We start from the raw sequence: 56,696 nt of genomic DNA, 5'->3' as shown, positions 1-56,696 counted from the left end.
GTGGGTTTTATGACCGCAGCCTGGCCTACCTGGCTCGGCGCAAAAACTGGCGAAAACCCACGCTGCTGGGCCTGGCCCATGAATGTCAGAAGGTCGAGCGCCTGGCACAGGCAAGCTGGGATGTGCCATTGGCTGGCACGGTCACCGATAAAAAATGGTATGTCGCAGAAACGTCGCTGGAACCAGCGACGCCTTAAAAAGCAGTGTTAGCGCTTGAACGGTTGTGGCTGCTGCTGAGCCAGTTCAACCGGTGCATCGGTCTTGTTCGACCACAAGCTCTGGGCATATCCGGTGGTCACGACGCCCAGGCCAAACAAAATAACCAAAATCCATAGTAAATCCGGTTTACGTTGCATCGATTGCCCCCCTTCAGGCACCTCGTACACGATGACAACAACGTTCCAAAGTAGTCCGTTGCAGCTGCGTCAAGCTTAAAAGCGGGCATTCTGCGGTAACGTGACCCAACACGCAAACCTTGACGCCAACCGACTGTCGGTTTGTCATGGAATTGCCTGACAACTTATCCAATGCCTTTTTCAGGAGCCCAAAAATGGCCTACTGGCTGATGAAATCCGAGCCCGATGAACTCTCCATCAAAGGCCTGGAAAAGCTCGGTGAAACGCGCTGGGACGGGGTGCGCAACTATCAGGCACGCAACTTTTTGCGCGCCATGGCCGTTGGTGATGAGTTTTTCTTCTACCACTCCAGTTGCCCTGAGCCGGGCATTGCCGGTATCGGCAAAATTGTCGAGGCGGCCTATCCGGACCCGACCGCGCTGGAACCCGAAAGCCACTACTTCGATGCCAAAGCCACGCCGGAGAAAAACCCGTGGACTGCACTCAACGTGGCCCACGTCGAGACCTTTGCAAAGGTGCTGGGCCTTGGCTACCTGAAACAACAAACCGCCCTCGCCGAATTGCCGCTGGTGCAAAAAGGCAGCCGATTGTCGGTGATGCCGGTGACGGCCGAACAATGGGCAGCGGTACTCGCCCTGCGCTGAAAAGGCAGAACCCTGCGGTCACACCTGTGATGCATGCATCTGCACGCCAAGCGGGTTAGGCTTGCGCTTCATTTGACCGGTATCAAGACCCTTCGGGCGGTTTCGGTCAAACTAGGATGCTAATGCCGCAGGATGCCGTCATGTCTACGAATCACACTATGTCGCGCCTTTTCGCCGTTGCGCTCATCACCTTGTTGCTGGGTGCCGGCGGCTTCGGTTATTGGCGATCGACTCAGGACCGCCTGCCCGAAGGCCTGAGCATGGGCAATGGCCGCCTGGAATCCACCGAAGTGCAGATCGCCGCCAAGATCCCCGGGCGCCTGGCCGAAGTGCGCGTAGATGAAGGCGACAAGGTGCTCAAAGGTCAATTGCTCGCACGCATGGACACCCGCACCCTTGAAGCCCAGCGCACCCAGGCCGAAGCCGAAGTGCTGCGCGCCAAGGAAAACTTCGCCGCCGCCGAGGCCAACGTACAACTGCGCCAAAGCGAACAATTGCTGGCCCATCAGGAACTCAAGCGCACCCAGGAGCTGTACAAGCGCGGCTTTGCCAGCAGCCAGTTGATCGACCAGCAGCAAGCACGCCAGAACACCGGCAATGCGGCCGTGATCGCAGCGCAGGCTCAGGTCAACGCGGTGAAAGCGGCCATCGGCGCAGCCCAGGCCCAAGTGGCCCAGCTCACCAGCGAAATCGACGACAGCAGCCTGCGCGCGCCCATTGACGGCATCATTCAATTGCGCCTGGCCGAACCGGGTGAAGTGCTCGGCGCGGGCGGCAGAGTGTTACTGCTGATTGACCCGAATGATCAATACATGAACCTGTACCTGCCCGCCTCCGTCACCGGCCGCCTGACCGTTGGCAGCGACGCACGCATCCTGCTCGACGCCCTGCCCCAGCAGCCGCTGCCGGCAAAAATCAGCTTTGTTGCAGCCAAATCGCAATTCACCCCAAAAGAGGTTGAGACCCGCGACGAACGCCAAAAACTGGTGTTCCGCGTCAAGCTGCGCCTGACCCAACCCAGCGCCGTACCACAAGCCAAACCGGGCATGCCTGGCGCGGGTTATGTGCGCACGGCAGATATCGACTGGCCGGCCAACCTGCAATGACCGACCTGGCGCTGCACGCCACCGGCATCCAACACCGTTACGGCAAGCAACAGGCGCTAATCGACATTGCCTTCAGCCTGCCGGCGGGCACCCGTTGCGGGTTGATCGGCCCGGATGGCGCGGGCAAGTCGAGTTTGCTGGGGCTGATCGCCGGGGTCAAAAAACTTCAGGCAGGTCAGCTTGAGGTGCTCGGCGGCTCCATCGAAGATCGCCGCCATCGCAATAGCCTGTACCCGCGCATCGCCTTTATGCCCCAAGGCCTGGGCGGCAACCTTTACCCTGAGTTGTCCATCAGCGAGAACATCCGGTTCTTCGCCACGCTGTTCGGTTTGTCCAAAGCCGATTGCGAGCAACGCATGCACAACCTGCTGCTGGCCACCGACCTCGCACGCTTCGCCGAGCGCCCGGCCGGGAAATTGTCCGGCGGCATGAAGCAGAAGCTCGGCCTGTGCTGCGCGCTGATCCACGACCCTGATTTGTTGATCCTCGACGAACCCACCACGGGCGTCGACCCACTGTCGCGCCGGCGTTTCTGGGAGCTGGTCGACACCGTGCGCAGCGAGCGCCCACAGCTGACGCTGCTGGTAGCCACCGCCTACATGGAAGAGGCCGAGCAGTTCGAACATTGCCTGATGCTCGATCGCGGCAAGCTGATCGCCGACGGCCTGAGCCGCGAACTGGCAGCCGTTACACCCAGCGGCAAACTCGATGAAGCCTTTACTCATTTCCAGGGTGACAGCGCCCACAACAACCAGCCGCTGGTGATCCCGCCGCGCGAAAGTGGCAACACTGATATCGCCATCGAAGCCCACGACCTGACGCTGCGCTTTGGGGATTTTACGGCGGTGAACAAGGTCAGCTTTGCGATTGGTCGCGGCGAGATATTTGGCTTCCTCGGCTCCAACGGCTGCGGCAAGACGACCACCATGAAAGTCCTCACCGGGCTGATGCCGGCCACCGAAGGCAGCGCCACGCTGCTGGGTAACCCGGTGAATGCCAAGGATTTGGCCACTCGCAAGCGCGTGGGCTTTATGTCGCAAAGCTTTTCGCTGTACGGCGAACTCAGCGTGCGCCAGAACCTGGTGCTGCATGCGCAACTGTTCGACTTGCCCAAGGCCGACAGCGGCCCGCGTATCGACGAGCTGATCCAGCGCTTCGACCTCGATGAAGTGGCCGAGCAACCCTCCGGCGAGTTGCCCCTGGGCCTGCGCCAGCGCTTGTCACTGGCGGTGGCGGTGCTGCATCGCCCCGAAGTGCTGATTCTCGATGAGCCCACTTCGGGCGTCGACCCCGCGGCGCGGGATGATTTCTGGCGGCTATTGGTTGAGTTGTCCCGCGAGCAAGGCGTGACGATCTTTCTGTCTACCCACTTTATGAACGAGGCCCAGCGCTGCGACCGCATCTCGCTGATGCACGCGGGCAAAGTGCTGGCCTGCGACACCCCCGACGCGTTGCAGCAGCAATTCCACGGCGACACATTGGAGGCTGCGTTCGTCACCTGCCTGGAACAGGCCCAAGGCGAACCCGAACCTGCCGCACCGAACAAAACTGTCAGCGAAAGCAGCACGCCGCCCGTCAGCAAACGCGGCTTCAGCATCGCCCGACTGCTGGCCGTGGCCAGCCGCGAAGGCAAAGAGCTGTTGCGCGACAAAGTGCGCATGGCCTTCGCCCTGCTCGGTGCGATGTTCATGATGGTGATCTTCGGTTACGGCATTTCCCTGGACGTGGAAAACCTTGCCTTCGCCGTCTACGACCAGGACCAGACTCCGCAAAGTCGCGCCTACCTGGAAGCCTTCCGCAGCTCGCGCTACTTCGCCGAACAAGCCCCCATCCGCGATGCCAACGAACTGCACCGGCGCCTGCAACGTTCAGAAATCAAACTGGCGCTGGAAATTCCACCCGGTTTTGGCCGCGACCTGTACGCCGGCCGCCAACCCACCGTGGCTGCGTGGATCGATGGCGGCATGCCGTTTCGCGCCGAAACCAGCCGTAACTACGTCGAAGCGGTGCACCAAGGCAATCTCCAGCAACTGGCCGAACTGAGCAGCCTGCCCGGCAGCACACAAGCCGCCGCCAAGCTGGAAACACGCTTTCGCTACAACCAGGATGTAGTCAGTGTGAACGCCATCGGCCCTGGCGTGATGGCGCTGATCCTGGCGTTTATCCCGGCAATGCTCACCGCGTTGGGCATCGTGCGTGAAAAGGAGCTGGGGTCGATCACCAACTTCTACGCCACGCCGCTGACGCGCCTGGAGTTCCTGTTGGGCAAACAGGCGCCGTATCTGGCCGTTAGCCTGGTGAACCTGGCACTGCTGGTGGCGATGAACCGCTGGCTGTTCGGCGTGCCATTCAAGGGCAGCGGCGTGGCGCTGGCGGTAGGCGGCCTGTTGTATGTACTCGCAACGACGAGCATGGGTCTGCTGATTTCCGCGTTCACCCGCACCCAGATCGCGGCGATCCTCGGCACCATGATCATCACCAGTCTGCCGACCATCCAGTTCTCCGGGCTGATCGTACCGCGCTCGTCCCTGGAAGGCGCGGCCGCGCTGATGGGCACGTTATTCCCCGCCGGGCACTTTCTGGATATCGCAGTGGGCACCTTCACCAAGGCCCTGGACCTGCGCCAGTTGTGGCCGCAATGCCTGGCGCTGTTCGGGTTTTTCGTCGGGTTCACTGGGCTGAGCCTGATCATGCTCAAAAAGCAGGAGGCCTGATGCACAAGCTCGCTCATATCCTGCGCCTGGGCTTCAAGGAATTGACCAGCCTGCGTCACGACAGCGTGTTGCTGCTGTTTTTGTTCTACGCCTTCACTGTCGCGATCTACATGCCCGCCGCTGGCTCGGTCATTGGTGTGCACAACGCCAGCGTGGCGTTTGTTGATGAGGACCACAGCGCGCTGTCGCGGCAAATGGCCGAGGCGCTGCAGCCGCCCGAATTTCAACCGCCTGCACCACTGGACTACGACCAATTGGACAAAGTCATGGACAGCGGCGAGTACACCTTCGTGATCAATGTGCCAGCCAACTTCCAGGCCGACCTGTTGGCCGGGCGCCAGCCGGGTGTGCAGGTGAACGTCGATGCCACAGCGATGAGCCAGGCATTTATGGGCGCAGGCTATATTGGCCGGATTTTCCAGCGTGAGTTACAAAGCTACGGCGGGCAAACCGACGCGGCTGGCAAGACGCCTGCGCGGCTGACCACACGGGCGTTGTTCAACACCAACCTGGAAGGCGGCTGGTTTTTGGCGGTGATCCAGATCGTCAATAACATCACCATCCTGGCCATTGTGCTCACCGGCACAGCGCTGCTGCGCGAGCGTGAGCACGGCACGCTCGACCATTTGCTGGTGCTGCCGCTGACCGCGCTGGAAATCATGCTGGCAAAAATCTGGAGCAACATGCTGGTGGTGGTGCTGTGTACGTGGCTGTCGCTGGAGCTGGTAGTCAAAGGCTTGCTCGGTGTGCCGCTGGCCGGGTCTTTGAGCCTGTTTTTGATGGTGACGGCGCTGTACCTGTTTGCGAGTACGGCACTGGGGATCTTCCTCGCCACCCTTGCGCGTTCGACGCCTCAGTTTGGCTTGCTGGCGATTCCGGTGATTATTCCGATGCTGCTTCTGTCTGGCGGCAGTACGCCATTGGACAGCATGCCCGAGTGGTTGCAATGGGTGATGCAGGGCTCACCGTCGACGCACTTTGTGAGTTTGAGTGCGGCCATACTGTTTCGTGATGCGGGCGTGGGTGTGGTGTGGCCGGATTTGCTGGCGTTGGTGGGGATTGGGTTGGTGTTTTTTGCGGTGGCGTTGGCCAGGTTTCGTAAAAGCCTGGCTTCCTGAAGCGTCTGTACTGGCGCCATCGCGGGCAAGCCCACCACCGTTGGAATGCATTCACCTGTGGGAGCGGGCTTGCCCGCGATAGTCGCGCAGCGACTTACTGGATGATCAAGTTGTTGAACAACAGGTCTTCCACCACCGGCTTGCCGGTCTCGTCATTCATGACTTGCTGGGTTTGCTTCAGGGCTTCCTGGCGCAGTTTTTCTTTGCCTTCGACCGTGCTCATGGCTTCGTTGGTCTGCTGGGTAAACAGCGCCACCAGTTGGTTACGAATCAACGGGTCGTTGGCTTTGACGGCCGCAGCCGCTTCAGGCCCGGTCACGCGCAGGGCGATGTCGGCCTTGTAGACCCGCAGTTTTGCCGTGCCATCCAGGCCGTAATTGCCCACAAAGGGTGGGGTCAGGCTGATATAGCTGACCTTCGGCGCCTCGCCTTCTTTCGCTTCTTCGGCCTGGGCTGCCAACGGCAAGGTCAGGGCGAGCATCAACAGGATCCACGCTTTCACAGTTCATTCCTCGAATTCGGTTGCCGGGTAGCATAACGCTAGCAAGGCTGAGTACAAGCTTATGGCGACTTATCAGGGCCAGGCATGCTCGTTGACCCACGGGCGTACCCTCCTACACTTATCGGCCACGACGCCAAAAGGAATAGTCCGATGAAAGCTGTGCTGTGCAAAGCCTTCGGCCCCGCCGAAACCCTGGTGCTGGAAGAGATCGCCAGCCCCGCGATCAAGAAGAACGAAATCCTGCTGGACGTGCACGCGGCCGGGGTGAATTTCCCGGACACCTTGATCATCGAGGGCAAGTACCAGTTCAAGCCGCCCTTCCCGTTCTCGCCGGGTGGCGAAGCGGCCGGCGTGGTCAGCGAAGTGGGTGAAAAGGTCAGTCACCTCAACGTCGGCGACCGGGTCATGGCCCTGACCGGTTGGGGCAGCTTTGCCGAACAGGTCGCGGTGCCGGGCTATAACGTGCTGCCGATCCCGCCGAGCATGGATTTCACCACCGCCGCCGCCTTCAGCATGACCTACGGCACCTCGATGCATGCACTGAAACAACGCGCCAACCTGCAACCTGGCGAAACCCTGCTGGTGCTCGGCGCTTCCGGCGGCGTGGGCCTGGCGGCGGTGGAAATCGGCAAAGCCATGGGCGCCCGGGTGATTGCCGCCGCCAGCAGCGCCGACAAACTCGCCGTGGCCAAGGCGGCCGGTGCGGATGAGCTGATCAACTACAGCGAAGCCAGCCTCAAAGACGAGATCAAGCGCCTGACCGACGGCAATGGTGTCGATGTGATCTACGACCCCGTCGGCGGCGACCTGTTTGACCAGGCCGTGCGTGGCATTGCCTGGAACGGCCGCCTGCTGGTGGTGGGCTTTGCCAGCGGGCGCATTCCCGAACTGCCGGTAAACCTGGCGCTGCTCAAGGGTGCGTCGGTAGCCGGGGTGTTCTGGGGCTCGTTCGCCCAGCGCCAGCCGCAGGACAATGCGGCGAACTTCCAGCAGTTGTTCACCTGGTATGGCGAGGGCAAGTTGAAGCCGTTGGTGTCGCAGACTTACCCGCTTGAGCAGGCTGCGCAGGCGATCAATGACCTGGGGCAACGCAGGGCTGTGGGAAAGGTTGTCGTCCAGACCCGCTGAATGCGGTTCATGTGGGAGCTGGCTTGCCTGCGATGGCGGCGGGTCAGCTCACACAGCTGCAATTGATAGACCGCTATCGCAGGCAAGCCAGCTCCCACAGTTGATCTCTTTAGGTCTTAAGACCTGATACCGACCCACACTTATCTATTAGCGACATGTTCGTAAGAGAACATGCAATCGCTCCAATTTCCTGTGTTTGCAGATAAGAGGCGATGCTATTTTCGGTAACGAAACTGTAACATTCGCATCCGCAGTCAAAACAAGAAATTTGGAGCTCTTGAATGTTTGCTTTCTTTCGTCCTGCCGCACACCAGGCGCCCCTGCCTGAAGAAAAAATAGACAGTACCTATCGACGGCTGCGCTGGCAGATCTTCGCCGGTATTTTCTTCGGTTACGCGGGCTACTACCTGCTGCGCAAAAACTTCTCGCTGGCCATGCCGTACCTGATCGACGAGGGTTACACCCGTGGCGAGCTGGGCCTGGCAATGTCAGCCATCGCGATTGCCTACGGCTTGTCCAAGTTCCTGATGGGCCTGGTGTCCGACCGCTCCAACCCACGCTACTTCCTGCCCTTTGGCCTGTTGATATCGGCCGGTGTGATGTTCATTTTCGGTTTCGCACCTTGGGCGACGTCCAGCGTAACCATGATGTTCATTTTGCTGTTCATCAACGGCTGGGCACAGGGCATGGGCTGGCCGCCGAGTGGGCGCACCATGGTGCACTGGTGGTCGCAGAAAGAACGCGGCGGCGTGGTGTCGGTGTGGAACGTGGCGCATAACGTCGGCGGTGGCCTGATCGGCCCGCTGTTCCTGCTGGGTATGGCGTGGTTCAACGACTGGCACGCAGCGTTCTATGTGCCGGCGACCGTGGCATTGGCCGTGGCGGCATTTGCCTTCATCACCATGCGCGACACCCCGCAATCGGTCGGCCTGCCGCCCATCGAGCAGTACAAGAACGACTACCCGGAAGGCTACAACGCCAGCCACGAAGACGAGTTCAGCGCCAAGGAAATCTTCGTAAAGTACGTGCTGCGCAACAAAATGCTGTGGTACATCGCCTTCGCCAACGTGTTCGTCTACCTGCTGCGCTACGGCGTACTGGACTGGGCACCGACCTACCTCAAAGAAGCCAAGCACTTCGACGTGGATAAAACCTCGTGGGCGTACTTCTTCTACGAGTGGGCGGGCATTCCAGGCACGCTGCTGTGCGGCTGGATGTCGGACAAGATCTTCCGTGGCAACCGTGGCCTGACCGGCATCGTGTTCATGGCGTTGGTCACCGTGGCGACCCTGGTTTACTGGCTCAACCCGCCAGGCAACCCAATGGTCGACATGATTGCGCTGTTCTCCATCGGCTTCCTGATCTACGGCCCGGTGATGCTGATCGGCCTGCAGGCGCTGGAACTGGCGCCGAAGAAAGCCGCGGGCACCGCTGCTGGTTTCACGGGCTTGTTCGGCTACCTGGGTGGTTCGGTGGCAGCGAGTGCAGCCATGGGCTACACCGTGGACCATTTCGGCTGGGACGGTGGGTTTGTGTTGCTGGTGGGCGCATGCCTGTTGGCGATCGCGTTCCTGATCCCGACGCTGTGGCACACCAACAGCGTCAGCGCGGCGCGTTAATTCCCGCCGCAGTCTTTGGCACAACGCTTGAGCCGCGCCTCCAGGTTTTTATCTGGCATGGCGTGGCTACGCAGGGCGTTCACGGTCTGCTCGACATAATCGCGAGTGGTGCCGTAACGCCCGCAAGCGCTTTCCAATACGTGGTTAAGCACGATATCGGGCAGGTTGCCAGCATAGCTGGGCAAGTGCCGCTCCAACACAAACCCCAGCGCCTGCACTTGGCTGCCATCTTCCAGGCGGCAGCTGAGCCAGTGCGGTCGGTACGACGGGTAAGGCATCTCGCGCTGCCACAAGGCATAAAGCGAGGCCTCAAGCTGGTCTTCCGGCAAGCGGTAGGCAAACCCGCTGCAAGAACCGCCGCGATCCAGGCCGAACACCAACCCCGGCGACTCCGGCGTGCCTCGATGCTCATGTGACCACAGGTACAAACCCCGGTGATAACCGTGAACCCGTGCGCGCATGCGCTGGGTCGACGAGCATTCGGGGCGCCAGATCAGCGAACCATAAGCGAATAGCCAGACCGGCCCGCCCTTATGCCTGGCCATGGTGGCCTGCATCGAACTCATTAATTGCTCGTGAGTCAGTTGCGGCCCCAGATCGAGCCGCGGAGGGTAAGCCAATTGCAACAGATCGGTTTCAATAACGGTCATGGCGGATCGCTTAGGTCCCCTGCGTGTTACCAGTTGTAAGCAACTTTACCGTAATAAAACGCGCCGCTGTAACCGTACGGCGAAAAAGTGCTGTAGGCGAGGTTGCCGCCGCTGCTGGCGTAGGCATTGACCTTCTCCGGGTATTTATCGGTGATGTTGTCGCCGCCCAACGTGAAGGTCCAGTTCTTCAACTTATAGTCTGCCGACAGGTCCAGCACCCAGGCGGCCTTGAAGGTCTGGTCGTTGACCTTGTCGGCCTGGTAGCTGGTGAATTCCCCATAGCGCACCAGGTTGCTGTGCAGCGCCCAACGACCGTAGGTGAAGTCGTTGCCCAGGCTGAGCTTGTGCTGCGGCGTGGTATCGCCCAGCAAACCAATGCGCTCACGGCGGTCTACCCGCACCAGGTTGGCGCCCAGGCTGTCCAGAATCGCCGGGTTGGGCTTCACGTCGGTGACTTTGGTGTGGTTGTAGTTGTAGCCCACGGTGCTGTTCCAGCGGATGCCGTTATCGAACGGGTAGCGATAGTTGGCCACCAGGTCGACACCGTCGGTGCTGGTGTCGGTGGCGTTGGTGAAGTAGCGGGCGCTGGTGTAGTTGATGTTGCCGACGCCATTGGCTTGCAGGTAGGCGATAGTCGCCGGGTTGAGATTGAGGTTGGATGACAAGCTGATGCGGTCGCGGATGTCGATGCGGTACACATCGAGCGTCACGGTCAGGTCATCGGCCGGCTCCAGCACCAGGCCAAGACTGTAATTGCGCGACTTCTCGGCCTTCAGGTCTTCGGCGCCCAACAGGCGGGCGACCTGGCTGTTGGCCGGGAAGGTGCCAGCTTCCTGGATGGTGTTGCCGATCAGCTGTGACGAGGTGTAGGCAAAGTTCTGCTGGGCCAGGGATGGCGCACGGAAACCATTGGAAATGCTGCCACGCAAGGCGACGTGCGGGGTGAAGTCATAACGCGCCGACAGCGAGCCGCTGACGTTGGAGCCGAAGTCGCTGTAGTCCTCATGACGTACGGCGGCTGAGGCGCTGAGTTTTTCGGTGAAGTTGGTTTCCAGGTCCAGATACTGAGCCCAGTTGTGCCGCGAGGTGCTACCGGCGTCGGCATCACGGAACCCACCCAGGCCCGAACTGCCGGTCTGGTAGTAGGACGCCGGCTCGCCCGCTTCAATTTGATAACCCTGGCGCAGGTATTCGCCGCCAAAAGCCAACGACACCGGGTACGGCAAAAAGCCCACGTCGAACTCACGGGACAGGTCCAGGCTAACCTGGCGCTGATCGTTGCTCAGGGTACCGTTGTTAAATTTGCGCGGAGTGACCAGGCCGAGTGAGGTGTTGATGGTTTCGGTGCCCAGTTCGTACTGGTTCTTGCCATAGTTGGCCGACAGGTCGTAATGCCAATCGTAGGCCAGCAAGCCGCGCAGGCCGACCACCAAGGACGTGTCTTCAAGATTGCCCTTGATCAGCGGCAGGTAGCCATTGGGGTTGAGCGCCGGGATGTTGTTGGACGCGTTGCTCGCCCGATAGAACGCCGCCGTTTCGCCACGACGCTTACTATACCCACCGAAGGTGTAGAACTCGGCTGCATCGTTGAAGGAATATTCGGAGTTGAACTGGAATTTGCCTTCATTGGTGGCCGGCTCGCCCTGACGAAACACGCGCTGACCATAGGTGGTGGAACCCACGCTGCCAGGGCGGAAATCGTCGCCGGCGCGGTTGGTGTAGTCGTTGTCGGCGCCTTCGCCCGAAACGTTGATAAAGCCGTTTTGGCCCAAGGCAAACCCGGTGTTGCCGCTGACGTTGCGCTGGATGCCGTCACCCTTCTTGTACTCGCCAAATTTGGTCGAGACAGAGCCGCCGTGGTCGTCGTGCTTGAGGATCACGTTGATCACCCCGGCAATCGCGTCCGAGCCATAGCGCGCCGACGCGCCGTCGCGCAGCACTTCGATATGGTCGACCGCCGACAGCGGGATCGCATTCAAATCCGCTGGCGCCGAACCGCGCCCCACGGCCCCGCCCAGGTTGACGAAAGCACTGGTGTGGCGGCGTTTACCGTTGACCAGCACCAACACCTGATCCGGCGACAAACCGCGCAACTGCGCCGGGCGTACCAGTTCGGCACCGTCCACCAGACTGGGGCGCGGGAAGTTGATGGAAGGAATCAGACGCGCCAACACCGCGCCCAGCTCATCGGAGCCGGTGCTGCGCAATGTGTCACCGGAAATGACATCGATGGGCGACAACGAAGCACTGGCGGTGCGCTCTTGGGCACGGGTGCCGGTGACGATCACGGTGTCGAGTTTTGGTGCATCGGCGGCTGTTGCGTCCGCCCAGACCGGATTGAATCCCACAGCAGTCAGCAAATTGGCCGACAAAATAGCTGTGTACGCATGTTTCTTGTAACTCCCCATACCGCTCCCCTGCCATTCAAGCCCGGCAATCAAAAAATCAAAGCTTCAATGCTCTGAGTTCACACGATCGGTCCGGCTGGCGGGCGGTAGCGGTCAGTTACTGTTTATTGACGATAAGGCGGTAGTCCGTTGCCTTATAGCTTAATGAGATTATTCCTACATCTAAAATACCTTAATTGCATAAGCATAGGCGGCCGTGTTTTCAGCGCTGGTTCAGGTCATGCCCAACATAAGCCGCCAAACTGCAGATGTTTAGCGACCCACATTAGCCGCTTCTTCAAACGACTATCGAGGTCGAACCATGAAATACCTTTTTTCCGGTCTGCTGCTTTTGCTGCAAACCACCACTGCTCTGGCTTCCGAGGCCGCCGCCAATGACGACAAAGGTTTCTGGTACGCCCAGACCAGTGTCTACACCAAGCATTTTTCGCCGGACCCAAAGCACAACAACAATCAGGACTTGATCAACCTGGAACGTAACGAGGCGTCGGGGTTGGTGTATGGCGGGGCGACGTTTCGCAACTCGTTCAGCCAGCGCTCGTATTACGTCTACGCCGGCAAGCGTTACGATATTGGCGACTCACCGTTTTATATGAAGGTGACCGCGGGCGCGCTACAGGGCTATCGCGGTAAGTACCGCGACAAAATCCCGCTCAACCGTTATGGCGTTGCACCGGCGATCATTCCGTCTGTGGGGGTTCACTTCGGCCCGGTGGCCAGTGAGTTGGTGTTACTGGGGTTCAATGCGGCGATGCTGACGGCAGGCGTGCGTTTCTAGGAACGCCGCCTACCCATGTGGGAGCTGGCTTGCCTGCGATAGCGGCGGGTCAGCTAACACACCTGCAACTGATACACCGCTATCGCAGGCAAGCCAGCTCCCACACTGGTTCAGCTCAAGGCTTCAAGGGCGTGGCGCGTAGGCAAACACATCGGCGCGCATCTGGTGTGCATCCATACCTGCGTCGACCAATGCGTCCAGCGTGCCGTAGATCATCGCCGGTGAACCACTGGCGTAAACGTGCACGGACTTGAGGTCGCTGATGTCTTCACACACGGCCTCATGCAGCAGCCCGCAGCGCCCTTCCCAACCGCACAGGTCGCTGACCACTTTGTGCAGGAACAGGTTGGGCAGTTGCTGCCATTGCTCCCAGTGTTCGATTTCGTAGAAGTCTTCCGGGCGGCGTACGCCCCAATACAGGTGCACAGGGTGCTTGAAGCCCGAGGCGCGGCAATGTTCGATCAGGCTGTGCATCTGCGCCATGCCGGTGCCGGCAGCGATCAACACCAGCGGCCCGTCCGGCAGTTCGGCCAAGTGAGTATCACCAAACGGCAGTTCAACACGGGCCATCTGGTTACGCTGCAACTGCTCGATCAAATTGCGCGCACTGTCCTCGCGAACCAGCACATGCAGTTCCAGCTCGCGCCCGGCATGGGGCGCCGAGGCCAGGGAAAACGCCGATTTATCGCCGTTGTCACGCTCGATCATCAGGTATTGCCCGGCGTGGTAACGCACCGCCTTCCCGGCCGGCGCACGCAAGCGCACGCGCCATACATCGCCACCGACGTCCACGCACTCACTCAATTGGCACGACAACTTGCGCAACGGCAACTCTCCCGGCGCCAGCACGCCATCCCACAACACAATGCAATCTTCCAACGGCTCGGCGATGCAGGTGTAGAACTCACCATGGTCGCGCACCTCACCGGCTTGCTGCACCCGGCCTTCCACCAGCAGCGCGGCGCACACATGGCACACGCCATTGCGACACGCCTGTGGGCATTCGTAGCCCAGGCGACGCGCGCCTTCAAGGATTCGCTCACCAGGGACCAGCTCCAGTACGGCGCCGGAAGGTTGCAGGGTTACACGCATCAATCTATTCCCAATTCTTTCCAGATCGCATCAACACGTGCGGTCACAGCGTCATCCTTGACGATCACCCGACCCCACTCGCGGGTGGTCTCACCCGGCCATTTGTGGGTGGCATCCAGGCCCATCTTCGAGCCCAGGCCCGATACCGGCGAAGCAAAGTCGAGGTAGTCGATCGGCGTGTTATCGATCATCACCGTGTCGCGCTTGGGGTCCATGCGCGTGGTGATGGCCCAGATCACGTCGTTCCAGTCCCGGGCATTGATGTCGTCGTCAGTGACGATAACGAACTTGGTGTACATGAACTGTCGCAAAAACGACCACACACCGAGCATTACCCGCTTGGCATGGCCTGGGTACGACTTCTTCATGGTCACGATGGCCATGCGGTACGAGCAGCCCTCGGGCGGCAGGTAGAAGTCGGTAATTTCCGGGAACTGCTTTTGCAGGATCGGCACGAACACTTCGTTGAGCGCCACACCAAGGATGGCCGGCTCATCCGGCGGACGGCCGGTGTAGGTGCTGTGGTAGATCGGTTTGATGCGGTGGGTGATGCGCTCGACGGTGAACACCGGGAAGCTGTCGACTTCGTTGTAGTAACCGGTGTGGTCACCGTAAGGGCCTTCATCGGCCATTTCGCCCGGATGAATCACGCCTTCGAGGATGATTTCGGCGGTGGCCGGCACTTGCAGGTCATTGCCACGACACTTCACCAGCTCGGTGCGGTTGCCGCGCAGCAGGCCGGCGAAGGCATATTCGGACAGGCTGTCAGGCACCGGCGTCACGGCGCCGAGGATGGTCGCCGGGTCGGCGCCCAGGGCCACGGACACGGGAAACGGCTTGCCTGGGTGCTTTTCGCACCACTCACGGAAGTCCAGCGCGCCGCCACGGTGGCTCAGCCAACGCATGATCACCTTGTTGCGGCCGATCACTTGCTGACGGTAGATCCCCAGGTTCTGGCGATCCTTGTTCGGGCCTTTGGTGACGGTCAGGCCCCAGGTGATCAGCGGGCCGACATCGCCCGGCCAGCAGGTCTGCACCGGCAACATGGCCAGGTCGACGTCATCGCCTTCGATGACCACTTCCTGGCACACCGCGTCCTTGACCACTTTGGGCGCCATGGCAATGATCTTGCGAAAGATCGGCAGCTTCGACCAGGCGTCCTTGAGGCCCTTGGGTGGCTCGGGCTCCTTGAGGAAGGCCAGCAACTTGCCGATCTCGCGCAGCTCGCTGACCGACTCGGCGCCCATGCCAAACGCAACACGGTCGGGCGTGCCGAACAGGTTGCCGAGCACCGGAATATCAAAGCCGGTCGGGTTTTCGAACAGCAGCGCCGGGCCCTTGTTGCGCAAGGTACGGTCGCAAATCTCAGTCATTTCCAGCACCGGGGAAACCGGCACCTGGATACGTTTCAACTCTCCGCGCTGCTCAAGTTGCTGCACGAAATCCCGAAGATCCTTGAATTTCATTAACCATGCCACCCGTAAAATAGGCGTACATCCTACCTGCTCTTAAGAGCGCTGGCAGCTTATTGCACGTCATTGCGACTCACACCCGACTCAACGGACTCATTACGCATGGTGTGGAAGAAGGGCTCAAGGAACCCTTCCACATAACGCGTGCCTACGGCCGAGAGGTGGTTGTCATCGGTATACAGCGACTGGCCATCGCGCTCGACCCGGCACCAGCCATTCGTCTCGCACAGCTTGGGCGCGGGGTCCATGAGTTGCACACCGGGGTCTGCCGCGGCGATGCGCTCAAAAACGCTGCTGATATAGGCCTGGCGCTCGACGTGCTCGGCCAGGGGCAAGCCTTCGCGGTCGGTCGGGCGTCCCAGCATCGCCAGGCGGCTGAGCCGGTAAGGCACGTTGAAAGCCTGCAGAGGTACCTCCTTGACCAGCCACACCCTGTGCCCGCTGGCACGCAGTTGCTGCACCAGCGCACTCACACCCTCGGCAAACAGCCGTTCAGCGACGGCGCGGTCGTACTTGCCCGTTTGCGGGTCATGAAGGGAAGCGCCGGTGTCGCCGGAGCGCTGGCCATAAACGTAAAGGCTCCAGCGGGCTACCAGCACCACATCACTGAACTGTTCCTTGCTCAACAACTGGGTGACACGCTCGTTGAACGCTCGGCAGCCTGGGGTGTTTTCTTTGCGGTCGAACGGCAGGCACCCGGCGTAACCGGCCTGAGTGATGCCGAAGTCGTACTTGCGCGAGCCGTCGTTCAACGCCGGGATGAGTGCCGAGGCATGGCTGTCGCCCCAGACCAATGCGCGGGCAGCACTCGCCTGCGGGCCAAAATGGCAAAGTTTGCGGTTCGGGTCTTTCTTGTCATCCGACAGGCACTTAATCAGCGTGGGGCTCCAGGTATACGCTTGGGCGAACTGCAACGCCTGGGGCGACAGCCGCGATGCAAACCCATCCGACCACACCAGGCCTTTGCCGATCAGACCCAGCCCGGCGAGCCCGACCACGCCCGCGATCAGAATCGACCGACGACCCGCCAGCAGGCGCCGCTCACGAAACGGCCCCTCGACGAACCGCCAGGACACATAACCCAGCACCAGGCTCAAGACGAACAGACCCGCCAGCGCCCAGGAGGGCAGGCCAAAAATACTCGCGTACTTGCCAAACACCAGCACCGGCCAGTGCCACAGGTACCACGAATAGGAAATCAGCCCGATGCCCACCAACACGCGACTGCCCAGCAAGCGCCCTACCCAGGTTGGGTGTTGGCCGTTAGCCCAAATCAACCCCACCACACCCAATACAGGCAACAAAGCCGCCGCCCCAGGGAACGCGGTGTTGGCGTTGTAGCCCAATACCGCCACAAGAATCAGGCCCAGGCTGAACAGACTCACAGCTTGCGCCAACAGGGGACTTGCCCGCCCTGCCCGCACTGGCATCACAGCCAGCATGGACCCGGCCAACAATTCCCAGGCACGCATGGGCAGCAGGAAGAAGGCTTTGTCCGGCTCATTGGCCACCGCCCACACGCTCGCCGCAAACGACACCAGCAGCAATACAAACAAGGCGCTGCGCCACTGCTTCAGCCAGCTCGACAACAGCGCCAGCAAGAGTGGGAAGGCAATGTAGAACTGCTCTTCAACCGACAGCGACCAGGTGTGCAACATCGGCTTCATGTCGGAGGCCGTGTCGAAATAGCCGTCCTGGCGCATGAAGAACAGATTGGAGATGAACACCACTTGGTTGTGTATCGAGCGTCCCAATTCCGAATAGTCTTTGGGCGCCATTAAGAACCAGCCAGCCACCAATGACGTAAACATCATGACCAGCAAAGCCGGCAGGATACGCCGTGCCCGTCGCGCCCAGAAATCGACGAAGCTGAAACGCCCCGCTTCACGCTCGCGCCAGATGATCGAGGTAATCAGGAAACCTGAAATCACGAAGAACACATCAACGCCGACAAAACCGCCAGTAACGCCGGGAACCCCAAAATGGAACAAAACCACAGCCAGGACAGCAATGGCGCGCAGGCCATCAATGTCTCTTCGGTAAGCAAGAGCGGTCATAAATCGTAATCAGCCTGATACAAATTGAAGAGAGCGTAGGCGTACTCGCCATTTTTGTTTCTTTACTGACACTCTCGGCACACAAACCTCCCTGTTTGGCGCAAAAAAAATGGCACCCTTCAAGGGCACCATTTTCTCAGACCTGAACCGTAGTATTACTTACGCTTCATAGACAGGAAGAACTCGTCGTTGGTCTTGGTGGTTTTCAGCTTGTCGATGAGGAACTCGATGGCGGCTACTTCGTCCATCGGGTGCAGCAGCTTGCGCAGGATCCACATGCGCTGCAGTTCGTCGTCGGCGGTCAGCAACTCTTCACGGCGGGTGCCGGAGCGGTTGATGTTGATCGCAGGGAACACACGCTTTTCAGCGATACGACGGTCCAAAGGCAGTTCCATGTTACCGGTACCTTTAAACTCTTCGTAGATCACTTCATCCATCTTCGAGCCGGTTTCAACCAGCGCGGTGGCGATAATGGTCAGCGAGCCGCCTTCTTCGATGTTGCGCGCAGCACCGAAGAAACGCTTTGGTTTCTCCAGGGCGTGGGCATCGACACCACCGGTGAGTACCTTGCCGGAGCTTGGGATCACGGTGTTGTACGCACGCGCCAGACGGGTGATGGAGTCGAGCAGGATCACCACGTCCTTCTTGTGTTCGACCAGGCGCTTGGCCTTCTCGATCACCATTTCGGCAACCTGCACGTGGCGGGTTGGCGGCTCATCGAACGTCGAGGCAACCACTTCGCCGCGCACGGTGCGCTGCATTTCGGTTACTTCTTCCGGGCGCTCATCGATCAGCAATACGATCAGGTGAACTTCCGGGTTGTTACGCGCGATGTTCGCTGCAATGTTCTGCAGCATGATGGTCTTACCGGCTTTCGGCGGTGCGACGATCAGGCCGCGCTGGCCTTTGCCGATCGGGGCGCACAGGTCGATGACACGACCGGTCAAGTCTTCGGTGGAGCCGTTACCGGCTTCCATCTTCATGCGCACGGTCGGGAACAGCGGCGTCAGGTTCTCGAAGAGAATCTTGTTCTTCGCGTTCTCAGGACGATCGAAGTTGATCGTGTCGACCTTGAGCAGGGCGAAATAACGCTCGCCTTCCTTCGGAGGACGGATCTTGCCGACGATGGTGTCACCGGTGCGCAAGTTGAAGCGACGGATCTGGCTCGGCGAGACGTAGATATCGTCTGGGCCGGCGAGATAGGAAGCGTCTGCAGAGCGGAGGAAGCCGAAGCCGTCCTGGAGAATCTCCAGCACGCCATCACCGGAGATTTCCTCGCCGCTTTTCGCGTGCTTTTTGAGCAGGGAGAAAATCACGTCCTGCTTGCGCGAACGGGCCATATTTTCTATGCCCATTTCTTCGGCCAATTGGAGCAGGTCGGTAATCGGCTTTTGCTTGAGTTCAGTCAGATTCATATAGGAATGACGTAATCATTTATGGAGGGGGGAAATTAAGCTTTTGGCTTAATGAGGCCGCGCCGCAGAGAAGGCGACAGGATCGCGTACTAATCGAAAAGGAATGCGTCGGCGACGGCTTGCAGGGGGCAGTGGAGAAACCAATGCGGGGCCGAATGTACCACCTGAATTTCGGAGCGTCTAGCCCTGTTTCACGAAAAAGCCCCGCTATTTTGCGGGGCTTTTTTGACGACGCTTAGATGTTCGCGTCGAGGAAAGCTTGCAGCTGGGACTTCGACAGCGCGCCCACTTTAGTGGCTTCGACGTTGCCGTTCTTAAACAGCATCAGGGTCGGGATACCACGCACGCCGTGTTTGGCCGGGGTTTCCTGATTGTCGTCGATGTTCAGCTTGGCAATGGTCAGCTTGCCTTCGTAAGTGGTCGCAATGTCGTCCAGAACAGGGGCGATCATTTTGCAAGGGCCACACCATTCAGCCCAGTAGTCAACCAGTACCGGGCCTTGAGCCTTGAGTACTTCGGCCTCAAAGGTCGCGTCGGTGACGTGCTTGATAAGATCGTTGCTCATGGATGTCTCCGGATTGTAAGCAAAAAAAACGTGGCCCATCATAGCCGCCCTTCCCCCGTTCAGGAAGCCGCCTCTGATTGAGTCTTGCTATGGCGTCGCATGAGTTTGGGTATAGCCCACTCACGGCGTCACGGGAGTCACGAAGGCGATGCCCGTGCGCAATGCCGCATTGCGTACGTGTTCCTGCATGGTTTTCTGCGCCGCAGCACTGGCGCGCCTGGCCAGGGCACGCAGGATCTTGCGGTGCTCTTGCCAAGTCTCCATGGCCCGTTCCGGTCGGATGAACGGTAGCTTCTGGCTCTCCAGGAACACCTCGGCACTGGCACTCAGGATGCTCACCATCGCCTGGTTACCGCTGGCCAGCAGGATCCGCTGATGGAACTCGAAGTCCAGCCGGGCAGCGGCTTCGAAGTCGCCAGCCTTGAGCACTTTGCGCATGGCCTCGACATTGTCTTGCAGGCTGTCCAGTTCATCGAGAGTCAACGTCACTGCCGCCAACCCCGCGGCGAACCCTTCCAGGGCGTAGCGCAACTGGAAGATATCCAGGGGCGTGGCCTGGGCAGCGAAGGGCCAGGCGAACCCCGGCGTTTCTTGCACCTCTTGCACAAACACGCCTTTACCCGGCTGCACACTCACCACGCCCAATGCACTTAAAGACGACAACGCCTCACGCAACGATGCCCGACTCACGCCCAACTGTACCGCCAGGTCGCGCTGGGACGGCAACGCGTCACCCGCTGCAAAGCCCTGTTCCTTGATCAGTTTGCGGATGGCCTGCAGGGCCGCTTCCGGTACGGCTTGGGCGATGGAATTCATAGAAAACTCAAGGTTGCAGTCAACGGAGCGGCTAGTTGTAAAGCTATTCGCAGCCGGCGGCAAGCCGCGCCCCAAAGGGGCTCGCGAGGTTTTATCGGCGCTCGAAAAAGGTGCGAAAAACTCGCTCACTGTTCAGACCAGTAAGACCACCAGAACTCAACAAATACCAGCGTTCCAGGCCATTGGCGCCGTGATGGCATGGGCCGTGCAATGGCTCGAAACAGAATATTCCCGCGCCCTTCCCCGGAGAGTTGCCATGACCAAGCGCTACAGCGCCCTGCTCACTGCCCTGTTTGCCAGCCTGATGCTGAGCCAGGCGCCCGCCCATGCCAACGGTCTGGACGATATCGTCGCCCGCGGCACCCTCAAGGTTGCCGTGCCCCAAGACTTCCCGCCGTTCGGCTCGGTTGGCCCGGACATGAAACCCCGTGGCCTGGACGTCGACACCGCCAAGCTGCTGGCCGACCAGCTCAAGGTCAAGCTGGAACTGACCCCGGTGAACAGCACCAACCGTATCCCGTTTCTCACTACCGGCAAGGTCGACCTGGTGATTTCCAGCCTGGGCAAGAACGCCGAGCGCGAAAAGGTCATCGACTTCTCCAAGGCCTACGCGCCGTTCTACCTGGCCGTGTTCGGGCCACCTGATGCGGCCATCCACACCACCGATGACCTCAAGGGCAAGACCATCAGCGTGACCCGCGGCGCCATCGAAGACATCGAGCTGACCGCCGTCGCGCCCAAGGAAGCCACGATCAAGCGCTTCGAAGACAACAACTCAACCATCGCCGCCTACCTGGCCGGCCAGGTCGACCTGATCGCCAGCGGCAACGTGGTGATGGTGGCGATCAGCGAGCGCAGTAATAAACGCGGGCTGGAGCTGAAAGTGAAACTCAAGGATTCGCCGGTGTACGTGGGCGTTAACAAGAACGAGCCGGCGCTGCTGGAGAAGGTCAACCAGATCCTGGTCGCGGCCAAAGCCGATGGCAGCCTGGAAAAGAACGCGATGCAGTGGCTTAAAGAGCCACTGCCTGCCGATCTTTGATGCGGAGCTGATTCATGGCGTATCAATTTGACTTTGTGCCGGTGCTGGCCAATACCGACCTGCTGCTACGCGGCGCGCTGTTTACCCTTGAGCTGACGGCTATCGGCGCGATCCTCGGCGTGGCCCTGGGCACCGTCGGCGCTGTGGTGCGGGCATGGAAGATCCAGCCGTTTTCCTGGGTCTTCGGGGTGTATGTCGAGTTGATCCGCAACACGCCGTTTCTGGTGCAGTTGTTTTTCATCTTCTTCGGCCTGCCATCCCTGGGGCTGAAAATCACCGAGTGGCAAGCCGCCGTACTGGCGATGGTGATCAACCTGGGGGCGTACTCCACCGAGATCATTCGCGCCGGCATCCAGGCGGTCCCAAGCGGGCAGCTGGAAGCCGCAGCGGCATTGGCGATGACGCGTTTCGAGGCGTTTCGCCATGTGGTGCTGTTGCCGGCACTGGGCAAGGTGTGGCCGGCCCTGAGCAGCCAGATCATCATCGTGATGCTCGGCTCGGCGGTGTGCTCGCAGATCGCCACCGAAGAGCTGAGCTTTGCCGCCAACTTTATCCAGTCACGCAACTTCCGCGCGTTTGAAACCTACGCACTGACCACCCTGGTGTACCTGTGCATGGCGCTGATGATTCGCCAGTTGCTCAACTGGATCGGCCGTCGCTACGTGATGAGGAACAGCCGATGAGTGATTTCTCCTTCTGGGACATCGTGCGCAACCTCGCCACCGGCTTGCAATGGACCTTGCTGCTGTCGCTGGTGGCGTTTGTCGGTGGCGGCGTTATCGGTTTACTGGTGATGACGATGCGCATCAGCCGCAAAGCCTTCCCGCGCAATCTCGCGCGCACCTATATCGAACTGTTCCAGGGCACGCCGCTGTTGATGCAGCTGTTCCTGGTGTTTTTTGGCATCGCGCTGCTGGGTGTGGATATCTCGCCCTGGCTGGCGGCGGCGATTGCCTTGACCCTGTTTACCAGTGCTTACCTGGCCGAGATCTGGCGCGGCTGCGTCGAGTCGATTGCCCACGGGCAATGGGAAGCCTCGGCCAGCCTGGCGCTTAACCCGCTTGAACAACTGCGCTACGTGATCCTGCCGCAAGCCCTGCGCATTGCCGTGGCGCCCACCGTGGGCTTTTCGGTGCAGGTGGTCAAAGGCACCGCCGTGACCTCGATCATCGGTTTTACCGAACTGACCAAAACCGGCGGCATGCTCGCCAACGCTACCTTCGAGCCCTTTATGGTCTACGGCCTGGTGGCGCTCGGCTACTTCCTGCTCTGCTACCCCTTGTCCCTCAGTGCGCGCTACCTGGAAAGGAGACTGCATGCCTCTGCTTAGAATTTCCGCCCTGCATAAATATTACGGCGATCACCACGTACTCAAGGGCATCGACCTGACGGTTGAAGAAGGCCAGGTGGTGGCGATCATCGGCCGCAGTGGCTCGGGCAAGTCGACCTTGCTGCGTACCCTCAATGGCCTTGAATCGATCAACGACGGCGTAATTGAGGTCGACGGCGAATACCTCGACGCCGCCCGCGCCGACCTGCGCAGCCTGCGGCAGAAAGTCGGGATGGTGTTCCAGCAGTTCAACCTGTTCCCACACCTGACCGTGGGCGAGAACGTCATGCTCGCGCCACAAGTGGTGCAGAAAGTGCCCAAGGCCAAAGCCGCCCAGCTTGCCCGGCAGATGCTGGAGCGGGTGGGGCTGGGGGAAAAATTTGATGCCTTCCCTGATCGTCTGTCCGGCGGCCAGCAGCAACGGGTCGCCATAGCCCGTGCGCTGGCCATGTCGCCCAAGGTGCTGCTGTGCGATGAAATTACCTCGGCACTGGACCCGGAGCTGGTCAATGAAGTGCTCAGTGTGGTGCGCCAATTGGCCAAGGACGGCATGACCCTGATCATGGTGACCCACGAAATGCGCTTTGCCCGGGAAGTCGGGGACAAGCTGGTGTTCATGCACCAGGGCAAGGTGCATGAAGTGGGCGACCCCAAGACCTTGTTCGCCAACCCAAAGACGCCGGAGTTCGCCAATTTCATCGGCTCGGTGGAGCAGCCGGGCTGATCGATTAACCGCCGGGCAACCATTCAAAGTGCCCCTGACCTTCGAAGACGGTCTCGTGGCGCACTGAAAAGGCATCGGGCGGTAAATACGTGTCGATCTGCACTTGTGCTGAAAAACGTGTGCCGGTCAGCGGCAAACCACCGGCTTTGGCTATCAGCACGTGACCGGGCAGTAAGTGCCCGCTGGTAGCCGTTTCTGTGGGCTGTGACGTACTCAGTTCAACGGCGCGACCATCGACCTGGGCATGCTTGAGGGCCAGGGTGAAGCTGCCCTGTCGGCCGAATCGATAGCCTTGCGTCCCCGCCGGAACACCCGTAAAGCGCAAGGCGACAGCCCCTGGTTCGGCACATACGACACTCAGCTGCAGCGTTCGCCTGCCCAGGATGATGGGCTGGCTTGCGAGCGGCTCGCCCAACAACTCCGCGCGCCGGAGCACGCCGTGGTCGACCCTTGGCTGGCTGAGGGAAAGGCGGCAGTCATTCGCCGAAGCCTCCGGGGCCGCTATCGCGAGCATGAACAACAAGCTAACGCCCAGGCACAGTCGACGCAGGGTGTATTGCGCCGATTCATTGGGCACGACATATCGCCGAAGCCGTTTCATAGAGCTTGTCCTCTGGGGATTGCGACTCAAGGTTCAGATGCAGCAGGCACGCGCGGGCAGAGCCCGGCGGCGAAACGCTGAGGATTTGCCCGTCATCCATGTTGTTCAAAAAGATCAGGCCCTCACCCACCACATTGGTCAGGTAGGTGTTGTCCGGGCCAAACACGGCAGAGCCCTGGGGCAGAGGTGTACCTTGCTCATCGCGCACCTCAAGCAGTACCCGGCGAACATTCACCACTTGGAAATCCACGGTATTGAATGATCCGCGCCCGACGGCGAGGATTTTGGTGCCGTTCTTGAGATCGACCCGCTTGGGCAAGGACTGGGTCTGCACCTCCAGGTGGCTGGTGGTATAGGCCGGCAAGCCGGGAATCACCGCATGCCCACGGTAATCAGTCCACACCGGGCCTTGTGGGGTCGTAACCTTGGCCGCTGACACTTCCCCCACCGAAAGCACACCAAAGGTGTCCTGCACTGCGTAGGGGGAAAAGGTCAGGCCGCGCGCGTGAGCCACCACGGCACCCTGCAGTTGCCCGCTGTAGCTGGTGCTCGTGGGCGTGCGGTTCACGCCCAGGCCCACACGGGTGTAGCGCGGCATCACGTCAACATTCGCGCGAACCGCTTGCTGGCGCTCCTGCAGATCCCGCTCAACCCCCACTTCGTAGTTCACATACTCATTGACCCGCTCGGACAATGCCGTGCCCATATCGGCACGGCCATTGCGGCGACTGGCGTAGGACGTCAGGCGGCGATCTTCTCCAAAGGGCACCGTGACCTGCAGGCGCAAGGACAGCCCCTCTGGCGTGACCTCATCACGTGTTTCTCGCTCACGGCTTGCGGTCTTGCGCCGCCGCGAAGCGCCCACCTGCGAGTCGGCGATCAACGCTACATCCACCTGCCTGAACCCCTTGTTCCACGAGGCAAATACATGTTCGGCAAGCTGCCCATCAAACTGCGTACTGCGTGAGTAGCTGACTGAAAAAGCCCCCAAGGTCGGTTCTGCCCAGTTGAACCCTACCGTGTACTGATTCTGGAAACGGGTCTGCAGATCATTTTTTTTCAAACCCGGGCCTGCCTCGAGGACATCGCGATAACCTGGGCTTTGGGTCGTCGCACTCAGGCTCATCTCAACACCCGCCACCAACGGGCTGCCCAGGGATACGGCGCTGCGGCTGCCGTTCACACCCGCCTCACCATCGCGCGAGATGTTTTGCCGAGCACTGACGGTAACCCGCTGGAAAAACACACTGCTCATAGTGCCGCCGGCCGACTGGTACTCATCTGTACTCAATAAACCGAACCCCAGGGATGACTGCCGGCCAAGCCCCCAGGTGCCGCTGCCCATGACAACAGTCGGCGCCTCGCGGCCTTCGCTCAGCTGTTCACGTACCTTGCCAAGGGCGAAGTCAAAGCCTGGGGTTATGGCAATAGCCGCACCAAAGGAAGCCGCCGGCACCACGAAACTGCGGGTGCCGCCCCGCGTGCCGATAACGCTGACCTCCAGGTCACTGGTGCCATTGAGCAAAGGCAAGCCTGTCAGGCTGAACGGCCCCTCGGGCACTAACGTGGTATGGATCAGCGCACCGGACTGGCGCACCTCGACACGCGCCTGGCTGTGGGCCAAACCCTCCACCACCACACCATGATTGGCGCCGGCGCGGGAGACACCATCAGGAAACAGCTGTAACCCCGATAGCTGAATCCCACCGAACACCGGGCTTCGGGTAGAAATCTGGCCCACCTGGAAAGTTGACTGCAACGCCGCGATATCACGCTGGGCGTAGGCCTGCACATGCTCGCTGCTGCTTTTGCCGTTATCAGAAATATAGAACTGCCGGCTGCGGACCACCCAATTACCCAGGTTGAATCCCGCCTCGGTATAAGCCGAAACGAACCGGCTGGGGCCACTGCGCGACTGGGTCTGAAACCCGAGCACATCGTAGTTGAACAACGCCGCCGCACCGCCCTCGGAAAAACCTCCCACTTCCCATTCAGGCTCACGCAAGGACTGGGTAGGCACAACCAGCACCACTTCTTCGCTGCCCGGCTGCAACCTGACGATGGTCGCGGGGAACTCACCCACGAAATCGTGACAGGCCTGATCCGCCGAGATGCCCGATTGCACGATCGCCAAGGGCACTTTAAGGCCAGCTTTCTCCAGCAAACCCTGGGTAAAACACAGCTGCCCCTGATAATCGAAACGGGCCTCGACCAACCCCAGGGAATTCCCGTTGACCCGCAGCCCCACTATCTGCCTGCCCTCACGAAACCGCGCCGCACTGCGAAAGTAGTCGGAGACCTTCGGGTCGATGCCATAGCTGGCCAGGACAGCCAGGTCAAAGCCCTCTCCCAACTCGACTGCCAAAGCAAAACCGGGAGCACCCCACAAGGCTGCCAACCCCATGAAAAGCCCCGGGCGGCGAACCGTCAGTCCAGTCATCGAACGCTTAGCGCCCATGACCCAGAACATCTGCCTGGTAGTCATCGACAGCAAACCCGAAGGTCGTGGCCGGCTGCAGCACCACCGAGGACACCTCGGCCACAGGCCCTTGGGTATTGAGCGTCAACACCTCACCCGGCAGGATATAAGTGCGGGGCAGCAAGCCGGTTTGTTTCAGCGGATTAAGCTGCACTTCCAATCCCATGCGCACCACATAGGCACTGTCGTTATGCACGCTCAAGCGATCACCCTGGCGCTTCCACTTGAGCAGTTCCCAAGGTGCCTGGTGCCGGGGCAAACCTGCCGGGTGCAGGATCAGCGGCAAGTTTTGACGCAGGGTGATACCAATGGTCGCACCACCGGGCTCACGCGCCTGGGGAATCCCCTCGAAGGACACGCGCTTGAGGCGTTGAGTCTTGAGCGGCGACTTCAGGGTGCTGATAAAACGGACCAGTTGCGTTTCCCCTGGCTCCACGCGAGCAATGGGCGGGGTGACGATCAACAGGGTTTCAAGATCCTCGGGCACATTTTCTATGACGGAGTGCAGTAACGCAGGGGTTGGATCAGTGTTTTTTATATTGATCGTGGCTTCGCCATTCTCCTCATAAAGAATGACAACCGTTGTTTCAGGCAACATACCGTCGGCATGGGCTACGCCATACAGCAACAAAGCCATACAACACGATATGAAACCAATTATTCTTGAAAGACCGTTCACCGAGTTCTCCCTGGAACATTCACAAACAAATGAGTACGTGTAATTGCACAGCCACATGAAAACAGCCGATAACTAATAAGAGTCCCCCTGACTGACTCTGCCTCGCTATCGACTGTTGCTCAAACGTTTAGATGTAATCCAGAACCAGCGTCGCGTGACCATCCAACGCAATATTGCCGGTAAGGTTCAGATCACTTGCGCGATTGATCACCGCTTTGACGGCAATAACACCGGTTAGCTGAGAGATCGAAGCTGGCGCATTGACAGCGCCGTTACGCCAGGAATGCTGGTTAGGTGTCTGGGAAACCTTACCGTCGCTGGCTTGCCAGGCTGCGTCCTTGCTCGACCGTACAATCGGGTTGAGCGCCACACCATTGGACGTCAGGTTTCTGAGGGTGACCGAATAGCCGCCGGTGCGCCTGCCACCATACGTACCGAGACCATAGTTTTGGGCTTCGGTGTAGCCAGCGCCCAATATGCCAGTAACTTTACTGGAGGCCCGCAAGTCAGTGACAGACAAGAAAAACCTGGCAGGTGTAGTACCGCAATTGACGACCAGCGAAGTGGAACGCTCGGCAAGTGGGTTGAAATTCGTCTGGGACAATTGATTGGCTCGAATCGTGCCATAGTCGATAACCCCGCCGGCGCTAACGCTCATACTGCAAGCCGCCGGAATAATGGTGCCCTTGACGATCAGGTTGCCGGTCGGGTTGGTAGTTGCATAGGCGCCTACACTGGCAAACAGGCACGCAATCCCCACGGCCAAACCAAATACTTTTTTCATCTTTTACCCGTCATTAGAAGTTAACAGACGTTACTTATTAAAGGCTGAAAAGCTCCGCTTCTAAAACACGACATTCCCTGACATAAAACGCCATAAACAAATAACACCACGGCATCATTGCCGACGGGCAGTCTCGCTTGTAAGTGACCTAAAAAAGAATAGGAGAGCACGTCAACTGCTGTCCGAATACAACAAAAATATGACCACCCTTTTCAACTGCATCAGTAGTCATAACTAAAAAACCGAGCAGAACAAATACAAAACCCTTGTAAGGAAAGTCCCGAGAGTTTTTATAGGCATAAATTTAATACCTCGTACCTAGCCTTAAGTTTATTCGCTAGAGCAAAGGAGAATCGCCCTACATCTCCAACAGGCATTGCCTCCCGCACCGACAGGAAGATTCCTGAAGCACAACGCGTTGGCGCCAGCGGTCGATCGTGGCACGATGGTCGGGTTATCGACCGAGACCCCCAAACCATGCCGCAATCCCAAGCCAAGAATTTGTCCCTGATCGCCGCCATCGACCTGGGCTCCAACAGCTTTCACATGGTCGTGGCCAAGGCCCAGAACGGCGAAATCCGCATCCTTGAGCGGCTCGGCGAGAAAGTTCAACTGGCTGCCGGCATCGACGACCAGCGCCAGCTCAATGAAGAATCCATGCAGCGCGGCCTCGACTGCCTCAAGCGTTTTGCCCAACTGATCAACGGCATGCCATTGGGCGCCGTGCGAATTGTCGGCACCAACGCCCTGCGTGAGGCGCGCAACCGTGTCGAATTCATCCGCCGCGCCGAAGAAATCCTCGGGCACCCGGTAGAAGTTATCTCCGGCCGGGAAGAAGCGCGCCTTATCTACCTGGGCGTGTCCCACACCCTGGCCGACACGCCCGGCAAGCGCCTGGTGGCGGATATCGGCGGCGGCAGTACCGAGTTCATCATCGGGCAAAGATTCGAGCCATTGCTGCGCGAGAGCCTGCAAATGGGCTGCGTGAGCTTTACCCAGCGCTATTTCAAGGACGGCAAGATCACTCCGGCACGCTATGCCCAGGCCTACACGGCCGCGCGGCTGGAGATCATGAGCATCGAGCATGCGCTGCACCGCTTGACCTGGGATGAAGCCATCGGCTCGTCCGGCACCATCCGCGCCATCGGCCTGGCCCTCAAAGCCGGCGGCCATGGCACCGGTGAGGTCAACGCCGAAGGCCTGGCATGGCTCAAGCGCAAACTGTTCAAGCTGGGCGATGCCGAGAAAATCGACTTCGACGGCATCAAGCCCGACCGTCGTACCATCTTCCCGGCTGGCCTTGCGATTCTCGAAGCGATTTTCGACGCCCTCGAACTGCAACGTATGGACCACTGCGACGGCGCCCTGCGCGAAGGCGTGCTGTATGACCTGCTGGGCCGCCATCACCACGAAGACGTGCGTGAGCGCACCCTCACCTCGTTGATGGAGCGTTATCACGTCGACCTGGAACAAGCGGCCCGAGTGGAACGCAAAGCCCTGCACGCCTTTGACCAGGTGGCCGAGGACTGGGACCTGGAAGACGGCGTCTGGCGCGAACTGCTGGGCTGGGCCGCCAAGGTGCATGAAGTGGGCCTGGACATCGCCCACTACCATTACCACAAGCACGGCGCCTACCTGATCGAGCACTCGGACCTCGCCGGTTTCTCCCGCGAAGACCAACAGATGCTCGCCCTGCTGGTGCGTGGCCATCGCCGCAACATTCCCAAGGACAAATTTGCCGAGTTCGGCGACGAAGGCATCAAGCTGATCCGCCTGTGCGTGCTGCTGCGCTTTGCGATCCTGTTCCACCACATCCGTGGCACCCAGGAAATGCCCCAAGTCACCCTGCGCGCGCACGGTGACAGCCTCGACGTGGTGTTCCCCAAAGGCTGGCTGGATGAAAACCAGCTGACCCAGGCGGACTTTGCCCAGGAAGCGGAGTGGTTGACGCGGGTGGGGTTCAGCCTGAACTTGCGCTAAAGCGCGCTGCAAAACACAGGTGTGAGCGCGCTTGCTGTGGCGAGCAAGCTTGCTTGCGCTGGGGTGCGTAGCGCCCCCAAAAAGCCGGAGACTGCTGCGCAGTCAACGGGAGCAAGCTCCCTCGCCACAGCAAGCTCCCTCGCCACAGCAAGCCCGCTCCCACATTAGGTTTGTGCAGGCTTTTAGTTCACCGCAAGAATCGGGCTACCCAGCTTCTCCAGCAACGTCGCCTGCGCACTGCGCGGGTTCTGGTTGCCAGTTGGCGTATTGCGCACGTAGCGGCCGTCCGATTGCAGGCTCCAGCTGTGGGTGTTGTCGGTGAGGTAGCTTTCCAGCTCTTTCTTGACCCGCATGATCAGCTTCTTGCCTTCGACCGGGAAGCAGGTCTCCACACGCTTGTCGAGGTTGCGCTCCATCCAGTCGGCACTGGAGAGGAACATCTGTTCCTCGCCGCCATTGAGGAAGTAGAACACCCGCGTGTGCTCCAGGAAGCGGCCGATGATCGAGCGCACATGGATGTTATGTGACACACCCACAATGCCAGGGCGCAGGCAGCACATGCCACGCACCACCAGGTCGATGCGCACCCCGGACTGGCTGGCCTTGTACAGCGCGCGGATGATCTTCGGATCGGTCAGCGAGTTGAACTTGGCGATGATGTGCGCCGGCTTGCCGTCGAGGGCGAACTGGGTTTCGCGGGCAATCATGTCGAGCATGCCCTTCTTGAGCGTGAACGGCGCGTGCAGCAGCTTCTTCATGCGCAAGGTCTTGCCCATGCCGATCAACTGGCTGAACAACTTGCCGACGTCCTCACACAAAGCGTCGTCGGAGGTGAGCAGGCTGTAGTCGGTGTAGAGCTTGGCGTTGCCGGCGTGATAGTTACCGGTGCCCAAGTGGGCATAACGCACGATCTCACCAGCTTCGCGACGCAGGATCAGCATCATCTTGGCGTGGGTCTTGAAGCCGACCACGCCGTAGATCACCACCGCACCGGCCGCTTGCAGGCGGCTGGCCAGTTGCAGGTTGGACTCTTCGTCAAACCGCGCACGCAGCTCGATCACCGCCGTGACTTCCTTGCCGTTACGCGCAGCGTCTACCAGCGCATCGACGATTTCCGAGTTGGCGCCAGAGCGGTACAGGGTCTGGCGCACAGCCAACACATGCGGGTCCTTGGCGGCCTGGCGCAGCAGGTCGACCACTGGCGTGAACGACTCGAACGGGTGCAACAGCAGAATGTCCTGCTTGCTCACCACGCTGAAAATGTTCTCGCTGTTTTGCAGCAGTTTCGGGATCTGCGGCGTGAACGGCGTGTATTGCAGCTCCGGGTGGCTGTCCAGGCCGGTGATGCTGAACAGACGCGTCAGGTTCACCGGGCCATTGACCTGGTACAGCTCGGACTCGGCCAGGTTGAACTGCTTGAGCAGGTAGTCCGACAGGTGTTTGGGGCAGGTGTCAGCCACTTCCAGGCGCACCGCGTCGCCATAGCGCCGCGAGAACAGCTCGCCGCGCAGGGCGCGGGCCAAGTCTTCGACGTCTTCGGAGTCCAGCGCCAGGTCGGCGTTACGGGTCAGGCGGAACTGATAGCAGCCCTTGACCTTCATACCCTGGAACAGGTCATCGGCATGCGCGTGGATCATCGACGAGAGGAATACATAGTTATCGCCAGCGCCCCCTACTTCTTCCGGTACCTTGATGATCCGTGGCAACAGACGCGGCGCCGGGATGATCGCCAGGCCAGAATCGCGACCGAAGGCATCGATGCCTTCCAGCTCGACAATAAAGTTGAGGCTCTTGTTCACCAGCAACGGGAACGGGTGCGTCGGGTCGAGGCCGATCGGGGTGATAATCGGTGAAATCTCGTCACGGAAGTAGCGACGCACCCAGGTCTTGATCTTGGTGGTCCAGTGACGACGACGGATGAAGCGGACCTGATGTTTTTCCAGTTCCGGCAGCAGGATGTCGTTGAGGATCGCGTATTGGCGGTCCACATGGCCGTGCACCAGCTCGCTGATGCGCGCCAGGGCCTGATGCGGCTGCAGGCCGTCGGCACCGGCTTGTTCGCGGGCAAAGGTGATTTGCTTTTTGAGGCCGGCAACGCGGATTTCGAAGAACTCGTCCAGGTTGCTGGAGAAGATCAGCAGGAATTTAAGCCGCTCCAGCAGTGGGTAGGACTCATCCAGCGCCTGCTCCAGCACGCGGATGTTGAATTGCAGTTGTGACAGCTCACGATGGATGTACAGGCTGCTGTCATCCAGGTTGGTCACCGCTGCCACCGGGGCCGGCGCGGGCGCTTCAGCCACCACAGCAGGCGCAGCCGGCTCCAGCTCCGGTGGGGTTTCGGCGATTTGTTCAACCACCGGGTGAGCGTCTTTTACAGCAACTTCGGAGAGTCCTTCGGTATTCATCGAGTGTTCCTGTGAGGGCTATTGTTGCTCTCTAAGCAATTGGGCAGCGCGGGCGGCGAAGTAGGTCAGAATGCCATCAGCACCCGCACGTTTAAAGGCAGTCAGGGATTCGAGGATCACCCCTTCACTCAACCAACCATTCTGGATCGCGGCCATGTGCATGGCGTATTCACCGCTGACCTGATAGACAAAGGTCGGCACCTTGAATTCCTCTTTGACCCGATAAAGGATGTCCAGATACGGCATCCCGGGCTTGACCATCACCATGTCGGCGCCTTCGGCCAGGTCGGCCGCCACTTCGTGCAGCGCTTCATGGCTGTTGGCCGGGTCCATCTGGTACGAGGCCTTGTTGGCCTTGCCCAGGTTCAACGCCGAACCCACCGCATCGCGGAACGGGCCGTAATAGGCGCTGGCGTACTTGGCCGAGTAGGCCATGATGCGCACATTGACGTGGCCGGCCAGTTCCAGGGCTTCGCGGATCGCCTGGATGCGGCCGTCCATCATGTCCGACGGTGCCACCACCTGGGCGCCTGCTGCTGCATGGGACAAGGCCTGCTTGACCAGCGCATCAACGGTGATGTCGTTCTGAACATAGCCGTCTTCGTCGAGAATGCCATCCTGGCCGTGGGTGGTGAACGGGTCCAGCGCCACGTCGGTGATTACACCCAGTTCCGGGAAACGCTCACGCAAAGCCCGGGTGGCGCGCTGGGCGATGCCTTCCGGGTTCCAGGCTTCGGCGGCGTCGAGGGACTTGAGCTCGGCCGGTGTCACCGGGAACAGCGCCAATGCCGGAATCCCCAGTTCAACCCAACCGGCTGCCTCTTCAAGCAGCAAATCAATGGTCAAGCGCTCCACGCCCGGCATCGACGCCACAGCCTCCCGACGATTTTCGCCGTCCAGCACAAACACCGGCAGGATCAGATCATTCGGCGTCAGTACATTTTCACGTACAAGGCGGCGAGAAAAATCATCACGGCGATTGCGTCGCAGACGGGTGGCGGGGAACAGGCGATTGGCAGGGGTAAAGCTCACGACAGACTCCTGAGCCCGCGTTTACGGGCGAGCGTTGCAGTTATAAGCGGCCATTATGACGAAGGAATGACAGTTGTGCTTATCGATGCGACCTGTAGTCGCATTCGTCGTTTATGTAGGAATTGTTCACTTCGTGACACATCTCGATACTTTCATGAATGTTCACGAAGGCGTAGGCTGCGCGTTCATTTCGCCAGCACCCCAGACCATGCTTCAACAATTTCTGCATGACTTCGGCTACTTTGCGCTCTTCCTGGGCACCTTCTTTGAAGGCGAAACCATTTTGGTTCTCGCAGGCTTCCTGGCGTTCCGTGGCTACATGGATATCAACCTGGTGGTGGTCGTTGCCTTTTTTGGCAGCTATGCCGGCGACCAGCTGTGGTATTTCCTGGGGCGCAAACACGGGCGCAAGCTGCTGGCGCGCAAGCCGCGTTGGCAATTGATGGGTGACAAGGCCCTGGAACATATCCGCAAGCACCCGGATATCTGGGTGCTGAGCTTCCGCTTCGTTTATGGGTTGCGCACCGTGATGCCGGTGGCGATTGGCCTGTCGGGCTACCCGCCGGCCCGCTACTTGATCCTCAACGGCATCGGCGCCGCCATCTGGGCCGCGGCCTTGGGCGCGGCGGCCTACCACTTCGGTGCGGTGCTGGAAGGCATGCTCGGCAGCGTCAAGAAATACGAGCTGTGGGTGCTGGGCGCGTTGCTATTGTTGGGCTTTGGCCTGTGGCTGCGCCGGCGCTTCAAGAACGCGCGTATCGCCCGCGAAGCCTGTGCAGAGGCCAAGGCCCGGCTAGCTGCCGAGCAGGCCCCGGAGCAACCGCCTAAGACGCCAGTCGAGTAAGCCGGCTTCTGCAACAGTAGAGGCCGATCGCACTGAGCAAGCTGTAACTCACCAGGCCCAGCCAGCCCAGGCTGCTGGCCGGCCACAAGCCGACCAGCGGCGCCAGCCACACCAACGGCACATTCAGTCCCAGGCGCACCAGCTCGGCTTTCAGCGCCCACGGCCGATTCTCCAGGGCCACGCCCAAGGTGAACAGCCCCAGCGCCATCGCACTCCAGCCCAGCACCAGCGCCGCCGTGGGCAGCCCCTCGCCGAAATTCATCAGGTAACTGCCAAACCCTACATACGCTGCAAATTGCAGGGCGATATATACCTGCTGGCGCGCGTCCAGCGGCACCTCGAATTTACGGAACTGGCTCAAGTCGGGCTTGGCCATCGGGTACTTGGCTTTCACGTCCGCCGGGCGCCAGCCGGTGCGCATGAACCAGATACGCAGCTTGTCCCACCAGCTCTCAGTGCGCCGCGCATCACTCCACAACTGTGCATAAAACTGCAGGTTGGCCCATAGCGGGTTCCAACTGGCCAACGGCGTGGTTACGCCGAAGATCACCGGCTCGTTATCGTCCTCTTCCTGGAAGCTGCCGAACAGGCGGTCCCAAATAATGAACACCCCGCCGTAGTTGCGATCCATGTAGAGAGCGTTTTGCGCATGGTGGGCACGATGATTGGACGGCGTGACGAAAAACCACTCGAACCAGCCGAGCTTGGGCACGTGACGGGTGTGTACCCAGAATTGATACAGGAGATTGAGCGAGGCCACGCTGATAAACACCACCAGCGGCACGCCCACGACGGCCAGGGGCAAGTAGAAGATCCAGCTCAGCAGGAAGCCGGTACTGGTCTGGCGCAACGCGGTGGTGAGGTTGTAGTCCTCGCTCTGGTGATGCACCGAGTGCGCAGCCCAGAGGATGTTGCGCTCATGGCCGCAGCGGTGCAGCCAGTAGTAACAGAAGTCGTAAAACACAAAGGCGAACACCCAGGTCCACACGCTTTGGGCAGGCAGCTCAATCAGCGCCAGGTGCTTGAGGGCAAACGCGTAGGTCAGCAGGCCCACACCTTTGGTCAACAACCCGGTGGTGGTGGACAGCACACCAGTGCTGAGGCTGTTGATAGCGTCCGCCACCCGATAATTGCGTTCACCGCGCCAGCGATCGGCCAGCAGCTCGACCACGATCAAGGCAATAAAAAACGGTACCGCGTAAGGCACGAAGTCCATGGGCTAGTCCGATGTATTTTTGTTACATCAAGATTAGGTGTAGCCGCAGGAGATCCCATTGGCAACAGGTGACAAATTAGTAGACATTTAACGCCACAAAAACAGGAGAGATGCCCATGAGCAAAAAGATTGCAGTGATCCTTTCCGGCTGCGGCGTGTACGACGGCGCAGAGATTCATGAAAGTGTGATCACGCTGCTGCGCCTGGATCAGCGCGGCGCTCAGGTCCAATGTTTTGCGCCAGACATTGCGCAGCTGCACGTGATCAACCACCTTACCGGTGAAGAGATGCCCGAGTCGCGCAATGTGCTGGTGGAGTCGGCGCGCATCGCTCGAGGTGAGGTGAAAGACATTCGTGAAGCCAACGCCGACGAGTTCGACGCACTGATCGTGCCTGGCGGGTTTGGCGCAGCGAAGAATCTCTCGAACTTTGCCGTGGAGGGCGCCGGTTGCAGCGTCAACCCGCAAGTGCTGGAGCTGGCCGAAGCCTTTGCCGAAGCCGGCAAGCCTGTGGGACTGATCTGCATCTCGCCAGCCCTGGCCGCAAAAATCTACGGCCCCGGCGTGACCTGCACCATCGGCAACTGCCCCGACACGGCGGCGGCCCTGGACAAGATGGGCGCCACTCATCAGGAGTGCGCTGTCGAGGATATCGTCGAGGACAAGGCCCGCAAGCTGGTGACCACGCCGGCCTACATGCTCGGCAAGCGCATCAGCGAGGTGGCGTCAGGCATCAACAAGTTGGTGGATCGCGTGCTGGAACTGACCCACGAGAATGATTAACCCGCGATAAATGGGGTGGCGAGCAGGCTTGCCCTGCGCTGGGTGGCGAAGCCGCCCCAATTCAGGCAGCGCGGTGTGTCAGGCTGTGCGAGGTTGTGGGGTCTGGGGCTGCTGCGCAGCCCAACGCAGGGCAAGCCTGCTCGCCACAACAAGCCCAACTGCTACAACAAACCCACTCACTGCAAGGTCAGGCCTGGCGCATTAATCGGGTGAGGATACGGTCCAGCGCATTGGCAAACGCCTGCTTGTCCTTTTCCCCATGGGGCGGTGGGCCGCCGCCCATCTGGCCCTGCTCACGCAGGTCGGTGAACAGGTTGCGCACCGCCAGCCGTTCACTCATGTTCGCCGGGCTGAACTCCTTGCCGCGGGGGTCGAGGGCTGTGACGCCCTTCTTCACCAGGCGGTCGGCCAACGGCACGTCGCTGCAGATCACCAACTCACCGGGCACGGCGTGCTCCACCAGATAGTCATCCGCCGCGTCCGGGCCGCTGGGCACCACGATCAGCTTCACACAGGCAAAGCTCGGCTTGATCTGGCTCTGACCCGCCACCAGCACCACTTCGAACTGGCGCTTGAGCGCGAACTTCACCACTTGGTCCTTGGCTGCTCGCGGGCAGGCGTCTGCATCGATCCACACCCGCATGCTTATGCCACCACTCGACGCTTCTCGGCCAGGCGACTGCGGCCGTACAGCACCACAATCGCCAGGATCGCCACAGCCTGCGCACTCAACGAGTACGCATCGGCGTGAATGCCCAGCCAGTCGAAATCAAAGAACGCCACCGGCCGTGTGCCGAAGATGCCCGCTTCCTGCAAGGCCTTGACGCCGTGCCCGGCGAACACCACCGACAGCGCGCACAGCAGCGCCGCGTTGATACCGAAGAACAACGCCAGCGGCAGTTTCGCCGAGCCGCGCAGGATCACCCACGCCAACCCTACCAGTAGCACCAGCGCCGTGGCGCCGCCCGCCAGTACCGCGTTGTGCCCGGCAGGGCCCGCTTGCAGCCACAGGGTTTCGTAGAACAGGATCACCTCGAACAGCTCGCGATAGACCGAGAAAAACGCCAGCATCGCAAAACCGAAACGCCCCCCTCCGCCGACCAGGCTGCTCTTGATGTAATCCTGCCAGGCCGCCGCGTGGCGTCGGTCATGCATCCATACGCCCAGCCACAACACCATCACACTGGCGAACAACGCCGTGCAGCCTTCGAGCAATTCGCGCTGGGCGCCGCTCACGTCGATCACATATGCCGCCAGTGCCCAGGTCGCCAAGCCAGCCAGCAGCGCCAAACCCCAGCCGACGTTGACACTGCGCACCGCCGATTGCTGGCCGGTGTTACGCAGGAACGCCAGGATCGCCGCCAGTACCAGGATCGCCTCAAGGCCTTCGCGCAGCAGAATCAGCAAACCAGAGATGTAGCTCAGCGACCAGCTCAGGCCATCACTGCCCAACAATCCGGCGGATTCGGTGAGTTTGCCTTTGGCCACGTCCAGGCGCTGTTGCACCTGCTCGACCGGCAGGCCGTCCTGCAACGACTGCCGGTAGGCCATCAAGGCTTTCTCGGTGTCTTTACGCACGTTGGCGTCGACGTTATCCAGGGAGCTTTCTACCAGCTCAAAGCCTTCCAGGTACGCTGCGACCGAAAGGTCATAGGCCTGTTCGTGATCGCCGTTGCGGAACGCGGCGAGGCTCTTGTCCAACGTGGTCGCGGTGTAGTCGAGCAACTGCGCCGGGCCACGCTTGACCTGTGGCGGCTGCGCACGCTGGGCGCGGAACGTCGCGGCAGCGGCTGGGCCACTGGCTGCCAGCACCTCGTTGGGGGTTTGGCGAGCGAGGTCGGCAAGGTTGAAAGGCTGTTCGCTTTTGGCGGCAGCCGGGTCGGCGGTGAAGCCTGCAATGTAGGTGGCCAGGTCCCAGCGCTGACGGTCATCCAGTTGGTCGGCGAAGGACGGCATGTCGGTGCCTTCAACACCCAGGCCCAACGTGTTGTAAATCGCGTAGAGACTCAGGCGGTCCAGACGTACCGCATCGCGCAGGTTCGCTGGCGGCGGCGTCATGCCCGTGGACGCCGGGCCATCACCCGCACCGGCAGTACCGTGGCACACCGAGCAGTGCTGGGCGTACAGCGGCGCACCCCGCGCAGGGTCTGGCGTGATAGCCGGTGCCTGGCTGACTTCATAGGCCACCGCCAACTTGGCGCCCAGCTGACGGGCTTGGCGGGCGACGGTCGCGCCGTCCTGGTGAGCGGATACAGCCGCTAACAATTCGTCGACGCCCTTGACCAACTCGGCGCGCTCCGGCCTTTGCGGCAGCTCGGCCACCAGCCCCTGCAACACCCCGAGAAACTCTACTTGTTCGCGATATTCGGATTCATCGATAACCTTGCCCGCCTCCACCGTCGGAGGGTAGTCAGCGCCAATGTAGTCCAACAAATGCAGGGCTTGTGGGGCGCCCTCGGCAGTCGCGGCCAGCAGGTTGAAGCTGCATGACATCAAGGCTGGCAGCAGCAACCAGGCGAGAAAACGGATGGGGGCAATCATGAATGAATCTCAAAGGGAAATACGAAGTAACACATTGTTGAATTTTAAAGCGTTTGACTCAAGGCGTTCGTGATTTGGCGCCTGTGAGCCCCGTGCAATCAAGAGACAAGCAATGGCATCTCAGCGCCACTTGCAGCGGCAAAAAGCCATTGTTTTGCCAGCAATGACGCCTATAATGCCGCGCCCTGTTATTGCAAAAGGGAATTTATTTCCTCGTTTTTATGAGGAATTTGCACATCAGCCGATCACTCTCAGGGAAGAAGTTTGCATGGCATTTCGCGCCTTAACCCCGCTCACACTGGCGGCGGTTACCTTGCTCTCCGGTTGTTCAATGTTTCGCAGCTACGACACCGAGCTGCAAGCCACCAACCAGCAGTTGGCCACCGGTAACGTCGACGGCGCCCTGACCCTGCTGGAAAAAAACAACACCGGCGAAGACAAGGACCTGCTCTACTTCTTTGAAAAGGGCGAGTTGTTGCGCGCCAAAGGCGACCTCACCGGCAGCCAGACCGCCTGGCGCAGCGCCGACCTGCAAGTGTTCAAGTGGGAAGAATCGGTCAAGTTCGACAGCGAAAAGTACCTCGCCCAGTTCGGCAGCTTCCTGGTCAACGACAAGGTGCGTCGCTACGAAGGTTATGACTACGAAAAAGTCATGCTGACCACCCAGATGGCCCTGAACCTGCTGGCCCTGAATGATTTCGACGGCGCCCGCACCGAGATCAAGAAGACCCACGAGCGCGAAGCCGTAATCGCCGACCTGCGAGACAAGGAATACTTAAAGCGCGAAAACGAAGCCGAGCGCCAGGGCGTCACTACCCAGATCAAAGACCTGCGCGGCTACCCGGTGGAAGCGCTGGACGCGCCGGAAGTGGTCGGCCTGAAGAACAGTTACCAGAGTGCGTTCAGCCATTACCTGGCAGGCTTTGTCTACGAAGCCCTGGGTGAAAAAGACCTGGCTGCACCGGGCTATCGCAAGGCTGCCGAGTTGCGCCCCAACACACCGCTGCTGGAACAGGCGTTGTTGGACCTGGACAAGTCCAAGGTCGGCGCCGACGAGACCGATGTACTCATCGTGGTGCAGAGTGGCCTGGCACCGGCGCGTGACTCGATCCGCCTGCCGCTGCCGATTCCGATTGACGGCCACTTGGTGATCACCCCGCTGTCGTTCCCGGTGATCAAGGCCGACACTTCCACCCAGGCCTTCGGCCAGATCGGCGTCGACGGAAAACAGCAGAACCTCACCGTGCTCAACAGCACCACCGCCATGTCCCGCCGCGCCCTGCGTGACGACATGCCGGGGATCATCCTGCGCACCACTGTGCGTGCGGTCAGCCGTGGCGTGACACAAAACAACCTGAACAAGACCAACCCCATGGCGGGGCTGGTGCTGGGCATCGCCTCGGCCGTGACCGAAGGCGCCGACACCCGCACCTGGCGCACCCTGCCGGACATGACCCAAGTGACACGCCTGCGCCTCAAGCACGGCGAGCACCAAGTCAGCTTGCCCAACGCACTGGGCGGCACGCGGGTGACGGTCAAGGCCGACCAGCGCTATCAGGTCATCACCCTGCGCGTGGTCGGCAACCAGGTGTTCGCCGGTGGCCTTGCAGCCCATGTGGTGCCGAGCACTTCCACCCAGGCTATCGCCCTCAAACAACCTTAAGGAGCACGCTATGCGTCATTTCATCCTCGGCGCCCTGGCGCTGGTCCTGCTCGCCGGCTGCGCCACTGCGCCGCCACCGGAACCCGGCAGCGCCGCCAGCAAAATCGTGGTGATGGGCAAGTTCAAGGGCATCGCCGTCGGCGCCATCCGCGTGGCCCGCGAAAATGGCTTCCTGACCGCCAAGGTGCAGTTGAGCAACATCACCAGCAGCAACCAGATGATGTATTACCGCTTCGCCTGGCTGGGTGCCGATGGTTTCCCGGTGGGTGATGAAGAAACCTGGAAAGTGCTGAACCTGTACGCCAACCAGGCAACGTTCCTGCCTGCGATCGCCAACCTGCCCCAGGCCGCTGACTTCCGTCTCGAAGTGAAAACCCCTTGAGCCGCTGCGCTAACCGTATTCAGAGAGATTTCCCCATGTTTGCACGCTTCTCGATTCTCGCCCTCGTTGCCCTTCTGGCCAGCGGTTGCTCCAACACCTCGCCGGTACTCGGCGGCAAGAACATCAGCTACGGCGACTCCAAGGCCGTGGAGCTGGTGACCAACGAGTTCGGCTCCACCGACCTGCAGATGATTGCCGAGAGCATGACCCGCTCCCTGGCCCAGTCCGGCATCCTGCAAGGCCGCCCGGTGGTACAGGTCTATGACGTGAAGAACAAGACCAGCGAGTACATCGATACCCGCGAGATCACCACGTCGATCAAGACCCAGCTGATGAAAACCGGCACCGCGCGTTTCGCCAGCGATAACACCGACATGCAAAGCCAGGTCGACCAGCTCAAGCTGCAAAACCAGAGCGGCCTGTACAAGAAATCCACGGTGAGCAAGACCGGCAACATGGTCGCCGCCAAGTACCGCCTGGAAGGTTCCATCAGCTCCATCGTCAAGCGCAGCTCGGACTACAAGGACGTGTTCTACAAGTTCAGCCTGCAACTGATCGACGTTGAAAGCGGCCTGGCCGAATGGATGGACGAGAAAGAAATCCGCAAGACCACGGAGCGCTAAGCAATGCGTGCATGGATCGGCATGATCAGCCTGCTGTGCGCCTTTGGCGCCTCGGCCGCCCCGAAGATCGCGGTCACCGACCTGGCCTATGAGGCGCGCGTCGAGGAGTACATCCACGCGGTGTCGGCCAGCAACAACTTCCAGGCCAGCGCGTACAACGCCAGCGGTGCCTCGGCCTACAGCGAGTACGAGAGCCGCACCAGCTATATCGAACAGACTGAATTGCGTAAATTCAGCGGCGATATCAAGGGCGAGATACTCAAGTCACACCAGTTTCAGCTGGTGCAGGGCACGCCCTACACCGCCGACGCCAAGGGTGACGTCTATGATGTGATCAAACGCATCAAGGCCGGTAACTTCAAGGGCGCGGACTATGTGCTGTTCGGTACGCTGTCAGACATCGACTTCACCCAGGACATCAACGCCCTGGACCACACCAACAGCTACTCAGCAGTGCTGGGCCTGACGTTGGTGGCCGATTTCAGCCTGATCAATACCCGCACCTTCGAGATCACCTCGGCATTTACCGCCATGGGTGAAGGCCAGGACACCAAGCTGGTGAACAACCGTGACGTGCGTGTGAGCCTGAACCGGCCGCGTGTGGTGCGGGAAGTGTCGAAAGCCTTGGGTGAGGATGTGGCGCGCCAACTGGCGGAACAGCTGGGAGGTGGCTACGCAGACCCGGGCAAGCCTGCATTGCGCAATAACCTGCCAAGGGACGAAGCGCCGAAGATTCTGCGCTGAGCACGCGTTTCAAAGCCAACACATAACAAATGTGGGAGCTGGCTTGCCTGCGATGCAGACACTGCGGTGCGTCAGTTACACCTCGGTGATGCTATCGCAGCGGTGCGACGACTCGACAAGTCAGCTCCCACATTTTTAGCCGGTTTTCGTCAATCAAGCCGTTGCGCGATGCAAACTGGCGAGAAACCCCGCAGCTCCCACAAACAAGCCTGCAAACGTGCGGTTCATGCGTTTTTGCTGCTTGGGTGTGCGCAGCAGCCGCAAGACTTTCGACGCAAGCCCCGTGTAACCCGCCATTACGATCATATCGACGCTGATCATGGTTGCGCCCAGGATCAGGTACTGGACCAGCAGCGGCGCCTGCGGGTTCACGAACTGCGGCAGAACCGCCAGCATGAACACCAGGGCCTTGGGGTTGCTGGCGTTGACCAGGAAGCCACGGAACATCATCGCCATTGGCTTGCCGATCGGGCGTATCGTCGCATCCTCGCTCATGTCCATCGGCAAGGCGCGCCACTGTTTGATGGCCAGGTACACCAGGTACGCCACACCAAACCATTTGATCGCATAAAACGCGGTCGAAGAGGCCGCAAGAATGGCACCCAGGCCGCCCGCCACCACGGCGATCTGCATCGCCAGGCCCAGTTGCAGGCCAATGGCGTTCCAGTAGCCGCGCAGGAAACCGTATTGCAGGCCGCTGGACATCGAAGCGATGGCACCAGCGCCGGGGGAAAGAGAGATGATCCAACTGGCCAGGAAAAAGGCAAGCCATGTGTCGAGTGCCATTACACACCTCGGAGAAGAATTAGCGGTTGTGCCTAAAGCTAACTCCGCCGAGTGAAGGCTGGCTACAGATTTTTACCCGCATTGAGTGTCAACGGTCACCCGGAAACATATGGGTACCTGGCCAACGTCGCACCGAGCGCTGGAAGAACAGACTATTTGGCACCTGTACCATCGCACTGTCAGTGCCAGCCTCCTCCACTTCGATCAATGTGGTGTAGAGCAAGTTAATCGCCACCACCCGGCCTTTTACACCCGGCTTGTCGACGGTATCCACCAGCTCGACGATATCACCGAGGCGAAACGGCCCGACAGTGAAGATTAAAATCGCACACAGCAGGTTGGACAGTACCGACCACATGGCAAAAAACGCCACGGCCGCGACTGCGACAAACCCCGACAACGCCGTCCACAAGACAGTGGCGGAAACGCCCAGGCGCTCCAGCACAAAAATCAGCGCACTGCCCATGATCAGCCAGCGCAGGCCGCCACGCAGTGGCATCAGCAACTGCGGTGGGAACGGGTAGCGTTCACCCAGTCGATTCAAGCCTTTGGCCACGAAGCGCTGGGCGAAATAACCCGCCAGCAGGATCAGCAGTATCTGCACGCCGACCCAGATCGGCGCGATCCATTGTGCCGGCAGCGGCAACTGCAACGCTTCCATCAGGACAGCGCCTCCAGCTCCGCTTGCAAGGTTTCGAGCACTTCGAGGGCTTCCATCCAGGTTTCCTCCAACTGCCCTTCGCGCACCTTGAGCTTGGCCTGTTCGGCCAGCAGGTCGCGCAGCTCGTCCTTGCGCGCCGCCTCGTAGACGGCGCTGTCGCCCAGGCTGGTTTCGATTTTGGCCAGGCGCTCATGCACCTTGCCCAGTTCGGCTTCCAGCTTGTCAGCTTCGCGCTTGTGCGGCGCCAACTGCTGGCGCAGGGCAGCGGCGGCCTGGCGCTGGGCCTTCTTGTCGGTCTTGTCGGGGTTCACCGGCGTATTACTCACCGGCGCGTTGCGCAGGCGGTAATCGGTCAGCCAGCGCGCATAGTCGTCCAGGTCGCCGTCGAACTCTTCGACCTTGCCGTCAGCCACCAGCAGGAAGTTGTCGGTAGTGCTCTTGAGCAAGTGGCGATCGTGAGACACCACCAGCACCGCGCCACTGAACTCCTGCAGGGCCATGGTCAGCGCCAGGCGCATTTCCAGGTCCAGGTGGTTGGTCGGTTCGTCGAGCAGCAGCAGGTTCGGCCTGTCCCAGGCAATCAACGCCAGGGCCAGACGGGCTTTTTCGCCACCCGAGAAATTCAGCACCGGCTCATCGATGCGTGCGCCACGGAAGTCGAAGCCGCCGAGGAAGTCGCGCAACGTTTGCTCGCGCTCTGTCGGCGCCAGACGCTGCAGGTGCAGCAACGGGCTCGCCTTGGAATCCAGGGAATCCAGCTGATGCTGGGCGAAGTAGCCCACCACCGTGTTCTCGCCACGGGTCAGGCGGCCGGCCAAAGGCTCAAGCTCGCCGGACAGGTTCTTGATCAGCGTCGATTTGCCCGCACCGTTAGGGCCAAGCAAACCGATGCGCGCACCCGGCGTGAGCTGCAGCTTGACCTTCTCCAGGATGGTTTTGTCGCCATAACCCAGGCGGGCGTCCGACAGGTCCAGGAGTGGGCTGGAGATCTTCACCGATTCACGGAATACAAAGTCGAACGGCGAATCGACATGGGCCGCCGACAGCTCTTCCATGCGCTCCAGCGCCTTGATCCGGCTCTGGGCCTGGCGGGCCTTGGTGGCCTGGGCCTTGAACCGGGCGATGTAGCTTTCCATGTGCGCACGTTGCGCCTGCTGCTTTTCGAAGGCCTGTTGCTGCTGGGCCAGACGCTCGGCGCGCGCGCGTTCGAACGCGGTGTAGCCGCCTCGGTACAGCGTGATTTTCTTCTGTTCGACGTGGGCAATGTTGTCGACCACGGCGTCGAGGAAGTCCCGGTCGTGGGAAATCAGCAACAACGTGCCCTGATAGTTCTTGAGGAAGTCTTCCAGCCACAGGATCGCATCGAGGTCCAAGTGGTTGGTCGGTTCGTCGAGCAGCAACAAGTCCGAGGGGCACATCAGCGCCTGGGCCAGGTTCAGGCGCATGCGCCAGCCACCCGAGAAGTCGGCGACCGGGCGATCCATCTGTTCGTTGGTAAACCCAAGACCGGCCAGCATCTTGCGGGCACGGGCATCGGCGGTGTAACCGTCGGCACTGTCCAGCTCCGAGTGCAGGCGGGCCTGAGCGGCGCCGTCCTGGGCTTTCTCGGCCTCGGCCAGGTCGTGTTGCACCTGGCGCAGGCGCAGGTCGCCATCGAGCACGTAGTCGATCGCAATGCGGTCGAGGGTGTCGATCTCCTGACGCATATGGGCGATGCGCCAGTCGGCCGGCAGCAAGCAGTCCCCGGAATCCGGGGTCAGCTCACCCAGCAACAGGGCGAACAACGTGGATTTGCCGGCGCCGTTGGCACCGATCAGGCCGGCTTTGTGACCGGCGTGCAGGGTCAGCTCGGCGTCTTCAAGAAGACGTTGCGGGCCACGCTGTAATGTTAGGCTTTGAAGTCGGATCATAATGGCGGCGGAGTCTACCAGCTTCGTTGGCCGCTGGCTTGGGTGTGAATATGTGCGCTGACCTGTGGAGCTTTGCCCTATCAATTTACGCCCGCCCAGGGTGCGAAGCCGCCTGCCTGCGCTTGCAGGAACACGGCGCGGATGTGTGCCTGTTGCTGTGTGGCGCCTGGCTGGAGCAGCGTGGCGTTGCACTTGAGCCTGCGCGTATTCAGGCACTGCAGCAGCTAGCACGCCCTTGGCAAAAAACGGTGGTCAAACCGTTACGACAGATGCGCATGCAATGGCGAGCCATGGCGCAACAGGATATGCCTCTGGCGGCATTACGCGAGCGAGTCAAAGCTCTGGAGCTGGAGGCCGAACGGGAATTGTTAGCGCGCCTGGAAGCGTTGGCGCAGGCATGGCCGACTGGGGAAGTGAGTCAACCGAAATGGCTGGAAGGCTTGGCGACCGAAGCCGCCAACCTTGACCACGACGCGCTGCAGCAGCTGCGCGTCGTGGCCACCCGCACTTAGGAAGCGCTGGTTGGGGTGGTGCTTGGCGCTACCGGTGCAGGGGTGCTGCTGGCCGATGCGGTTGGAGCGCTGGACGCTGCCGGGGTAGCAGGCGCGGCTGCCGGAGTTGCTGGCTTGGCCGGAGCAGGCTTGGCAACGGCTGGCTTTGCAGCTGGCTTAGCGGCAGCAGGTTTGGCAGCTGGCTTAGCGGCTGGTTTTGCAGCAGCGGGTTTAGCCACTGGCTTGGCGGCTGGTTTCGCAGCAGCAGTTTTAGCAGCTGGCTTGGCCGCTGGTTTTGCAGCAGCGGTTTTAACCGCTGGTTTGGCCGCTGGCTTTGCAGCAGCGGTTTTAGCTGCTGGCTTGGCCGCTGGCTTTGCAGCAGCGGTTTTAGCTGCTGGCTTGGCCGCTGGTTTTGCAGCAACGGTTTTAGCAGCTGGCTTGGCCGCTGGCTTTGCAGCAGCGGTTTTAGCAGCTGGCTTGGCCGCTGGTTTTGCAGCAGCGGTTTTAGCAACTGGCTTGGCCGCTGGTTTTGCAGCAGCGGTTTTAGCAGCTGGCTTGGCCGCTGGTTTTACAGCAGCGGTTTTAGCAACTGGCTTGGCCGCTGGTTTTGCAGCAGCAGTTTTAGCAGCTGGCTTGGCCGCTGGTTTTGCAGCAGCGGTTTTAGCAGCTGGCTTGGCCGCTGGTTTTGCAGCAGCAGTTTTTGCAGCTGGCTTGGCCGCAGCCTTGGCTGGAGCTTTCGACGCGGCAGCTTTTGCCGGTGTGCGGGCGCCCAATACTTTAGCCACAGCTTCTTTCACTCGACCAACGCCCTGGGCCAGTTTCAGGCTTTCCTGAGCATCTTTTTTGAGTTGGGAAATGTAAGTGCGGGTTTCAGCTTGGCGATCCTTGAGAGCGTCCAGCAGGTCCTCAAGTTCTTTGACCGCGTCTTTGGCTTTGGCTTGTGCCTTGGCTTTGCCGGCAGTCGCGGCGTCTTGCAGTTTGGTGCGGGATTTGTGCAGCTTTTCTTGCGCTTTACCGCGTTGTTTTTCCAGTTTGGCGAGCAGTTTTTCTGCATCGGCCAACGCTTGGGAACATGCGCTTTCCAGATGTTCGAGCAAGCTGCCCGAAAGTTGTTGGAGTAAATGCAACGGGGTATTAACAGGCTTCTGTTTGGCCGACATGGTTTACCTCCTGGCTGACGTGGGTGCGGCTCATACTAGCCCTCTGCTCTTACCGCCGCTAGGGCATGTTGACAGTATCGTTTGCCTTGCGTTGCACCGTGAGTAAATTCTTATCGATATAACAAAAAACTGCGGCACTTTTTGCCCACTCACACTGGCATAATCCGTCGCACTTTCGGCGGGAGAAACAGCATGTCGCGTTATCTTTTTTTAGTGCTTGGCTTGGCGATTGGCGTGGCCAATGCAGGCGAGCAATCGCCGTCCAAAACCACCGCCCCAGACCCACACGACCTTGCCTACAGTTTGGGCGCAAGCCTCGGCGAGCGCTTGCGCCAGCAGGTTCCCGACCTGCAGATCCAAGCCCTGCTCGATGGCCTCAAGCAAGCCTATCAGGGCAAGCCATTGGCGCTGGACGATGCACGCATCGAACAGATCCTTGCGCAACACGAAGCACAAAACGCTGCCGACGCCGAGGTTCCACAAAGCGAAAAAGCCCTCGCTGCCGAACAGCAGTTTTTAGCCAAGGAAAAATCCGTCAGCGGCGTGCGTGAACTGGCAGATGGCATCCTGCTAACCGAGCTGGCACCCGGCAACGGCAGCAAACCGCTGGCCAGTGATGAGGTGCACGTAAATTACGTAGGACGGCTGCCCGATGGGACAGTCTTCGACAAGAGCATTCAGCCCCAATGGTTTCGCCTGGACAGTGTGATCAGTGGTTGGAGCAGCGCGCTGCAGCAGATGCCGGTAGGCGCGAAATGGCGCTTGGTAATTCCCTCCGCCCAGGCCTATGGCGCCGACGGTGCGGGTGAGTTGATCCCGCCGTATACGCCACTGGTGTTCGAGATCGAATTGCTCGGCACTCGCCACTGACCCAATAAAAAACGGTGCGCCATGCGCACCGTTTTTTTATCTCACTCTGAGGGTCAAGCCTGGGCGGCCGACTCTTCTTTGTGAGCGTTGTGCAGCACTTCGATCAGGCAGTCTTCCAACTCGAAGCGCTCATGCAGCAACCCACCCAGCTCTTTGAATTTCTCAATGACACACTTGCCCGCATCACACAGGTCGTTAAAGGCAACGAGCTTCTCAGTGATAGCCTCCAAGCGCGGATAGATAGTATCAGCCAGCTCCAACCCTCGATCATCGCCAAAGGCTTTAGCCTCCTTGGTCAGTTGATCGTAGACACCAAAGTGGCCCGTAGATACGTAATCCATCAGCACGCCGCAGAACTCTTGCAACGGTTTGCGATTCTCAGCCAGTGCCTCGGGCTTGGCGCCAAGAGCATCAAAGGCTCGAACCAGTTCGTGACGTGCCTTCAACCAGCTGTCGATCAGCTTGTGCACTCCACCCCAGCGTTCCTGAGCATTCTGACAACTTTCCAGCATGGTGATCTCTCTTCCCTATAGGGGCGCTGCCGCCTGTGCCCGCGCAACACCTCAAACATTGAGGCGGGAGCCGGACAAGGCCGCATGTCACAAACGGTTTCTATAACGCGTGCGGGCCAGATTATGCCCGCATGACTATGGCTTCAAGGTACGCAGGAGAGAAAGTTCATACAAGTGTTTAATCCCGTCCTACACATTACGGCGAATTTTCAATACCTCGCAGGGTGCAAGCGACGGCCCGGCAACAATCGTGAAAACTGCATGATGCCGAGCACCAGCATCGCCAAAAAGAACAACAGGCTCCATTCGGGCAGGCTCAGGTCAAACAGTGTCCAGTTGAGCTCTACGCAGTCCACGGTGCCTTTTACAGTCAGTTGCAGTGCTTGCCATAACGACAGGTTTTCAATCATGTAGTGAAGGCTGGGCCAGCAATCACTGGCCTGCTCCGGCGCGGCATTTTGTAGCAGCACCTGGCGTACCGCAGTGATGGCCCCGAGCATTGCGCAGCCCATGCTGGCCAACCCGTATAGGTAGACCCCTGAACGTTTTGGGTTATGAATCGCCGCAGCCAGGTTAATCAGAGTGAATGCGGCCAAAAAGATGCGCTGCACCTGGCACAGGAAGCAAGGACGCAAGAGCGCGCCGAACTCAAGATAAAAAGACGCACCCAACGTCAGCGCACCAGCCAAGAACGCCAGGAGAAACAGAGAGCGTGAAGGGGCCAAAGACATTGTCATCCGTACCGCAGGAGATAGACTCTTACGGTAGAGTAAAGGCCTGACTCCTTTCAATACGCGCCAGAGCAGACAATTCCGCAACAGCCTGGGGATATGCCGTCAGAACCTGGATGACTTCAAGCAGTTGGCGGTAGGAATTTGCTACGTAGAGCTTTAGCGCCCGGGTTTTACGCGATAAAGAAAGGTTGGCCCTCAGAAAGGTCCGGCCAACCTTGACCTTCATTCCTACACTCGCGCAGGCACCGGCAGCGGTGATGCCAGCAAGCGGCTGTCCAGAAGCCCCAGACCTTCCTGGAACAACTGGTTGCTGCGCTCGGTGTCGCCCAGTTGGGCCAGCAAGCGCGCCAGCTCGGCACAGGCTTCGGGATTACGCTGCACTTGCAGGCTGCTTTCCAGATAGTCGCGTGCTTTGCCCCACAGACTGTTTTGCAGACACAGGCGACCCAGTGTCAACAACAGGCTGGCATCCCCCGGATGGTCTTTGAGCCAGCCTTCGGCAAATTTCAGCTGACGGCCCGGGTCACTGCCACGCAACAAACCGTAAAGCCGGATCAGATGGCTGTCATAGCCGCGCTTGATTGCGCCACGCAGCACTTCTTCGGCCTTGGTGTCAGCACCCAGCCGACGCAGTTGCTCAGCGTAAGCCAACACCAGTTGCGGTTCCTGGCGCTGGGCGGAGGTCAGTTGCTCCCACGCTCTCTCCAAAGACTGCAACCCGGCTTCGCCCTGCTGTTCACGCTCGACCGCCAGCCCAAGGTTTTCACCCCAGGCACGGCGCTCAAGCTCAGCCAGCTCGGGAGCGGGAAGCACCTTGTCCTTTCGCAGTTCGGGTAACAAGCGAATCACCGACGGCCAATCGCCCCGCTGCTGATGCAGACGCTGCAATTGGCGCAAGACCTGCGCGTTATGTGGGTGACGCTCGTACATCGCTTGCAACGTCACCAGCGCACCTTCAGTGTCGCCACGGTCCATCTGCAGTTGCGCATGGCTCAGGGCCACAGCCAGTTCCGCCTGTGGCTGGCGTTCCAAGGCACGCTCCAGCAAACCGTCGGACTCCGCATACCGGCCCAGTTCGTTGGCAGCACGTGCGGCGCCGAGGTAGTACAACAACGGCTGACGCTCGGCTTCAGCAGCGCGGTGCAGGTGACGTTCGGCGCTGGCCCAGCGGCCCTCGGCGAGGTCCATCTGGCCTTGCTCGATGGCTATCTGCACACGACGGCTGCGGTTACGCCGCGACCACGGGTTGACTACGCCACCGGAGGTGGTGAGCAAGCTGAGCAGCACACGCAGCAGGTAGATCACCAGAAAGACGGCAAACACCGCCACCAGCGTGGCCCACAGGCTCGACTCGTAATGCAGCAGATGGGGATAGGTAATCAGCACGTAGCCGGTGTGTTTCGAAATACCCACGCCCAGTGCCAGAGCGATCGCAACCGCCAACACCAGGATCACATAAAAACGCTTCATCGGCTCTACTCCTGGGTCGCCGGCGTGCCCGCCGACGCCTTGGCTTCATCGGCAGACAGATGACGGCGCTCAAGATAGGCCTGCACTGCGGCCAGGCTGCTGGCCAGGTCCGGCGTCACCACCGAAACCGCCTTGGGCTCGAGCTCGGCAATGCGCGCCAGCATCGCCTTGCTCTGCGGGTTGTCCTGATTGAAGTTGTCCTGCAGCACGCTGCGCGCTTCACCCAGCGAGCGGCTGTACACCGCCGTTTCGCCGTTAAGTGCGGCCCACTGGGCTTGCTCCAGCGCCAGGCTCAGCGCCAGGCGCACCTGATTCAGGCCTTGGCCGGCGAGCAACGGGCGAATGTTGTCATCGGGGTTGAAGTCGATTCGGAAGTAACGAGAGATCTGCTCCCACCACTGGCTCAGGCGATTTTCCGTATCGGTGGTCGAGCGCCCTTCGGACGCAGGTTCAGTGAGCTGATACTCCGGTGCGATAGCCGCAAGCGCTACGACCTGATCGCGCAGTGCCGCCAGTTGCAGGTACAAACCGGTGCGGTCGGGTTGCTCGGTACTGCGTAGCGCGGCAAGGCTCTTGGCCAACTGCTCGCGGGCGGCGTAGGCGCCTGGGTCACTCTGTTCGCGCAGAATTTCGTCAGCACCCTGGACCAGTGACTGGGCGCTGTTGATGTCCTGCAAGGCAGAGAGGCGCAAGCTGGCCAGGCGGATCAGGTGTTCGGCTTCAGCCAGGCGCCAGTCCTGGCGACTGGCGCCCAGCACGGTTTCAAGGCGTTGGCTCAGACGCTGCTGGTCACCCTGCAATTGGGCGACCAGGCGGCGGCGCTCCTCAAGCTCGTCCGCCCCAGGCAACTGTGCCAGGCGCGCCGCCAGCTGTTGCTGGCTTTGCTTGAGAGATTGGGATTGATCATCAAGGGTCTGTACCTGGCCCAGCTGCTGCTGGCTGCTGGCTTGCAGGGCACGGACCTGCCAGATCCCCCAGCCACCGGCGGCGACGCCTGCGGCACCGAGCAACAGGGCCACAACCGCCAGGCCATTGCCACGGCGTGGCGCGGCGACCTGCGACTCAACCGGCGCATCAAGTGCGGGTTGGGTGTCATCTTTAGGCAAGGTTGTTTCGCTCACGTATCCGTCCTTTGCGTATCAGAGAGTGGGCGCCGCATGCCTTATGAGGCAGCGCTGCGCAACGCCACTAACAAAGCCGCGGCACTCGCGCCGCGACAATCCACAACTTTTTCTGCACCAGCGGCCCGCGCCATTTCAGACACGCGAGGGCTGGGCACGAACAACGGCAGCTGAGCCACCTTCGGCCAATCGGGGCCGGCCAGGGCTTGCAGGTGTAAAAAACCCTGCCCACTGCTGACCACCAGGCCGTTCAAGCGTTCCAACTGGATGCGTTGCATCAGCGCCCCGGCGGGGTAAGCCGGGAGGAAACGACGATACAACTCCAGATAATCGACACTAGCACCTTGCTCACGCAAACGCTCAGCCAGCAACTCCCGGCCGCCCTCGCCACGCAGGATCAACACCCGGGCACCGGGCTGCGCGGCAGCTTCGCGCAAGGCCGGCAATTGAAGCAAGGCCTCGCTGTCGTCTCCGGTTTGCGGATAGTGAACGTTGAGACCGTGATCGGCCAGTACCTGCGCAGTGGCAGCGCCCACACTGAACCACGGCAACGATGGCCAGGGCTGCTGCAATTGCTGCACAGCCAGGCGTGCAGCCGGTTTGCTCACCACAATCACCGCGCTATAGCGGCCCAGGTCAGCAAAAACAGCCCGTTGCTCGGGCGTGGCGGGCAAAGCTTCGGTATCCAGCAACGGCAGGCTGCTGCTGAAAATACCAGCTTGGGCCAACAACGCAGCCACGGCCGCCGACTCTTCAGCGGGCCGCGTCAGCAGCACGCGCCAATCGGTCACTGCGGGCCGGCCTCGCCGTAGACTTTTTGCAGAATGGCGCCGGCGCCCTTGCCCAGCAACTCTTCTGCGACCTGGATACCCAAGGCGGTCGCGTCACGTTGTGGCCCACGCACCTGGGCGGTGAGCAACGTGCCGCCGTCCGGATCACCGACCAAGCCACGCAGCCAGAGGTTTTCACCTTCAAGCACCGCGTAGCAGGCAATCGGCACTTGGCAGCCACCGTTGAGGTGCTTGTTGAGGGCACGTTCAGCAGTGACACGCACTTCGGTGTCGTGGTGGTCGAGGGGTTTGAGCAAGGCATGGATTTCGCTGTCGGCGGTGCGGCATTCAATACCGACTGCGCCTTGCCCGCCGGCTGGCAAGCTGTCTTCGACGCTGATGGCTGAGGTGATGCGGTCTTCGAAGCCCAGGCGGATCAAGCCGGCAGCCGCAAGGATGATCGCGTCATATTCGCCGGCGTCCAACTTGGCCAATCGGGTGTTGACGTTGCCGCGCAAAAAACGAATCTGCAGGTCCGGGCGACGGGTCAGCAATTGCGCCTGACGACGCAGGCTGGAGGTGCCGACGACGCTGCCCAACGGCAGGTCATCCAGGGACACGTAGGTATTGGAGACGAAGGCATCACGCGGGTCTTCACGCTCGCAGATGCAAAAAAGGCCCAAGCCTTCGGGGAAGTCCATGGGCACGTCTTTCATCGAATGCACGGCGATGTCGGCTTGGTTTTCGAGCAGCGCGGTTTCCAGTTCCTTGACGAACAAGCCCTTGCCGCCGATCTTCGACAGGGGTGAGTCAAGCAGCTTGTCGCCGCGACTCACCATGGGCACCAGGGATACTTTGAGGCCGGGATGAGCCTGTTCAAGGCGTGCTTTGACGTATTCGGCCTGCCACAAGGCCAGGGCGCTTTTACGAGTGGCGATGCGGATTTCGCGAGAGGACATGGATCAATCCGTACTGAATAGATACGGCAGATAATAACAGCTCAGGCAAACACGCTTTGATTTGAATCAGCAAGTGCGGGGCCTCCCTGGCCACGTCGCACCGGGATATCGGAATGCAGGCCTCGCTACAGCCCTTGGGCTAAAGCTGCTGCATCATCTTGCGCACGCCGGCGACATGACGTCGGCTGACGATCAAGGCATCACCGTTAAGCCCTTTAAGGAACAACTGAAAGTGCCCCAAAGGCGTGCGCTGCAAGCGTTCTATTCGCTCGCGCGCCACCAGTGCGTTGCGGTGGATGCGCACGAAGCGGTCGCCAAACTCATCTTCAAGGGCCTTGAGCGGCTCGTCGAGCAACACTTCGCCGGTCTCGTGACGCAGGGTCACGTACTTGTGATCGGCAATAAAGTAGACCACCTGGTCCAACGGGATCAGTTCGATGCCCTTGCGGGTCCGCGCGCTGATATGGCTGCGCGGCCCATTGCCACTTTGGGCGGCCGGCTGGGTCAGCGCAGCGAGTTGCACGCGGTTTGGTCGCTCGGCCTTCTTAAGGGCCTTGAGCAATGCTTCACCCGCCACCGGCTTGACGATGAAGCTGACACCGCTGGCTTCCAGGGTCTCGGTGGAAAACTCTTCTTGAGCGGCACACAGCACCACGGCAGGTGGCGATTCTCGCTCACTCAAACGGGCGGCGACTTGCAGGCCATCAAGGCCCGGCAAGCGGATATCGAGCAACACCACGTCCGGCTTGAGGCTGTCGATCAGCGTCAACGCCTCTTCGCCGTTGGTGGCGCTCGGTTCAAGGACTGTATAACCCTCGAGTTCACTGACCAAACGGCTCAGTCGCTCGCGGGCTTGGGGTTCGTCATCAACGATCAGGACATTCATATTGCGCTGGATTCCTGCGTGAGTCTCGCACAAGGATAGCGTAGACAGGTGCGGTGACTTGCGTCACAGCGATCCACGCTAAGACTAGCGCGAGCGGCAAAAAGTGCCCCGGCAGCGGCACCCAAATTTACCCGGACCTGTTCAATTGCGCCCAAGACCTGCTGCCTTTGGGCATCGTCGTAGGGTTTGCTGATACACAATCCGAATACCCCCCTTTTTTAATGGATAGTCTGGGCTATGACCGCATCACCCGACTTTGGTGCATTCACGCTCTATCAGTGCAACTGTAGACGCTCGCTGAGACGATATTGCTCAATCGTCAAATATCGTTTCAATTAACGCCTGCCCCCAGTCTCGTCCCGGATGCGTTCGGCGGCAAGGCACTTAGCCATCCTTGGCGCAAATAAAAATGCCGATCACCCGTAGCATCGCCTCAACGGGCAACCCTGTTATTATCGGCGGCACACCTCCACGCCTCTTTTTAAGCAGATCACGAGCGAATCCATGAGCACCGACAAGACCAACCAGTCCTGGGGCGGCCGCTTCAGTGAACCCGTCGACGCCTTCGTCGCGCGCTTCACCGCCTCCGTCACCTTCGACCAGCGCCTGTACCGCCACGACATCATGGGCTCGATCGCCCACGCCACGATGCTGGCCAAGGTCGGCGTGCTGACCGACGCCGAGCGCGACAGCATCATCGACGGCCTGACCACCATCCGCGGTGAGATCGAAGCCGGCACGTTCGACTGGCGCGTCGACCTGGAAGACGTGCACATGAATATCGAGGCGCGCCTCACCGACCGCATCGGTGTGACCGGCAAGAAACTGCACACCGGTCGCAGCCGTAACGACCAGGTGGCCACCGATATCCGCCTGTGGCTGCGCGACGAGATCGACCTGATCCTGGCCGAAATCACCCGCCTGCAAAAAGGTCTGCTGGAGCAGGCCGAGCGTGAGTCCGGCACCATCATGCCCGGTTTCACCCACTTGCAAACCGCGCAGCCTGTGACCTTCGGCCACCACTTGCTGGCCTGGTTCGAAATGCTCAGCCGCGACTACGAGCGCCTGGTGGACTGCCGCAAGCGCGCCAACCGCATGCCGTTGGGCAGCGCGGCATTGGCCGGCACCACTTACCCGATCGACCGCGAATACACCGCGCAGCTGTTGGGTTTCGACGCCGTGGGCGGCAACTCCCTGGACGGCGTGTCGGACCGCGACTTCGCCATCGAATTCTGCGCCGCCGCCAGCATTGCGATGATGCACCTGTCGCGCTTCTCCGAAGAGCTGGTGCTGTGGACCAGTGCGCAATTCCAGTTCATCGACCTGCCGGACCGCTTCTGCACCGGCAGCTCGATCATGCCGCAAAAGAAAAACCCCGATGTACCGGAGTTGGTGCGCGGCAAGAGCGGCCGTGTGTTCGGCGCGCTGATGGGCCTGCTGACCTTGATGAAAGGCCAACCTCTGGCCTACAACAAGGACAATCAGGAAGACAAAGAGCCGCTGTTCGACGCTGCCGACACCCTGCGCGATTCGTTGCGTGCGTTTGCAGACATGATCCCGGCGATCAAGCCCAAGCACGCGATCATGCGTGAAGCGGCATTGCGCGGTTTCTCCACTGCCACCGACCTGGCGGACTACCTGGTGCGCCGTGGCCTGCCATTCCGTGACTGCCACGAAATCGTCGGCCATGCTGTGAAGTACGGCGTGGACACCGGCAAGGACCTGGCGGAAATGAGCCTGGAAGAACTGCGCCAGTTCAGCGACCAGATCGAGCAGGACGTGTTCGCCGTGCTGACCCTTGAAGGCTCGGTGAATGCCCGTAACCACGTGGGCGGCACTGCGCCGGCGCAGGTCAAGGCAGCCGTTGTGCGCGGCCAGGCACTGCTCGCCAGCCGCTAAAAGCATCGCAGGCAAGCCAGCTCCCACACTTGAATGGGTTCACAATTCAAAATGTGGGAGCTGGCTTGCCTGCGATGAGCATAGGTATCTACACAACTTTTAAAAGCAGCCTATTTCTCCTGTGGCGAGCAGGCTTGTCCTGCGTTGGGCTGCGAAGCAGCCCCAAAAACAGACGC

52 protein-coding genes (1 of these 52 running past the window's edge) are annotated in these 56,696 nt (G+C 60.3%); 22 read left to right on the top strand and 30 right to left on the bottom strand.

Annotation, left to right across the window (positions count from 1 at the left end):
* A protein-coding gene (locus GIW48_RS22570) for a 5-formyltetrahydrofolate cyclo-ligase (RefSeq protein ID WP_099550294.1) crosses the window boundary here: on the top strand, positions 1–197 show its final stretch. It extends 433 nt beyond the left edge of the window; the window shows 197 of its 630 coding nt (coding positions 434–630); its start codon lies off the left edge, out of view; the stop codon is at positions 195–197.
* 9 nt (positions 198–206) lie between these two features.
* On the opposite strand, the gene GIW48_RS22565 is transcribed toward GIW48_RS22570, so the two are convergent.
* A complete protein-coding gene (locus tag GIW48_RS22565; RefSeq protein WP_010207387.1) occupies positions 207–356 on the bottom strand; it encodes a hypothetical protein in 150 nt (49 codons plus the stop codon).
* A gap of 194 nt (positions 357–550) precedes the next feature.
* On the opposite strand from GIW48_RS22565, the gene GIW48_RS22560 reads away from it, so the two are divergent.
* From GIW48_RS22560 to GIW48_RS22545, 4 genes are all read left to right on the top strand, one after another.
* Entirely contained in the window at positions 551–1,000 is a 450-nt protein-coding gene (locus tag GIW48_RS22560; protein WP_099550293.1) for an EVE domain-containing protein, read from the top strand.
* A 140-nt stretch (positions 1,001–1,140) separates the two neighbouring features.
* Complete coding sequence (locus GIW48_RS22555) at positions 1,141–2,106, top strand: HlyD family secretion protein (RefSeq protein WP_099550436.1); 966 nt, start codon at positions 1,141–1,143, stop codon at positions 2,104–2,106.
* Positions 2,103–4,820 carry a ribosome-associated ATPase/putative transporter RbbA gene (gene rbbA, locus GIW48_RS22550; protein WP_170036750.1) on the top strand — a complete coding sequence of 906 codons (2,718 nt, stop codon included), beginning with the start codon at positions 2,103–2,105 and terminating at the stop codon, positions 4,818–4,820. Before GIW48_RS22555 ends, rbbA begins: the two co-directional genes overlap by 4 nt.
* The gene (locus GIW48_RS22545; protein ID WP_236460850.1) at positions 4,820–5,938 is read left to right on the top strand and encodes an ABC transporter permease; all 1,119 of its coding nucleotides are present in this window, start codon (positions 4,820–4,822) and stop codon (positions 5,936–5,938) included. Before rbbA ends, GIW48_RS22545 begins: the two co-directional genes overlap by 1 nt.
* Positions 5,939–6,032: 94 nt before the next feature.
* On the opposite strand, the gene GIW48_RS22540 is transcribed toward GIW48_RS22545, so the two are convergent.
* Positions 6,033–6,440 (bottom strand): flagellar basal body-associated protein FliL, encoded by a 408-nt coding sequence (locus tag GIW48_RS22540; RefSeq protein WP_017135261.1) that lies wholly within the window; start codon positions 6,438–6,440, stop codon positions 6,033–6,035.
* Between the two features lie 150 nt (positions 6,441–6,590).
* Here GIW48_RS22540 and GIW48_RS22535 point away from each other — a divergent pair, with 150 nt between their 5' ends.
* Positions 6,591–7,568 (top strand): NADPH:quinone oxidoreductase family protein, encoded by a 978-nt coding sequence (locus GIW48_RS22535; RefSeq protein ID WP_236460851.1) that lies wholly within the window; start codon positions 6,591–6,593, stop codon positions 7,566–7,568.
* A gap of 281 nt (positions 7,569–7,849) precedes the next feature.
* On the top strand, positions 7,850–9,187 hold the full coding sequence (glpT, locus tag GIW48_RS22530; protein WP_017135259.1) for a glycerol-3-phosphate transporter: 1,338 nt from the start codon (positions 7,850–7,852) through the stop codon (positions 9,185–9,187).
* On the opposite strand, the gene GIW48_RS22525 is transcribed toward glpT, so the two are convergent.
* Positions 9,184–9,837 carry a gamma-glutamylcyclotransferase gene (locus GIW48_RS22525; protein WP_017135258.1) on the bottom strand — a complete coding sequence of 218 codons (654 nt, stop codon included), beginning with the start codon at positions 9,835–9,837 and terminating at the stop codon, positions 9,184–9,186. The two genes, glpT and GIW48_RS22525, sit on opposite strands and share 4 nt — an antisense overlap.
* 26 nt (positions 9,838–9,863) lie before the next feature.
* Positions 9,864–12,245 (bottom strand): TonB-dependent receptor plug domain-containing protein, encoded by a 2,382-nt coding sequence (locus GIW48_RS22520; RefSeq protein ID WP_138453202.1) that lies wholly within the window; start codon positions 12,243–12,245, stop codon positions 9,864–9,866.
* A 301-nt stretch (positions 12,246–12,546) separates the two neighbouring features.
* Here GIW48_RS22520 and GIW48_RS22515 point away from each other — a divergent pair, with 301 nt between their 5' ends.
* Positions 12,547–13,023: a hypothetical protein gene (locus GIW48_RS22515; protein WP_017135256.1), complete on the top strand. Its 477-nt coding sequence runs from the start codon at positions 12,547–12,549 to the stop codon at positions 13,021–13,023.
* Positions 13,024–13,146: 123 nt separating this feature from the next.
* Here the strand turns inward: GIW48_RS22515 and GIW48_RS22510 are convergent, their stop codons facing one another.
* From GIW48_RS22510 to GIW48_RS22485, 6 genes are all read right to left on the bottom strand, one after another.
* Entirely contained in the window at positions 13,147–14,115 is a 969-nt protein-coding gene (locus GIW48_RS22510; RefSeq protein ID WP_017135255.1) for a CDP-6-deoxy-delta-3,4-glucoseen reductase, read from the bottom strand.
* Entirely contained in the window at positions 14,115–15,581 is a 1,467-nt protein-coding gene (ubiD, locus tag GIW48_RS22505) for a 4-hydroxy-3-polyprenylbenzoate decarboxylase (protein ID WP_017135254.1), read from the bottom strand. Before ubiD ends, GIW48_RS22510 begins: the two co-directional genes overlap by 1 nt.
* Before the next feature lie 59 nt (positions 15,582–15,640).
* Positions 15,641–17,644, bottom strand: coding sequence for an acyltransferase family protein (locus GIW48_RS22500; RefSeq protein WP_017135253.1), 2,004 nt, complete (start codon positions 17,642–17,644; stop codon positions 15,641–15,643).
* A 155-nt stretch (positions 17,645–17,799) separates the two neighbouring features.
* Positions 17,800–19,059, bottom strand: coding sequence for a transcription termination factor Rho (gene rho, locus GIW48_RS22495; RefSeq protein WP_003176825.1), 1,260 nt, complete (start codon positions 19,057–19,059; stop codon positions 17,800–17,802).
* A 235-nt stretch (positions 19,060–19,294) separates the two neighbouring features.
* On the bottom strand, positions 19,295–19,624 hold the full coding sequence (trxA, locus tag GIW48_RS22490; RefSeq protein ID WP_003213989.1) for a thioredoxin TrxA: 330 nt from the start codon (positions 19,622–19,624) through the stop codon (positions 19,295–19,297).
* A gap of 120 nt (positions 19,625–19,744) precedes the next feature.
* Positions 19,745–20,440: a FadR/GntR family transcriptional regulator gene (locus GIW48_RS22485; protein WP_169988007.1), complete on the bottom strand. Its 696-nt coding sequence runs from the start codon at positions 20,438–20,440 to the stop codon at positions 19,745–19,747.
* 256 nt (positions 20,441–20,696) lie between these two features.
* Here GIW48_RS22485 and GIW48_RS22480 point away from each other — a divergent pair, with 256 nt between their 5' ends.
* From GIW48_RS22480 to GIW48_RS22465, 4 genes are read left to right on the top strand one after another with little or no spacing between them, the layout of a single operon-like run.
* Positions 20,697–21,482 carry a transporter substrate-binding domain-containing protein gene (locus tag GIW48_RS22480; protein WP_017135251.1) on the top strand — a complete coding sequence of 262 codons (786 nt, stop codon included), beginning with the start codon at positions 20,697–20,699 and terminating at the stop codon, positions 21,480–21,482.
* Between the two features lie 14 nt (positions 21,483–21,496).
* Positions 21,497–22,165, top strand: coding sequence for an amino acid ABC transporter permease (locus GIW48_RS22475; protein WP_017135250.1), 669 nt, complete (start codon positions 21,497–21,499; stop codon positions 22,163–22,165).
* Positions 22,162–22,812 (top strand): amino acid ABC transporter permease, encoded by a 651-nt coding sequence (locus tag GIW48_RS22470; protein WP_017135249.1) that lies wholly within the window; start codon positions 22,162–22,164, stop codon positions 22,810–22,812. Before GIW48_RS22475 ends, GIW48_RS22470 begins: the two co-directional genes overlap by 4 nt.
* Positions 22,799–23,536, top strand: coding sequence for an amino acid ABC transporter ATP-binding protein (locus GIW48_RS22465; protein WP_017135248.1), 738 nt, complete (start codon positions 22,799–22,801; stop codon positions 23,534–23,536). Before GIW48_RS22470 ends, GIW48_RS22465 begins: the two co-directional genes overlap by 14 nt.
* Before the next feature lie 4 nt (positions 23,537–23,540).
* Here GIW48_RS22465 and GIW48_RS22460 read toward each other — a convergent pair whose 3' ends face one another.
* The 4 genes from GIW48_RS22460 to GIW48_RS22445 all read right to left on the bottom strand — a co-directional run bounded on the left by GIW48_RS22460 (position 23,541) and on the right by GIW48_RS22445 (position 28,079).
* Entirely contained in the window at positions 23,541–24,137 is a 597-nt protein-coding gene (locus GIW48_RS22460) for a hypothetical protein (RefSeq protein WP_017135247.1), read from the bottom strand.
* Positions 24,103–26,541 carry a fimbria/pilus outer membrane usher protein gene (locus tag GIW48_RS22455; RefSeq protein WP_138450133.1) on the bottom strand — a complete coding sequence of 813 codons (2,439 nt, stop codon included), beginning with the start codon at positions 26,539–26,541 and terminating at the stop codon, positions 24,103–24,105. The genes GIW48_RS22460 and GIW48_RS22455 overlap by 35 nt, the downstream gene beginning before the upstream one ends.
* A gap of 43 nt (positions 26,542–26,584) precedes the next feature.
* On the bottom strand, positions 26,585–27,253 hold the full coding sequence (locus GIW48_RS22450; RefSeq protein ID WP_017135245.1) for a fimbria/pilus chaperone family protein: 669 nt from the start codon (positions 27,251–27,253) through the stop codon (positions 26,585–26,587).
* Between the two features lie 169 nt (positions 27,254–27,422).
* Complete coding sequence (locus GIW48_RS22445; protein WP_017135244.1) at positions 27,423–28,079, bottom strand: DUF1120 domain-containing protein; 657 nt, start codon at positions 28,077–28,079, stop codon at positions 27,423–27,425.
* Positions 28,080–28,556: 477 nt separating this feature from the next.
* Between GIW48_RS22445 and ppx the strand changes: the two genes are divergently transcribed.
* On the top strand, positions 28,557–30,059 hold the full coding sequence (gene ppx / locus GIW48_RS22440; RefSeq protein ID WP_056860774.1) for an exopolyphosphatase: 1,503 nt from the start codon (positions 28,557–28,559) through the stop codon (positions 30,057–30,059).
* Positions 30,060–30,241: 182 nt separating this feature from the next.
* Here the strand turns inward: ppx and ppk1 are convergent, their stop codons facing one another.
* On the bottom strand, positions 30,242–32,464 hold the full coding sequence (gene ppk1 / locus GIW48_RS22435; protein WP_017135242.1) for a polyphosphate kinase 1: 2,223 nt from the start codon (positions 32,462–32,464) through the stop codon (positions 30,242–30,244).
* 18 nt (positions 32,465–32,482) lie between these two features.
* Positions 32,483–33,496, bottom strand: coding sequence for a porphobilinogen synthase (hemB, locus tag GIW48_RS22430; RefSeq protein ID WP_099550285.1), 1,014 nt, complete (start codon positions 33,494–33,496; stop codon positions 32,483–32,485).
* Between the two features lie 208 nt (positions 33,497–33,704).
* Between hemB and GIW48_RS22425 the strand changes: the two genes are divergently transcribed.
* Positions 33,705–34,340, top strand: a complete 636-nt coding sequence (locus tag GIW48_RS22425; RefSeq protein ID WP_026013544.1) for a DedA family protein — start codon at positions 33,705–33,707, stop codon at positions 34,338–34,340.
* On the opposite strand, the gene GIW48_RS22420 is transcribed toward GIW48_RS22425, so the two are convergent.
* Positions 34,321–35,556, bottom strand: coding sequence for a sterol desaturase family protein (locus tag GIW48_RS22420; RefSeq protein ID WP_017135240.1), 1,236 nt, complete (start codon positions 35,554–35,556; stop codon positions 34,321–34,323). The genes GIW48_RS22425 and GIW48_RS22420 overlap by 20 nt on opposite strands.
* A gap of 116 nt (positions 35,557–35,672) precedes the next feature.
* On the opposite strand from GIW48_RS22420, the gene elbB reads away from it, so the two are divergent.
* Positions 35,673–36,338 (top strand): isoprenoid biosynthesis glyoxalase ElbB, encoded by a 666-nt coding sequence (gene elbB / locus GIW48_RS22415; protein WP_017135239.1) that lies wholly within the window; start codon positions 35,673–35,675, stop codon positions 36,336–36,338.
* Positions 36,339–36,525: 187 nt separating this feature from the next.
* Here elbB and GIW48_RS22410 read toward each other — a convergent pair whose 3' ends face one another.
* Both GIW48_RS22410 and GIW48_RS22405 read right to left on the bottom strand, forming a co-directional pair.
* Positions 36,526–36,981, bottom strand: a complete 456-nt coding sequence (locus GIW48_RS22410; protein ID WP_017135238.1) for a YaiI/YqxD family protein — start codon at positions 36,979–36,981, stop codon at positions 36,526–36,528.
* Positions 36,982–36,983: 2 nt separating this feature from the next.
* Complete coding sequence (locus GIW48_RS22405) at positions 36,984–38,879, bottom strand: FTR1 family protein (RefSeq protein WP_017135237.1); 1,896 nt, start codon at positions 38,877–38,879, stop codon at positions 36,984–36,986.
* A gap of 268 nt (positions 38,880–39,147) precedes the next feature.
* On the opposite strand from GIW48_RS22405, the gene GIW48_RS22400 reads away from it, so the two are divergent.
* From GIW48_RS22400 to GIW48_RS22385, 4 genes are read left to right on the top strand one after another with little or no spacing between them, the layout of a single operon-like run.
* Positions 39,148–40,542 carry a COG3014 family protein gene (locus GIW48_RS22400; RefSeq protein WP_099550283.1) on the top strand — a complete coding sequence of 465 codons (1,395 nt, stop codon included), beginning with the start codon at positions 39,148–39,150 and terminating at the stop codon, positions 40,540–40,542.
* Between the two features lie 10 nt (positions 40,543–40,552).
* Positions 40,553–40,924 (top strand): YcfL family protein, encoded by a 372-nt coding sequence (locus GIW48_RS22395; RefSeq protein WP_017135235.1) that lies wholly within the window; start codon positions 40,553–40,555, stop codon positions 40,922–40,924.
* Between the two features lie 35 nt (positions 40,925–40,959).
* Positions 40,960–41,547, top strand: a complete 588-nt coding sequence (lpoB, locus tag GIW48_RS22390; RefSeq protein WP_017135234.1) for a penicillin-binding protein activator LpoB — start codon at positions 40,960–40,962, stop codon at positions 41,545–41,547.
* 3 nt (positions 41,548–41,550) lie between these two features.
* A complete protein-coding gene (locus tag GIW48_RS22385) occupies positions 41,551–42,291 on the top strand; it encodes a penicillin-binding protein activator LpoB (protein WP_099550282.1) in 741 nt (246 codons plus the stop codon).
* A gap of 153 nt (positions 42,292–42,444) precedes the next feature.
* On the opposite strand, the gene GIW48_RS22380 is transcribed toward GIW48_RS22385, so the two are convergent.
* From GIW48_RS22380 to GIW48_RS22370, 3 genes are all read right to left on the bottom strand, one after another.
* The gene (locus GIW48_RS22380; protein ID WP_017135232.1) at positions 42,445–43,077 is read right to left on the bottom strand and encodes a LysE family transporter; all 633 of its coding nucleotides are present in this window, start codon (positions 43,075–43,077) and stop codon (positions 42,445–42,447) included.
* A gap of 88 nt (positions 43,078–43,165) precedes the next feature.
* The gene (locus tag GIW48_RS22375; RefSeq protein ID WP_169988013.1) at positions 43,166–43,738 is read right to left on the bottom strand and encodes a mechanosensitive ion channel family protein; all 573 of its coding nucleotides are present in this window, start codon (positions 43,736–43,738) and stop codon (positions 43,166–43,168) included.
* Positions 43,738–45,648 (bottom strand): ATP-binding cassette domain-containing protein, encoded by a 1,911-nt coding sequence (locus GIW48_RS22370; RefSeq protein ID WP_056860786.1) that lies wholly within the window; start codon positions 45,646–45,648, stop codon positions 43,738–43,740. Before GIW48_RS22370 ends, GIW48_RS22375 begins: the two co-directional genes overlap by 1 nt.
* A 50-nt stretch (positions 45,649–45,698) precedes the next feature.
* Between GIW48_RS22370 and GIW48_RS22365 the strand changes: the two genes are divergently transcribed.
* The gene (locus tag GIW48_RS22365; RefSeq protein ID WP_017135229.1) at positions 45,699–46,160 is read left to right on the top strand and encodes a TIGR02444 family protein; all 462 of its coding nucleotides are present in this window, start codon (positions 45,699–45,701) and stop codon (positions 46,158–46,160) included.
* Here GIW48_RS22365 and GIW48_RS22360 read toward each other — a convergent pair.
* A complete protein-coding gene (locus GIW48_RS22360) occupies positions 46,157–47,299 on the bottom strand; it encodes an AlgP family protein (RefSeq protein ID WP_236490679.1) in 1,143 nt (380 codons plus the stop codon). The genes GIW48_RS22365 and GIW48_RS22360 overlap by 4 nt on opposite strands.
* A 192-nt stretch (positions 47,300–47,491) precedes the next feature.
* Between GIW48_RS22360 and GIW48_RS22355 the strand changes: the two genes are divergently transcribed.
* On the top strand, positions 47,492–48,169 hold the full coding sequence (locus GIW48_RS22355; protein ID WP_170036738.1) for an FKBP-type peptidyl-prolyl cis-trans isomerase: 678 nt from the start codon (positions 47,492–47,494) through the stop codon (positions 48,167–48,169).
* 53 nt (positions 48,170–48,222) lie between these two features.
* On the opposite strand, the gene GIW48_RS22350 is transcribed toward GIW48_RS22355, so the two are convergent.
* From GIW48_RS22350 to GIW48_RS22320, 7 genes are all read right to left on the bottom strand, one after another.
* On the bottom strand, positions 48,223–48,681 hold the full coding sequence (locus tag GIW48_RS22350; RefSeq protein ID WP_017135007.1) for an Rsd/AlgQ family anti-sigma factor: 459 nt from the start codon (positions 48,679–48,681) through the stop codon (positions 48,223–48,225).
* Positions 48,682–48,890: 209 nt separating this feature from the next.
* Positions 48,891–49,412 (bottom strand): disulfide bond formation protein B, encoded by a 522-nt coding sequence (locus tag GIW48_RS22345; RefSeq protein ID WP_017135006.1) that lies wholly within the window; start codon positions 49,410–49,412, stop codon positions 48,891–48,893.
* Between the two features lie 231 nt (positions 49,413–49,643).
* A complete protein-coding gene (locus tag GIW48_RS22340; RefSeq protein ID WP_138451791.1) occupies positions 49,644–50,885 on the bottom strand; it encodes a heme biosynthesis protein HemY in 1,242 nt (413 codons plus the stop codon).
* Between the two features lie 5 nt (positions 50,886–50,890).
* Complete coding sequence (locus GIW48_RS22335; RefSeq protein ID WP_138451793.1) at positions 50,891–52,006, bottom strand: uroporphyrinogen-III C-methyltransferase; 1,116 nt, start codon at positions 52,004–52,006, stop codon at positions 50,891–50,893.
* 41 nt (positions 52,007–52,047) lie between these two features.
* Positions 52,048–52,797 carry a uroporphyrinogen-III synthase gene (locus GIW48_RS22330; protein WP_138451795.1) on the bottom strand — a complete coding sequence of 250 codons (750 nt, stop codon included), beginning with the start codon at positions 52,795–52,797 and terminating at the stop codon, positions 52,048–52,050.
* A complete protein-coding gene (hemC, locus tag GIW48_RS22325; protein WP_017135003.1) occupies positions 52,794–53,735 on the bottom strand; it encodes a hydroxymethylbilane synthase in 942 nt (313 codons plus the stop codon). Before hemC ends, GIW48_RS22330 begins: the two co-directional genes overlap by 4 nt.
* Positions 53,736–53,874: 139 nt before the next feature.
* Complete coding sequence (locus GIW48_RS22320; protein ID WP_017135002.1) at positions 53,875–54,621, bottom strand: LytR/AlgR family response regulator transcription factor; 747 nt, start codon at positions 54,619–54,621, stop codon at positions 53,875–53,877.
* 504 nt (positions 54,622–55,125) lie between these two features.
* Between GIW48_RS22320 and argH the strand changes: the two genes are divergently transcribed.
* Positions 55,126–56,520 (top strand): argininosuccinate lyase, encoded by a 1,395-nt coding sequence (gene argH, locus GIW48_RS22315; protein WP_008439335.1) that lies wholly within the window; start codon positions 55,126–55,128, stop codon positions 56,518–56,520.
* The last annotated feature ends 176 nt before the right edge of the window (positions 56,521–56,696 follow it).

Source organism: Pseudomonas sp. PA-6-3C (genome assembly GCF_021605825.1).
Taxonomy (GTDB): Bacteria; Pseudomonadota; Gammaproteobacteria; order Pseudomonadales; family Pseudomonadaceae; genus Aquipseudomonas; species Aquipseudomonas edaphica.
This window is presented reverse-complemented; position numbering and strand designations above follow the sequence as displayed.

Bases quoted from the DNA above. Each gene is read 5' to 3' on its own strand.
- GIW48_RS22565 (WP_010207387.1), bottom strand. From the start codon at position 356: ATGCAACGTAAACCGGATTTACTATGGATTTTGGTTATTTTGTTTGGC.
- GIW48_RS22560 (WP_099550293.1), top strand. From the start codon at position 551: ATGGCCTACTGGCTGATGAAATCCGAGCCCGATGAACTCTCCATCAAA.
- GIW48_RS22555 (WP_099550436.1), top strand. From the start codon at position 1,141: ATGTCTACGAATCACACTATGTCGCGCCTTTTCGCCGTTGCGCTCATC.
- rbbA (WP_170036750.1), top strand. From the start codon at position 2,103: ATGACCGACCTGGCGCTGCACGCCACCGGCATCCAACACCGTTACGGC.
- GIW48_RS22545 (WP_236460850.1), top strand. From the start codon at position 4,820: ATGCACAAGCTCGCTCATATCCTGCGCCTGGGCTTCAAGGAATTGACC.
- GIW48_RS22535 (WP_236460851.1), top strand. From the start codon at position 6,591: ATGAAAGCTGTGCTGTGCAAAGCCTTCGGCCCCGCCGAAACCCTGGTG.
- glpT (WP_017135259.1), top strand. From the start codon at position 7,850: ATGTTTGCTTTCTTTCGTCCTGCCGCACACCAGGCGCCCCTGCCTGAA.
- GIW48_RS22525 (WP_017135258.1), bottom strand. From the start codon at position 9,837: ATGACCGTTATTGAAACCGATCTGTTGCAATTGGCTTACCCTCCGCGG.
- GIW48_RS22520 (WP_138453202.1), bottom strand. From the start codon at position 12,245: ATGGGGAGTTACAAGAAACATGCGTACACAGCTATTTTGTCGGCCAAT.
- GIW48_RS22515 (WP_017135256.1), top strand. From the start codon at position 12,547: ATGAAATACCTTTTTTCCGGTCTGCTGCTTTTGCTGCAAACCACCACT.
- GIW48_RS22510 (WP_017135255.1), bottom strand. From the start codon at position 14,115: ATGCGTGTAACCCTGCAACCTTCCGGCGCCGTACTGGAGCTGGTCCCT.
- ubiD (WP_017135254.1), bottom strand. From the start codon at position 15,581: ATGAAATTCAAGGATCTTCGGGATTTCGTGCAGCAACTTGAGCAGCGC.
- GIW48_RS22500 (WP_017135253.1), bottom strand. From the start codon at position 17,644: ATGACCGCTCTTGCTTACCGAAGAGACATTGATGGCCTGCGCGCCATT.
- rho (WP_003176825.1), bottom strand. From the start codon at position 19,059: ATGAATCTGACTGAACTCAAGCAAAAGCCGATTACCGACCTGCTCCAA.
- trxA (WP_003213989.1), bottom strand. From the start codon at position 19,624: ATGAGCAACGATCTTATCAAGCACGTCACCGACGCGACCTTTGAGGCC.
- GIW48_RS22485 (WP_169988007.1), bottom strand. From the start codon at position 20,440: ATGAATTCCATCGCCCAAGCCGTACCGGAAGCGGCCCTGCAGGCCATC.
- GIW48_RS22480 (WP_017135251.1), top strand. From the start codon at position 20,697: ATGACCAAGCGCTACAGCGCCCTGCTCACTGCCCTGTTTGCCAGCCTG.
- GIW48_RS22475 (WP_017135250.1), top strand. From the start codon at position 21,497: ATGGCGTATCAATTTGACTTTGTGCCGGTGCTGGCCAATACCGACCTG.
- GIW48_RS22470 (WP_017135249.1), top strand. From the start codon at position 22,162: ATGAGTGATTTCTCCTTCTGGGACATCGTGCGCAACCTCGCCACCGGC.
- GIW48_RS22465 (WP_017135248.1), top strand. From the start codon at position 22,799: ATGCCTCTGCTTAGAATTTCCGCCCTGCATAAATATTACGGCGATCAC.
- GIW48_RS22460 (WP_017135247.1), bottom strand. From the start codon at position 24,137: ATGAAACGGCTTCGGCGATATGTCGTGCCCAATGAATCGGCGCAATAC.
- GIW48_RS22455 (WP_138450133.1), bottom strand. From the start codon at position 26,541: ATGGGGTTGGCAGCCTTGTGGGGTGCTCCCGGTTTTGCTTTGGCAGTC.
- GIW48_RS22450 (WP_017135245.1), bottom strand. From the start codon at position 27,253: ATGGCTTTGTTGCTGTATGGCGTAGCCCATGCCGACGGTATGTTGCCT.
- GIW48_RS22445 (WP_017135244.1), bottom strand. From the start codon at position 28,079: ATGAAAAAAGTATTTGGTTTGGCCGTGGGGATTGCGTGCCTGTTTGCC.
- ppx (WP_056860774.1), top strand. From the start codon at position 28,557: ATGCCGCAATCCCAAGCCAAGAATTTGTCCCTGATCGCCGCCATCGAC.
- ppk1 (WP_017135242.1), bottom strand. From the start codon at position 32,464: ATGAATACCGAAGGACTCTCCGAAGTTGCTGTAAAAGACGCTCACCCG.
- GIW48_RS22425 (WP_026013544.1), top strand. From the start codon at position 33,705: ATGCTTCAACAATTTCTGCATGACTTCGGCTACTTTGCGCTCTTCCTG.
- GIW48_RS22420 (WP_017135240.1), bottom strand. From the start codon at position 35,556: ATGGACTTCGTGCCTTACGCGGTACCGTTTTTTATTGCCTTGATCGTG.
- elbB (WP_017135239.1), top strand. From the start codon at position 35,673: ATGAGCAAAAAGATTGCAGTGATCCTTTCCGGCTGCGGCGTGTACGAC.
- GIW48_RS22410 (WP_017135238.1), bottom strand. From the start codon at position 36,981: ATGCGGGTGTGGATCGATGCAGACGCCTGCCCGCGAGCAGCCAAGGAC.
- GIW48_RS22405 (WP_017135237.1), bottom strand. From the start codon at position 38,879: ATGATTGCCCCCATCCGTTTTCTCGCCTGGTTGCTGCTGCCAGCCTTG.
- GIW48_RS22400 (WP_099550283.1), top strand. From the start codon at position 39,148: ATGGCATTTCGCGCCTTAACCCCGCTCACACTGGCGGCGGTTACCTTG.
- GIW48_RS22395 (WP_017135235.1), top strand. From the start codon at position 40,553: ATGCGTCATTTCATCCTCGGCGCCCTGGCGCTGGTCCTGCTCGCCGGC.
- lpoB (WP_017135234.1), top strand. From the start codon at position 40,960: ATGTTTGCACGCTTCTCGATTCTCGCCCTCGTTGCCCTTCTGGCCAGC.
- GIW48_RS22385 (WP_099550282.1), top strand. From the start codon at position 41,551: ATGCGTGCATGGATCGGCATGATCAGCCTGCTGTGCGCCTTTGGCGCC.
- GIW48_RS22380 (WP_017135232.1), bottom strand. From the start codon at position 43,077: ATGGCACTCGACACATGGCTTGCCTTTTTCCTGGCCAGTTGGATCATC.
- GIW48_RS22375 (WP_169988013.1), bottom strand. From the start codon at position 43,738: ATGGAAGCGTTGCAGTTGCCGCTGCCGGCACAATGGATCGCGCCGATC.
- GIW48_RS22370 (WP_056860786.1), bottom strand. From the start codon at position 45,648: ATGATCCGACTTCAAAGCCTAACATTACAGCGTGGCCCGCAACGTCTT.
- GIW48_RS22365 (WP_017135229.1), top strand. From the start codon at position 45,699: ATGTGCGCTGACCTGTGGAGCTTTGCCCTATCAATTTACGCCCGCCCA.
- GIW48_RS22360 (WP_236490679.1), bottom strand. From the start codon at position 47,299: ATGTCGGCCAAACAGAAGCCTGTTAATACCCCGTTGCATTTACTCCAA.
- GIW48_RS22355 (WP_170036738.1), top strand. From the start codon at position 47,492: ATGTCGCGTTATCTTTTTTTAGTGCTTGGCTTGGCGATTGGCGTGGCC.
- GIW48_RS22350 (WP_017135007.1), bottom strand. From the start codon at position 48,681: ATGCTGGAAAGTTGTCAGAATGCTCAGGAACGCTGGGGTGGAGTGCAC.
- GIW48_RS22345 (WP_017135006.1), bottom strand. From the start codon at position 49,412: ATGTCTTTGGCCCCTTCACGCTCTCTGTTTCTCCTGGCGTTCTTGGCT.
- GIW48_RS22340 (WP_138451791.1), bottom strand. From the start codon at position 50,885: ATGAAGCGTTTTTATGTGATCCTGGTGTTGGCGGTTGCGATCGCTCTG.
- hemC (WP_017135003.1), bottom strand. From the start codon at position 53,735: ATGTCCTCTCGCGAAATCCGCATCGCCACTCGTAAAAGCGCCCTGGCC.
- GIW48_RS22320 (WP_017135002.1), bottom strand. From the start codon at position 54,621: ATGAATGTCCTGATCGTTGATGACGAACCCCAAGCCCGCGAGCGACTG.
- argH (WP_008439335.1), top strand. From the start codon at position 55,126: ATGAGCACCGACAAGACCAACCAGTCCTGGGGCGGCCGCTTCAGTGAA.